This window comes from Streptomyces sp. NPDC057302 (genome assembly GCF_042667685.1).
Taxonomy (GTDB): domain Bacteria; phylum Actinomycetota; class Actinomycetes; order Streptomycetales; family Streptomycetaceae; genus Streptomyces.
The window spans coordinates 283,463-339,045 of sequence record NZ_JBHUZJ010000001.1 but is presented as its reverse complement, the minus strand read 5'-3'; the positions used below and the strand labels follow the sequence as shown (position 1 = coordinate 339,045).

The window sequence follows — 55,583 nt, the reverse complement described above, 5'->3', positions numbered from 1 at the left end:
AGCGAGGCCAGGGCGGCGGTCACGGCGGCGAACCGCCTGTGCCGGCCGCCACTGCGGCCGCGTCTCGGGGAGCGGCACGCGTCTGAGGTGGTGAGGGGGGCGCTCACGGCGGAGTCACGCGGTGGGACGGGCGGCGGGAACCTGCTGGGTGATGCAGTGGACGCCCCCGCCGCCGTACGCGACGGCCGCCGCCCGTACGCCGACGACCTTGCGCCCCGGGTAGGCGGACGCGATCACCGCGAGGGCGTCCTCGTCCTCGGGGAGTCCGGCCACGGGGACGACGACACCGCCGTTGGCGACGTAGTAGTTGAGGTAGGACACCTCGACCTCGCCTCCCGCCACATCGGTGAACACGGTCTGCGGGACGTCGACGATCTCCAGCGGGCGGCCCTGGGCGTCGGCCGTGGCTTCGAGCACCGCGCGGTTGGCGCGCATCCGTGCGTGGTCGGGGTGCGCCGGGTCGTCGGGAAGGGAGACGACGACCTTGCCGGGAGCGGCGAACGCGCAGACGCCGTCGACGTGTCCGTCCGTCTCGGTGTCGAGCAGTCCGCCGTACGGAAGCCAGATGACCTTGGTGACACCGAGCCGTACCTTCAGCTCGGCCTCGATCTCGTCGCGGCTCATGCCCGGGTTGCGGTTGGGGTGGAGCAGACACTGCTCGGTGGTGATCAGTGTGCCCTCGCCGTCGACCGTGATCGACCCGCCCTCCAGGATCATGTCGGAGGGGATGCGCTCGACGCCGAGACGCTCGAGCAGCAGGCCGCTGATCCGGTCGTCCGCGTCGTACGGGTGATGCTTGCCGCCCCAGGCGTTGAAGCGGAAGTCGACCCCGGCGCGGCGGCCGTCGCCGTCGAGGACGAAGAGCGGGGCGCTGTCGCGGAACCACGAGTCGTCCAGCGGCAGTTCGACCACGGTGACACCTTCGCCGCACCGCGTGCGGGCCTCGTCGCCGTGTCCGGGCGGCGCGACCATCGTGACCGGCTCGAACTCCGCTATGGAGCGGGCGACTTGCGCGTACTCGCCCTTCACCTGAGCGAGTACGCCGCCCCACAGGTCGACGCGGGTGGGCCAGGCCATCAGGCAGCTCTCGTGCTCGGACCATTCGGCGGGCATACGGAATGCGGTCATGAGGGTGTCTCTTTTCTGCCGAAGCGGTGGAGGCGGGAGGGGGCAAGGGGAAGCTTTGCGGTAGGCGACTGAGTCTTCAGTCAGGCAAGGTCACAAGAAGTGGGGGTCACAAGAAGTACAGGCGGCTCAGGGAGACTTCCTGCGCGGGCTCGGAGCGCAGGGGCGCCCCGTCGAGCGTCACCAGGCCGGTGTCCGCGTCCACCTGAACGTCCCCGAGGCGGGTGTTGCCGACCATGTCGGCCGGGCCGATGCCGCGGGTGCCGCGCACGGCGACGCGGCGACGCCGGGTGGCCATCGCGTCGTAGGGCCTGCCGAAGGAAGCCGATTCGGCCGCGGCCCTGCTGACGAAGGCCACGGAGAGGTCGGCGGGCGTCGCGCCGTGGGCCCCGAACAGTGGGCCGAGGACGAGCGGTTCGCAGCTGTCGGTGGCGGCGTTGGGGTCGCCGGTGACGCCGTAGGCGGGGAAGCCGGACTTGAGGACCATCTGTGGTTTCGCCCCGAAGAACGGCGGCCGCCACAGCACGATGTCGGCCATCTTGCCGACTTCGATGGAGCCGACCTCGTGGGCCAGGCCGTGGGCGATGGCGGGGTTGATGGTCAGCTTGGCCATGTAGCGAAGGACGCGCGCGTTGTCGTCCCCGTCGCCGTCGCCCTCCATCGGACCCAGCTCGGCCTTCATCTTCCCGGCCATCGCGAAGGTCCTGCGTACGGTCTCGCCCGCACGCCCCATGCCCTGCGCGTCCGAGGAGGTGATCCCGATGGCGCCCAGGTCGTGCAGCACGTCCTCGGCACCCATCGTCCCGGCCCGGATCCGGTCACGGGCCATCGCCGCGTCACCGGGCAGATCCGTCTTCAGATCGTGGACGGAGACGATCATCCCGTAGTGCTCGGCCACCGCGTCCCGACCGAAGGGCAACGTCGGATTGGTGGAAGAGCCGATGACGTTCGGCACCCCCGCCATCTTCAGCACATTGGGCACATGCCCGCCGCCACACCCCTCGATGTGGAAGGCATGAATGGTCCGCCCCTCCAACACCTTCAACGTGTCCTCGACCGAAAGACACTCATTCAACCCATCACTGTGCAGCGCGACTTGAACGTCATGCTCCTCGGCCACCCGCAGCGCCGTGTCCAACGCCCGTGCATGCGCCCCGAGATCCTCGTGCACCTTGAAGCCGCAGGCGCCGCCCTCGGCGAGCGCCTCGACGAGGGGCGCGGAGTCCGACGACGAACCGCGGGCGAGGAAGCCGATGTTCACGGGCCAGGCGTCGAAGGCGTTGAACGCGTGCCGCAGGGCCCAGGGCGAGTTGACGCCGACACCCCACATCGGCCCGAACTCCTGGCCGATGATCGTGGTCACCCCGGAGGCGAGCGACGCCTCCATGATGCGCGGCGAGAGCAGATGGACGTGCGTGTCGATGGCGCCCGCGGTCGCGATCATTCCCTCGCCGGAGATGATCGTGGTGCCGGTGCCGACGACGACGTCGACCCCGTCGAGGGTGTCGGGGTTACCCGCCCGCCCTATCGCATGAATCCGCCCTTCCCGGATCCCGATGGACACCTTGCGGATGCCCTGCACGGCATCGATCACGAGCACATTGCTGATCACGACGTCACAGGTGTCACGGACCGCGGCGGCCTTCAGATGCAGCCCGTCACGGGCCGTCTTGCCGAACCCGGCAAGGAACTCCTCGCCGTACCGCTGCGCGTCGGACTCCACCCGGACCACCAGGCCCGAGTCGCCGAGCCGGACACGGTCACCGGCCCGCGGGCCGTGCACCGTGGCGTACTCGTGCGCGTCGATGTGCCGGCTTCCCGGTGCGCAGTGGTCGCTGTGCCTGCTGGGTCTGCTCATGCTCGTGCTCCCTGGGGATCTGCGACGGAAGCGGCACCCAAGTAGCCGCAGGACGCCGCCTTGTGCAGTGCCGCCTGCCGTGCGCCCGGGGCGTCGAGCGGTCCGTCCACGAGTCCCGCGAAGCCGAGGGCGACCCGCTCACCGCCGATCGGCACGAGCCCGACCTCGACGCTCTCGCCGGGGCCGAAGCGCACGGAGGACCCGGCAGGCACCGCGAGCCGCATGCCGTAGGCGGCACAGCGGTCGAAGTCGAGCCGGGGGTTGACCTCGAAGAAGTGGAAGTGGGACGTGACACTGACCGGCACCGTCGCGGTGTTGCGCACGGACAGCTCCACGACAGCCTCGGGAGCGGCCACGTCCGGCGACACCGGCAGTACGGCGCCGGGGGCGTCGTCGTGCCGCGGCCACGCGCCGAAGGGATCGCCGACCACGGCAAGACGCGTGCCGTCGTCGAAGACGGCCTCGACCTGGATCTCGGTGACCACGTCACCGACGCCCGGCAGGATGTCGTCGGGCCCCAGGACGGTGCGTCCGCGTTCGACGGCCGCGGCCAGGCGCAGACCGTCCCGGGCCGCCTCGCAGACGGTGTCGGCGATGACCGCGGTCGCCTCCGGGACGTTGAGCCGCAGACCACGCGCGTGCCGGGACCGCGCAAGCTCGGCGGCGGTGAACAGCAGCAGCCGGTCACGTTCGGTGGGGGTCAGCGGCATGGGCTCATTCCTCGCTCCGGAAGTTCGGCGGCGCCTCGACGCGGGGAAAGCGGAGGCGGGCGGCGCCACCACTGTGGCACTGACTGAATTTTCAGTCAAGAGTCGAGGCGTAAGGAAACGACCGACAGGAAAGGCAGGCAAGAAACGGATTGGCAGGCGGCCGGAAGCCCTGAGGGCCGGCCCGGTTGGAGCTACTTCTCCCGCAGGAGCGCCAGCTCGGCGTCGATGGCACCGCGCATCAGGTCACGCGCGTGCTCGATCCGCAGTCCACCGCTGAGCCAGCGCATGCTGAGCCCTTCGAGCAGGGCGGTGAGTCGCTCGCCGGCCGCGGCCAGGGCGGGCGCCGGGGTCATCGGCTGCACCTGCCCGAGCAGAGCCGCCACCTCCTGCACCCACACCAGGGTCGCCCTGGCCAGGTCCTCCCGCAGCACCTCGTCGAAGACGGCGCTGGCGCGCAACTCGCCCCAGGCGGAGCTGTTCTCCCTGACCACCGGGGTGTCCTGGAGCTCCAGGAGCAGGATCGCCTCCAGCTCCTCGCGCGCGGGGAGCGGCTCGGCGTCCGAAGCCGCACCGGTCGTGTAGCGCTCGGCACGGTCGTTGATGAACTCCAGCGTCTGGCGCAGGATCCCCGTGCGGTCCTTGAAGTGGTAGTAGATCAGCCCCGTCGAGACGCCCGCCTCGGCGGCGAGCTCCTCGACGCGCAGGCCGCGGACCCCGCGACGGGCGATCAGCCGTGCGGCCGCTTCAAGGATCTGAGTAGAGCGAGGCGCCATGAATCGAAACCCTACCGGGCCGTACCCGCCCCGTTGATCTCGGTCGGCCGACAGCCGGACCGCGCGGCAGGCCACCGGGCATCCGCATCCGCACGCGGTGACGCGACGGCCGGGGGTCGCCCGGAGGATGATCGTGTCGCTAACTAAAGTTTCAGTCAATGTAGGCCATACGTGACGGCGCGCGGCCGTCGTACGAGGAGGGAACGACGTGAGGGCTGACCGCAGGACATCCATCCTGAAGGCGGCTGCCAGGGTGATCGCCCGGCGCGGGGTCCGTGGGCTTCGCGTATCGGAGATCGCCACCGAGGCGGGCGTTTCCACGGCGCTCGTCTACTACCACTTCAAGGATCGCGCGGGCATCCTGCGCCTGACCATGGAGTTCATCAGCGATCGCGCGGAGCGCTACACCGCCGGTCCCGGCGGTTCCGGTTCCGGCGGTTCAAGCCCCGACCCCGGCCCCGATCCCGGCCTCGCTGCCCGACAGGAGCTGGAGCGCTCCCTCCTGCTGGAGTTCCAGGACCGCCCCGAGGTCCGCGAGAACAGCACGGCATGGGGCGAGTTGCGCGCCACCGCCGTCTTCGACCCGGAGCTCCGGGAAGCACTGGCCGAAGCCCGCCTCGTCTGGATCGGCGAGCTCACGGACACCCTCGGCCGCATTCACCGGACGGCGCCCGGCACCGCCCTGACCGCCTCCGCCGAGCGGCTCACCGCCGCGTTGGAGGGCCTGAGCATGCGATGGCTCAGCGAGGTCCTGTCCCTGGCCCACGCCCGTGAGCTCATGAGTGAGGCCATCGCGGTGGAGCTGGCATACCTGCGGAGCGCCGCACCCACCTTTGACTGAATTTTCAGTTCGTGTCAGAGTCGGGGCAGCGAGCGGCTCCGTCCGCTTCGCGCCCTTCACGTGTCATGCCCGTCCGCCGCGCTCGTCGAGCGTCCCTCCGTGCCGACGGATAGCTTGATCCCCATCACGATGATCGGAGTTCACCGTGTCTCTTTCCCTCCCCTCCCTGCCCTCCCGCCGCTCCGCGCTCCGCGCGTTCGCCGGGATCGGCGCCGTGGTTCTCGGCGCGTCGGCGTGCGGCCCCGGCGACGAACTGACGGGTGCCGCGAGCACGGCCGGTGAGAACGACACGGCCGCCAAGGGGCTGCGCATGGGCGCCGAGTGGGAGAGCCACGCACGCACCTTCATGTCGTGGCCCGCCCTGGAGTCGGTGTGGGCGGAGGACCTGCCCTACGTGCGCAAGGACATCGCGCGCATCGCCCGCTCCATCGCGGAGTACGAGTACGTCGTGATGATGGCGAGGCCCGACCAGCAGGCCGCCGCCCAGAAGGCCTGCGGGCGCGACGTCGAGGTCATCCCGCTGGCGGTCGACGACCTGTGGGCGCGTGACACCGTGCCGGTGTTCGTGGAACAGGACGGCGACGTCGTCGGCGTCGACTTCAACTTCAACGGCTGGGGCAACAAGCAGGAGCACCCGAACGACGCCCGGGTGGGCCGCACCCTCCTGTCGAAGTACGACATCCCCCGCAGGAAGGCCCCCCTGGTCGCCGAGGGCGGCTCCTTCGAGACCGACGGCGAGGGCACCCTGCTCATCACCGAGAGCTCGATCGTCAACGACAACCGCAACCGCGGGAAGAGCCAGGACCAGATCGAGGACGAGCTCAAGCGGACCCTGGGCATCAAGAAGGTGATCTGGCTGGCCGGTGTCCGCGGCCAGGACATCACCGACGCCCACGTGGACAGCCTCGTGCGCTTCACCGAGCCCGGTGTGGTGCTCCTGGACAGGGCGCACCCCGACACCCCCGCCGACTCCTGGTCACGCGCCGCCGACCAGGCGAAGTCCGTACTCAGCAAGGCGACCGACGCCAAGGGCCGGTCCTTCGAGATCATCGATCTGCCGCAGCCCGATCTGTACGAGATCACCGGCGAGGGCGACGACTTCGTGTCGACGTACGCCAATTTCTACGTCGCCAACGACTCCGTCTTCATGCCCAGGTTCGGCGACCGGAAGGCCGACAAGCGCGCCCGGAGCATCCTCCAGGAGCACTTCCCCAAGCGCGACATCGTCCCGGTCCAGATCGACACCATCGCCTCCGGTGGCGGCGGCATCCACTGCTCCACCCACGACGAGCCCGGCAAGCCGGTCGACTGACCCCCTACTCGTGGGTCTCTCACGTGCCCGTCACCCTGACGGAGGGATCGATCACGGACCATCCGTCCGGCGCCTACGAAGCGGCGCTCGAGTTCGGTGCCGTACAAGGACACCGCCCCCGGCACGCCGCCCATCGGTTGCCTCCCCGACAAGACTGAACCCCCTCGGACAACCGCTCCCCGGGCGAGCGGGCGCTCAGCGCGCGCGGGGACTTGCGTTGATTGGGTGCACCGCGGTTGTGCCTGCCCCCGGGACGGCGGATTCTGTAGGGGATGAACGGGGCTGGTGTGGCGCCATGACGGCATCGAACGCGGAGCAGAGTGCTGATTTTCGTGGGCCCCTCGACATCACCAGGGCGGCCACGGCGGTCGTCGACGCCCAGAACACGGTGATCGGATGGAGCCCCGGGGCCGAGCGGCTCCTCGGCTACCGGCCGCAGGAGATCGTCGGCCGCCCCCTGGCCACCTTCCTGCCCCCGGGCCCGACGCCGCCCGGTCTCCCGCTCACGCCCCGGTGCCGGGGCAACGAGGTCTGCGTCGCCCGGCACCGGGACGGGCGTGAGCTGAACGTCGCCGTCGCGGAGTGCCCCCTGCCGGGCGCCGGTACGGCGGCGCGCGTCCTCGTCGCGACGGAGCTGGCGGATCTGCGGGTCTGGGAATCCCGGCTCGCCCTGTGGCACGGCCTGGCCACCCAGTCACCCGTCGGTCTGGCCATTTACGACACCGATCTGCGCCTGACCTGGTGCAACGCGGCGTACGAACGGGAGATCGGCCGGCCGTTCGCCGAGTTCCGCGGCTCGCGGGCCGATCAGCTGTACTCCGAGGGACGGTTCGTGACCAAGGGGCATCCGCCCACTCTCGACGCGGTCATGCGCCACGTGCTGGCGACCGGGGAGCCGTTCCTTGACCTGCACTTCCAGGGCAGGCCGCCCAGCGATCCGGAGACGGACCATCTCTGGTCCTGCGCCTACTACCGGCTCCAGGACGCCGACGGACACGTGTTCGGAGTGTGCGAGGACGCCTTCGACATCACCGACCGTCACAAGGCCCAGCGGCGCCTCGCGCTGCTCGTCGAGGCGGGCCGAGGAATCGGAACCGCCCTGGATGTGATGGTCACCGCCGAGAACATCACCGAGGTCGCGGTGCCGGAGTTCGCCTCCACGGTGACGGTCGACCTCGCGACGGCGGTCCTGGAGGGCGAGGTGCCTGCCACCAGCGGCTCGGCGGCGATGTCGCTGGTAAGGGTCGCCCGCTGCTCGGCCGAGGAATCCGGCGAGGGGAAACCGGGGCAGCGGCCTCCTGCCCCTCCCCCCGTGCACCGCTCGGCCGTGCAGTATCCGCCTGGTTCGCCGCAGGACCGCAGCCTCTCGTCGGGCGGGCTCGTGCTCGACGACACGTCGCTGGTCGTACCGCTGCGGGCCGGGAACAGCACACTGGGGCTGGTCACCTTCACCCGCGGCGCCGGGTGGGCTTCGGCCACCTTCGACAGCGGTGAGGTGGCACTGGCCGACGAGCTGGTCGCCCGTACGGCCGTGTCCATCGACAACGCCCGCCGCTTCACCCGGGAGCGCACCGCCTCCCTGGCGCTCCAGCGCCAGTTGCTGCCGCAGCACGTGCCGGAGCAGTCGGCGGTCGACCTGGCCCACCGCTACCTGCCCACGGACGACGTGACGGGGGTCGGCGGCGACTGGTTCGACGTCATCCCACTGTCCGGCACCCGCGTCGGACTCGTGGTCGGGGACGTCGTCGGCCACGGTCTGCAGGCGGCCGCCACCATGGGACGGCTGCGTACGACCGTCCGCGCGTTCGCCCAGATGGACATGGATCCCGTCGAGCTGCTGACCCGGCTCGACGACCTGGTGGCGCAGTCGGCGGAGGAGCAGCGCAGCGAGCTGGGATCACCTGACGGCAACTACGCGGATGTGACCACCGGGGCGACCTGTCTCTACGCGGTCTACGACCCGGTCTCGCGGCGCTGCATCATGGCACGGGCCGGGCATCTGCCGCCCGCGGTCGTCGACCCGGTCCAGGGGCTGTCCTTCCCTGACCTGCCGGCGGGGCCGCCGCTGGGCCTCGGCGGCCTGCCCTTCGAGTCGCTGGAGATCGAGCTGCCGGTGGGCAGCCTGCTCGCCCTCTTCACCGACGGCCTGGTCGAGGCCCGCGACCGCGACATCGATCACGGACTCGACACCCTGGGACGGGTACTGAGCGACCGGCACGCGTCGCTCGAGGAACTGTGCGACCGGGCCGTGGCGGAGCTCCTGCCGGGCGGCTCGACGGCCGACGACACCGCCCTGCTGCTCGTCCGCACCCGCGAACTCGACACCTCGCAGGTCGCCCAATGGGAGCTGCCCTCGGAACCGGTCACCCCGAGCCGCGCGCGCGAACTGGCAACCCGTCAGCTGCACCAATGGGGCCTGGAGGAGCTGTCGTTCGCGACCGAGCTCGTCATCAGTGAGCTGGTCACCAACGCGGTCAGATACGCCGAAGGCACGATTCAGGTACGCCTCATCCGTGACCGCACCCTCCTGTGCGAGGTCGCGGACGGCGGCCACACCTCACCGCACCTGCGCCACAGCGGCGAGGACGACGAGGGCGGGCGCGGCCTGTTCATCGTCGCGCAGCTCGTCCAGAGGTGGGGCACGCGCTACACCCGCTCCGGCAAGACCATCTGGACCGAGCAGGCCTTTCCGAAGACGCTCTGAGCGCCGCGCGTCCCGGAGCCCGAGAGCCCGAAGGTGGCATCAAGAGAGGCGCCCGAGGGGGATTCACCTCCCTCGGGCGCCTCTTCGAGACGATCCTCAGCCGTTGAAGCGTTCCGGATCGGGGCCGGTCCGCTCGTCGCGGTTCAGTGCGGAGATCTCACCGATGTCGCCCTCGCTGAGCTCGAAGTCGAAGAGGTCGAAGTTCTCCTCGATGCGCTTCTGGGTCACCGACTTGGGGAAGACGATGTCTCCGCGCTGGATGTGCCAGCGCAGGGTCACCTGGGCGGGCGACTTGCCCACGCGCTGGGCGATGCGGTTGATGGTGGGGTCGTCGAGCACCTTGCCCTGCGCGATGGGCGACCAGGCCTCGGTGGCGATGTCGTGCTCGGCGCCGAACGCCCGGACGTCGTCCTGCGTGAGGTAGGGGTGCACCTCGATCTGGTTGACCGCGGGCACGACGTCGCTGCCCTGCATCAGCCGACGCAGGTGGTGGGGCTGGAAGTTGGAGACGCCGATGGCCTTGGCGCGGCCGGAGCGGTAGACCTCCTCCAGGGCCTTCCAGGTCTCCACGAAGTCGCCCTTGCCGGGCAGCGGCCAGTGGATGAGGAAGAGGTCCAGGTAGTCGAGGCCCAGCGCCTCCATGGTGCCGTCGAACGCCTTGAGTGCGTCGTCGTGCGCATGGGCGCCGTTGTTGAGCTTGCTGGTCACGAAGATGTCGGCGCGGTCGATGCCGGAGTCGCGGACCGCCTGGCCGACCTCCTTCTCGTTGCCGTACATCTGCGCCGTGTCGATGTGCCGGTAGCCGGCCTCCAGCGCCGCCAGCGTCGTCTCCCGGGTCTCCTCCGGCTCGATCTGGAAGGTGCCGAAGCCGAGTTGGGGGATCTGCACTGCGTTGTTGAGGGTGATGTCGGGTACTGCGGTCACGGTGGCTCCTTGCCTTGCTGGTGTGGCTGGTTTCGCGGGCGGAGGTCTGTCCGTCAGGACGCCTCTCCGTTCAGTCGCCCGCAAAACACATGTATGGGCAGCTTTTGTCCCGCCGCGGTCGTGCGGTCCTGCGGGACACGGTCGGATCGTTCAGCCGGCGATTCCGTGCAGCTCCGCGTCGGGCGGCAGGACGCGGACGAGCTTGCGGTTCACGAATTCCCGCATGCCGAGCTTGGAGAGCTCACGCCCGTAGCCGGAGCGCTTGATGCCGCCGAACGGCAGGTCGGGCTGGGTCGATGTCGGGTGGTTCACCCAGACCATGCCGGTCTCCACGCGCTCCGCCACCCGGCGGCCCCGCTCCACGTCCGCGCAGAACACGGAGCCGCCGAGGCCGTACTGGCTGTCGTTGGCGAGGGCGATGGCCTCGTCCTCGTCGGCGACGCGGTAGACGACCGCGGCCGGGCCGAAGAGCTCCTCGGCGTAGGCGCGCATGCCCGGCTTGACGCCGGTGATGATCGTCGGTTCGACGAAGGCTCCCGGGCGGTCGATCCGGTGGCCGCCGGTGACCAGTTCCGCGCCCTGGTCCACCGTCTCGCGGATCTGGTCGGCCAGGTCCGACGCCGCCTGTTCGGAGGAGAGCGGGCCGAGCGTGGTCGACTCGTCCGCCGGGTCGCCCGGCTTCAGCTCCTCGAACTTGCGGCGCATCCCTTCGACGAAGTCGTCGTACACGTCCTCAAGGACGATGAACCGCTTCGAGGCCACACAGCTCTGGCCGGTGTTCGCCATCCGGCCCGCCACCGCGGCCCCGACCGTACGCTCTAGGTGCTCGCCGTCGAGGACGATGAAGACGTCGCTGCCGCCGAGCTCGAGGAGACTGGGCTTCATGTTCCGCCCGGCCCGTTCGGCGACCTGGGCCCCCGCCTTCTCGCTGCCGGTCAGGGAGGCTCCGCGGACCACCGGGCTGTCGATGATGCGCGAGATCTCCTCGTGGCTCACGAACAGGTTCGTGTAGACGCCCTCGGGCGCCTGCGCGTCACGGAAGAGCGACTCCAGGGCGAGTGCGGACTGCGGGCAGATGCCGGCGTGCTTGACCAGCACGGTGTTGCCGAGGACCAGGTTGGGCCCCGCGAACCGGACCACCTGGTAGAGCGGGAAGTTCCACGGCATGACGCCGAGCAGGACACCGAGGGGCTCATTGACGAGGTACGCCTCGCCCTCCTCGACGTCGAGCGGCTCGGCGGCGGCGAAGTCCGGCCCGTGCCGCGCGTAGTACTCCAGGATCGACGCGGCGAGGTCCACCTCCCCGCGCGCTTCGGAGATGAGTTTGCCCATCTCCAGCGTGATGATCTGGGCCAGCTCTTCCTTGCGTTCCTTCATCAGACCCGCCGCGCGGGCGACGACGGCGGCGCGCTCCTCGATCGGCCGCTTCCGCCAGGCGTCGAACGCCTCATCGGCGGTCTCGACCCTGGCATCGACTTCGTCGCCTTCGATGGCCGGGAACTCCACGAGGGTCTCCCCCGTGGCGGGGCTCACGGTCGCGAACGAACTCTTGCGCTGATCTGACATGAACTCTCCAGAACGACGAGTGTGTGCACAGGGTGGCGAAGGTGGGGCACGGGTGGGCAAAGGCGGGCACAAGCCGGAGCCTCACGTTCCGGCCCCTACCCGGGGTACCCGACATCGCGATACGCAAACCGTTCATATGTCCCTAAAGGGTGCACCTGTTCGCCAAGGGGGCCGGATGCCCGGCGGGAGGGTCACCTCTGGTTCGCCGTCCTGGGCGCGGGGGCCACATGGATGCGCAGGTCGCCGAACCGGTGGGCCGGCCAGTCGCGCGCGTACTCGGGCGGCCCGTCCTGCGCCGTGGCGAGGGAGGCCGTCGGCGTCCGCCGTGCGGTCCGCAGGAGATCCGCCCGGGTGCTGTTGGCGTTGTGCCCCTGCGTCTGGGCGGAGGAACACCCGGCGTAGAAGGCGACCGGCTGGGCCTCGATGCCGGTCACCACGCACGGCGGCCGGACACCGAGGCGGTTCAGCTCGGACGCGGTGGCGGCCCAGTTCTCGCGGCCCGCGGTGGAGCGGCCCACGGCGTCGTCGAGCACCGCGTACTGCACGGCCACGTGCCCGGCGAGCGCCAGCGCCACCAGCGTCGCGGCCACGGGACGCCACGCCCGGCGCGGGGCGGTGACCAGGTGGACGAGGGCATCGGCGACCGGGATGGCGAGCAGGGCGTAGAACGGCAGCAGGAAGCGCGGCGCGGCGTATCCGATCATGAACAGGTACGGGATGCCCGCTGTCGTGGCGCAGGCCAGCGGCAGCAGCGTGCACGCGGTGCGCCGAGCCCTGACCGCGACGACGAGCCCCAGCGCGGCGAGCAGCGGCAGGGCGAACCACCACGCGATCAGCTCCGGCGGCGGGACCGCGCCGGTGCACGGGCGGCACAGGGTCTGGCCGCGCAGACCGCGCAGCTGATCGAGGACGGCGATGTTCCAGCCGAGGCCGCCCTGGATCCGGGAGGCGTCGGCAAGGCGCGCCCCCAGCCCGCCGAAGCTGACGTACGCCTCGGCGACCCACGCGAGGGCACCGGACCCCAGCCCCGCGGCGAGCGCCGCCACCAGCCGCGGTCGGCGCCACCGGCGGACGCACACCAGCGCGAGGAACAGCGGGAGGACCACCCAGACGGCGTCGGTGGGCCGCATCCACGCCATCAGCGCCGCGCTCGCGCCCACGCCCCACAGCGCGGCCCGGTCGCGGCGGTCCGCCCCGACCCGCAGGAAGCACCCGACACCCGCGAGGGCGCCGATCGCGACCCAGTAGTTGGGCATGACCTCCGGGCCGTAGAACACGGTCACCCAGAGCGTCGCGAACAGGGCTCCGGCGAAGGCGATCACCCGCACGGGGAACAGCCCCCGCCAGGCGCGCAGCGCCAGGAAGAGCCCGAGGCCGGACAGCAGGGCCAGATAGACCCGCAGGAGTTCGGTGGACGACGACCACGAGGCGATCGGCGCGGCCAGCAGGGAGATCCCGCGGGAGCGCGGCGCGCTGAAGAACGCCGCCGGGGCGTGGCCGCTGACCTGGCTGACGTACACGGCCTCATCCCAGCCGAGGCCCATTCCGGGGCGTACGAGAACCAGTTGGGCCACGGTGAAGGCCACCGCCACGACGGCCGACCAGCCATGGCCTCCGGCGTGCCGTGGGGCACGCACGGTCGGCATCCCGCCGCGGTACTCCGTCGCGACGACTCCGACGACTGGGACGCTCAAGGTCTTGGCCATCGCCTGCCTTCCCCCTACGTGCCGCAGGGTTTCTCCGCCGGCCTACAAGGCGCAGGCCGAAGAGCGATAATCGGTAGAAACGTGCACAAATTACCCCGCTCTTCTCAGGGGCGCAGTGCGAGGATCGGGACGGATCGGCCGACACTCCGTGGGAGGCGTACGCCGAAAGTGGGCGCGTTCGTCGCGCCGGTCCCGCACGCGTCGGGGCGTGCTGCCCTCCGCCACCCCTGCGGCCCGTGGGGTTCGTGCGAGCCGGGTCCCGTGGGGTTTGCATGTGTCAGAAGCGGGCAGACGGACCGCTGTTACCACAGGAGGTTCATGATGTTTCCCAATGCGGGACAGAACGGCCAGTGGGTGCGCACGCGCACGGAGGCCGACGCGAAGGCCTTCATCGAGGAGAAGCGCGCCGATCAGGAGCGCTCCCTGCAGACGGGCACCGGAACGCTGATCCTGACGGGCGTCGTCGTGCTGTTCGTCGTCGTCGCGGCCCTGTACAGCTGGCTCAGCTGACGGTCCCTCTCGTCGCTGAAGGCCGCTCTCGTCGGCCCGCGGCGACCCGCGCCTCCCGCCCCGGCACATCGAGCGCCAAGGCGGGAGGGCGTCAGGAGTCAGAGGCCCGCGGGACCTCAGGGGCGCCCGCTGAACCCCCAAGTGCCGTGCGGGGCCCGGTACACCGCGTAGCCCGGTTCGGTGCGCACGAACTCAGCGCCCTGCGGCGCCCGCACGTCCTTGCGTGACGCGGTGGGGACATGGACCTCCGCCGTCGCGCCCACCGGCACGCGCACCGTGAGACGCACGGTCTCGTCGACGCGTGACCAGGACACCTCGGCCGGGCCGCGCACGGTGTGGAACTCGGTCCGCGCCCAGGTGACACCCGTACGCGCGTCGGGCCGGACGGTGAAGGTCCGATACCCCTCGTCGCCGGGACGCAGCCCCGCCACGTTCTCGTACAGCCACTGCACCACGGTCCCCTGGAAGTAGTGGTCGCGCGAGCGTGAGTCGAGCGGCCACATCTCCCACATGGTGTCCGCGCCGCTGTCGAACCAGTGGCCCCAGCTCGGGTAGGTCCGCTGGGTGGCAATGGCGTGTGCCACGTCGGGGTGGCCGTGTGCGCTCAGGCAGCGCAGCAGCACACTGGTGCCCAGGCAGCCGGTGTTGAGGTGGTTGCCCCGCTTCTTGATGTCGGCGAGGAGCGAGTCCGTGACGCTCGCCTTCGCGCCGGGCGGAACCAGGCCGAAGGCCAGCGGAACGCAGTTGTTGGTCTGCCGGTATTCGGGGTCCTTGGCCGTGCGGTAGTGGCCCTCCGGGGCGAGGAACGTCGCGTTGAGGCTCTTCTTCAGCTGCTCGGCGGTGCTCAGGAAACGCGTCGCGACATCGTTGTCACCAGCGATGCGCGCCATCTCGGCGGTGTCGGTGAGCGCCCGGTGCAGATAGGCGGTCGCGGTGAGCCGGGTGTCCTCGGGCGGGTTGCCTCCGTAGCCGGGTGACAGATAGTCGCCGAGCGCCGTCACCGCCAGGCCGTCCTTCAGTCGGTCGGTCTCCCAGTCCAAGTACCGTGTCAGGGCGGGCAGATGCTGATGTATGACGCGCTCGTCGCCGTAGACCCGGTACATCTCGCGCACCAGGAACGGATAGACCGTGGTCCACTCCGGGGACGGGCCCAGGTCCCCGTACCCCCAGCCTCCGCTCGGCACGATCACCGGCAGCTGGCCGTCCTTGTTCTGGCTGTCCTCCAGGTCGCCCAGCCACTTGCCCAGGAAGCGGTGCATGCCCAGGGCGTACATCATGACGGGCGCGCCGACCTGCGCGTCGCCGGTCCAGCCGTTCTTCTCATACATCGGGGTGTCCGTGGGGATGCCGTGCAGGTTGTTCTGGATCGTGCGCCGCATGGCCTTTTCGAGCCGCTCGTAGAAGGGCTCGGAGCAGGCGAAGGTGCCGGTGTCGTCGACGGGCGTGTGGACCAGACGGCCGATGACGTCGTCCAGATCGGGCTTGCCGGGCAGCCCGCTGAGCTGCACATAGCGGAAGCCCTTGTACGAGAAGCGGGGCTCCCACACCTCATCGGCTCCACCTCCCGCGCAGATGTACTCGTCGGTCTGGAACCGGCCGGGCACATGCCCCGTCTCCGCGTGCACGCTGCCGTCGTCCTTGAGCTTCTCGCCGTGCGCGAGCCGCACGAGGGTGCCCGCGCCGGCCCGCACGCGCAGTCGCGTCCACCCCGCCAAGGTGCGCCCCATGTCGACGATCCAGTCCTCGCCGTGCGCCTTCACCGCCACCGGCCGCACGGTGTCGATGACCTCGATCGCGTCGTGCGGCTGCGCGCGCAGCGCTCCCTTCGGCGCTTCCCGGCGTACGGGCCGCCGCCAGTCGCCGTCGTCGAAGCCCGGCTCGGTCCAGCCCTTGCGATGTTCGCGGGCGTCGTAGGTCTCCCCCGCGTAGAGGGAGTTGGACCGGGTCGGGCCCTCGGTGATCCGCCATGACCCGTCCGTGGCGACGGTGGTCCGGGAGCCGTCCGCGTGCTCGATCTCTAGCTGACCGATGAGCTGGGGCTCCCCGTGCCACGGCGGCTTGTGCCAGTTCCACACGTTGGGCGTCGTCATGCCGTAGAAGCCACGGCCGAGGGTGACACCGATGGCATTGGCGCCGCGTCGGATCTGGTCCGTCACGTCGTGCACGGCGTAGAAGACGGTCTCCTCGTAGTCCGTGAAGCCCGGGTCGAGCACCTGGCGGCCGATCCGGCGGCCGTTGATGTGGGCCTCGTAGTAGGCCAGACCACTGATGTAGAGGCGGGCACGCTTCACGGCCTTGCGTACGGTGAACTCGCGGCGCAGCAGCGGCGCGGGCTGCTCGGCCGCGGGAACCTGCGCGTCACTGCCCCAGGGGCCTTCGCCGAACGGCGCGAGCACCTTCGCCTCGGGCCACCCGCTGTCGTCGAAGTCGGCCCGCTGCCAGCCCTCCTGCTCCGACTCCGCGCACTTCCACTCCGCCCCGGTGACCAACTCGTGGGCGCCGCCGCCGGATTCCACCAGCAGCCGGACGAGCAGCCCGCCGGGGTTGACCGAGGCACTGCCGCGGTTGGTCGCGCGGGCGGCCACCACGACGCGGCGCCCCGCTCCTCGCACGCGCTCGGTCACATCGGCAAGGCGGGCGGTGCGCCAGCCGTCGGTCTGTTCCGGGGCGTGCAGGACTTCCTCGCCGTCCAGGTGCAGGGTGAAGTCGTCGTCGGCGGTGGCCACCACCTGGGCGGCGGACACCTCGACACCCTCGGGCAGTTCGAGCACGCCCCTGAACCACCGTGCTCCCGCCGGAGCGTCCTCCACGGTGGAACCCGGCGACCAGATCCAGGAAGAACCCGCGAAGCCGGGCGGTTTCGGGGCGGCGTCCGCGCCGATCCAGTGCCCCTTCCAGGCGTCCTTCGCCAGAGCGGTCTCCCACCAGCGCGAGGTGCTCCAGGCGGACGCCTTGCCGTCGGCGTCCCAGACCCGCACTTGCCAGTGGTAGCGCGTGCGGGATGTCAACGCGGGCCCCGCGTACGGGACTCCGAGGGTCCGCGAGGAGGCGACCCGACCGGAGTCCCACACCGTCTTCGCCCCCGCATCGCCCGGAGCGAGCGAGACCCTGACCTGATAGGCGCTTTGCCGGGCGCCACGGCCCGGCGCCGACAGCTCCCAACTCAGCCTCGGCTCACTGACATCCGTACCGAGGAGCGACGTCGCGTACTCGACGGTGGTGCGCTCGACCCTCAACGCCCCTCCGCCCTCCCGCTCGTCGCCCCGGTCGTCCGCGACGGCGCTGTCCACACCTTGACCCAACCCGAGGACGCCCACTCCGGCACCGACCGCGGAAGTCCTCAAGAAGGCCCGCCGGTCCCACGCACTGCCGCGCCTCGTCTCACGCTCTTCGCTCATCACATGTCCCTTGGATGATGAATCCGAGTGCCCAAAACGTAAATGAAACGTTTCATTTACGGCCCGGTAAGCCTAGGTCGACCACTGCGGGCAACTCAAGAGGTGTGACACGGGCAGCCATCCGTTACGGACGGGGCGGCCCCGCCCGGCTCCGCCGGGGCGAAGCTCGGCGAGCGAGGGTCGGGCGGCCGGGGGGGGGCCGCCCTCTGCCTGATGTGACGTACTTCTGACGTCACATCAGGCAGCCACGGTCAGGCGATCCGCCTCAGCGGCACAGCGCGGCGTCCACGATCTTGTCGACGCGCGCCCTGCCTGCCTCGTCGTCCAGTTGCATGGTCACCGCGACGTTGGCGGCGCGGCCGTCGTCAGTGGCTCCGCCCCGGGTCTCGTAGCCCGGGAAGCTGCCGCCATGGCCCCAGTAGAGGCCCTCTCCGCACGGAAGCGGCTTGCTGACGAGACCGAGGCCGTAGCGGGCGCCGGGGCCGAAGGTGTCTTCGGCGGGGCGGGTGTCGGCGCGCATCTGGGCGAGCTGGTCCTTCGGGAGCAGGTTGCCGGCCAGGAGCTCGGAGTAGAACCGGTTGAGGTCGGAGTTGGTGGAGACCAGCGCTCCCGCGGCCCATCCCCAGGAGGGGTCGATCTCCGTGATGTCCTGCAGCGGCGCGTCGGGCGCATCCCGGTAGTAGCCGTGGGGGTGGGGGCCTCGGATCGTCGTGTCGCGGCGAGCGGGGAAGTAGGTGTGGCGCAGCCCGACGCGTTTGATGACACGCCGCTCCATCTCCTGGGCCAGGGGGTGGCGGGTGACCTTCTCGACGATCAGGCCTGCCAGGACGTAGTTCGTGTTGCTGTACGCCCACTTCTTCCCGGGCTCGAACTCCGCCTTGTGCTGGAGTGCGATGTCCAGGAGCTCGCGGGGCTCGAAGTAGCGGGGGTCTCCGAGGTAGTTGCTGTAGTTGGGCAGTCCGCTGGTCTGCTGCAGGAGGTGGCGGACGGTGATGCGTCGTCCGTCGATGCCCTCCCCGCGTACGACGCCCGGCAGATAGGTGTCGACCGAGGTGTCGAGGCCGATCTTTCCCTCGCCGACGAGTTGCAGCACGACCACCGCGGTGAACGCCTTGGTGTTGCTGCCGATCCGCACCTGGCCGTCCCTGGGCACCTTCGAGCCGGTGGCGAGATCGCCGACCCCCGCGGTGTAGGTGCGGGTGCGGCCCTCGCCGTCCTGGGCACTGGCCAGGGCGGCGGGCAGGCCGTCGGAGCGGACCAGCGAGTTGAGGCCCTGCTGGACGGTGTCCGGCCTGGGGGCGGCGGACGCCGCGGGCGGCGCCAGGGCGCCCAGTGTCATGACACCGACGGCCAACGCGGCCGCGGCCGGGACGGCTCTGCGCAGAGCACCCTGCTGCTTGGGGGAACGGGACCTCTGCCATACCTGCTCACGCACGAGCCAACTCCTACGGAATCATCGAAGAACCAGCGGCATATGCCGGTCCCAGCATTTCCGGAGGCGTCCCCTCGGGACGATCCTGCTAGCCGCCCGGCTCCGGGTAGGGGTAACCCCCCAGAGCATCGCGGCGGGCGCCCTCCAGCCGCAGGGCGGGTGTGCGACATCCCGTGAGTTCTTCTGAGCCTCGCCGAGTCTCTGACCCTGTGGGGTTCGAGCAGGTTCCGCGTGACTTCGGACGGCTCGACCCGGAGCGATGGCTCGTTGAGCGACTGGAAGGTATCGCCCCCGGCATCGGCGCGGAAGCCGAGCGTGCTCCAGCCGCTCGCGCCCGAACAGGTCGATCGCTACCCGATCCGCTCCGCCTCGCCGAGGTGTTCGGGCTCGATGAGAAGACAGCGATGCACTACTCGGACTCCGCGCGAGCACTACTGGAACAGGCCGCTGAACAGCAGCTTCGATGATGTCCGGACTTCCGCCGTCAGTTTTCGGGGGGCCGCGGCGGCGCGGGTTTCAGTCCGTCCAGGATGAGGTCGAGGAGGCGTTCGGCCTGCTCTCGCTGCTCGGGCTTGGCCGAGGTGAGGGCGATGCCGGCGAGGGCGGCGAACATGTCGGCCGGACTGATGTCGGACCGGATCGTTCCGGCAGCGCTATTGGCGTCCATGAGGGAGGAGAGGGCGGTCTGAATCATCTCGTGACTGTCGGCGTAGGGATTGGTTCCCAAGTTGACGACGGCTCGCAGGGCGTCGGCCATGCCGAGTTTGGCGGTGGCGTAGTCGATGAAGCGGCGGGTCCAGGCTCGCAGCGCCTCAGGCGGTGACATCGCCGCGAGGAGGCCGGGGACGGCGTCGCACAGCCGGGCCACTTCGTTGCGGTACGCCGCCTCGATCAGAGCTTCCCGGGTCGGGAAGTTGCGGTAGAGGGTGCCGGTTCCCACGCCCGCTTCTCTGGCGATGCGCTCGAAGTGCGCATCCAGCCCCTCCTCGGTGAACACGTGCACCGCGGCGGCCAGGATCTTCTCCCGGTTCCGCTGTGCGTCAGCCCTCAGCGGGCGTCCTGCATCCCGGGCCATCAGTGGCTCTCCCTTGTCTCCATTTGCTAAGTGGAGGCGCCGCCACTTAACGTGGACCAAGTGGCGGCGCCTCCACTTTCACTGTAAGGCATGGCCGCCCCCCACTCCTCCGCTGGAAGGGCTGTCCATCATGTCGGGAATCGAAGGCAAGGTCGTGGCGATCACGGGCGCCGGCAGCGGCATCGGCGAGGCGACCGCGCTCCTGCTCGCCGAGCGCGGCGCGAAGATTATCCTCGGGGCACGCCGTCCGGAGCGTCTTGAGGCTCTGGCCGCCCGCATCGAGGAGGCCGGCGGTGAAGCCGCCTGGGCCCGCACGGACGTCACGCGCCGCGAGGACCTTTCCGGCCTCGTCAGGCTGGCAAGCGATCGATACGGCAAACTCGACGTCCTCGTCAGCAACGCCGGGGTCGGTCTGATCTCCCGTCTGGATGACCTGCGCGTCGAAGACTGGGAGGAGATGATCGACGTCAACCTCAAAGGGGTCCTGTACGGGATCGCCGCGGCCCTTCCCGTCTTCCGGGAGCAGGGCTTCGGGCACTTCGTCAACACCGTGTCCACCGCCGGACTGCGCATCGTGCCGCTCCAGTCGGTGTACGCCGGCACGAAGAACGCCGTGCGCACCATCTCCGAGGGCTTGCGGCAAGAGGCCGGCGACAGCCTGCGCGTCACCGTCGTCTCTCCCGGCGCCGTCCGCACGGACTTCGCAGAGCGCATGGATCCGGCGGTGAAAACCCAGATCGACAAGATGATGGAGACCGCTCTTTCGCCCGACGCGGTGGCCCGCGCCATCGCCTTCGCCATCGAGCAGCCGGACGGTGTCGATGTAGGCGACATCGTGGTTCGCCCCACCGCCCAGGGATAGTCTGCGCCACCACGCAGCCCACCCCCACGTTCCTGCCGAACCCACGGATACCCCCAGCCGACGCACACGGACCGACCCCCGAGTTCCCGCTGAACAAGCTTCAGTTGCGCTGAACCCACGGGCATCATGGGCCGTCGGGCAGAGTAGGGACATGTCTAGCTACGAGACCATGTCGTTCCACCTGGAGACCGAGCGGCTGATACTGCGGCCGTGGGCCGAGTCGGACGCCGCCGAGTTCAGCGCTCTCCTCTCCGAACGCGGCAACGGGACCCCCACGGTTGAAGAGACCCGGACGGACATCGCGAAGCTGCTCGCCGCGACGGCGACAACGGGGTTCGCGCTGCTGCCCATCCAGCGCCGCGACGAAGGCGACTTCATCGGCTACTGCGGATTGATCATCGGCCGCTCCAGCGTGGAGGAGCCCGAGATCGCGTACGAGCTGTTCCAGCACGCGCATGGGCGTGGCTACGCCACCGAGGCGGCCCGCGCCGTGCTCGATGCCGCCGGCGCGACCGGGCGCAAACGCATCTGGTCGACCGTCGCCACGTGGAACACGGCGTCTCTCCGCGTCCTGGAGAAGCTCGGGTTCGAGCGGGATCGCGTTTCCACCGAGGCCAACGGTGAAGTGGTGTGGCTCACGCGCTCGTTGCCGTGACGACGACGCCGTTTGCTCGGGTTACTCGGACTTGTGCAGCGCCTGGGCCAGCAGCAGGACGCCTCCGGTGGCCGCCCCTGCGACTCCCGCGGCCAGGAATCCGCGGGAGGAGCGCCAGGACAGCACCGACCACCGCGACTGCGCGGAGAACAACGATCCCGTACTCAGCCACGACCCGGTCGAGATCAGTGACAGGGAGGAGCCGATCGAGGCGACCGACAGGGCGCTTCCGATCGACCCGACCGACAGGGCCGAACCCACGGACACCACGGACAGCACCGAACCCACTGAGCCGATCGACAACACCGAATCCTGCGACCACAACGACAGCACCGAACCGGAGGAGGTACGACGGGCCGACCGTACGGACAGCTTTGTCATGAGGCCATCCTGCCCGATCGGCCCGTACACCTCGACCTCTGACGCCGATTGGTGGTGTCGGCCGGCGGTGGCCAGTGGCAGCGACTTGGTGCAGGTGATCTGCGGCACCCGGCCCGCACGCGGCTGCCGCCGCTCAGCCCGCGATCGAGTCCAGTTGCTCGGCCGCGGGCCGCAGCGCCCACAGGTCCCCGCCCGGTGGCGTCTCCAGCTTCGGGAGCGCCTTGCGGGCGGCAGTGTCCCCGGCGTCGGCCGCCGCGTGCACGACGTCGCTCGCCGCGAAACGGTGGAACTCCAGCTCGGGGTGCGGCCACTTCGCCGCGCCCGTGGCGGCGGGCAGCAGGTAGTCGACGGCCTTGAACAGGCTCTGCCCGGCGGGACCTTGGTGCGACCAGAGGTCCACGCCCACGTTCCGGCCGATCGCGGCGAGCCGGGTGTAGGCGACCAGGTCGAAGGTCGAGTAGTGCCAGCTCCGCGTCCGGGCGAGCTCCTGCGGCTGGCTGCCGTCGCCCGCGATCTGGGGGTCGATGCGCCGGGCCCGGGCGTCGAGGACGGTGCGGCGGGCCAGCGCCGTGTCGCCGGTGGCGTAGGCGAGGGCGGCGACCTGCATGTCGTAGAACGTGCCGTGGTTGTTCTGCGCGGCGCTCTCCTGCTTGCCGAAGTCGCTGTCGACGAGCCAGCCCAGGAAGTCCTTGTTCCACTTCCCCATCGCGGCGCGGTCGCTCTTCGACCACCCGGGTGCGCCCGTGCCGAGGATCGCGATCGCGTCGACGACACTCGTGTAGGACTGCGAGAAGTCGATGATGCCGATGGCCCGGCCGTCGTACTTGCAGGGGATGAACTGCGCGTGGTCCAGGTTCGGGTTCATCCGGGTCGCCGGGTCGAGGAACCAGGTGCGCAGGACGGATGCGGCCTTCTCGGCGTACCGCTTCTTGCCCGTGTAGTACCAGGCGAGCGTGAGGTCGTACGTCGAGTCGAAGACCTTCTCCGCGTCCTGGCGGTCGGTCCCGGTGTCGACCTCCGGATTGCGCTGCCCGTCCCGCTGTTCGTACGGGCAGCCCCACGGATTGTCGGCGGTCGGCGCCTGCGTGGGCCACCAGTAGGGCGCCTGGCTCAGATAGTCGTGTACGTCACCGCCGGGCGCGGGCTTCGGCTTGTCGACGACCGTCCAGGGGCCCCGGCCGATCCAGGCGTCGGCGCGGACGGTCAAGTCCCTCACGGCCCGCTTCAGTTGGGGGTCGCCATGGTCGAGTCGGAGCTTGGTCTGCTGAAGCCGCTCGCCGTCGAGCACGGCGGTTCGCGGGGCGCCCTCGCGGGCGGTGGCGTTCGCGGCCGGCATCAGGACGGAGGCGAGGGCTGCCGCCGCGGTGAGCAAGGCGCCGAACCGTACCCGGGATCTTGCGCGCATCACACACTCCAGTCACGGATCATGGAGGATCACGGATGTGAACACTGTTCGTCATGTGGACCGGGCGAGCGTAGAACCCGCGGGCTCTCCCGGGCAACGGGTGCGCGGCACCGAATCCCACCGGCCGCCACGAACCTCCCGCGCCCCGCGCCTCATCTAGGACAGCAGCTGGCCTATATGGCTCGTAGCGTGTTCCTCGACCGGCAGGACAGGGAACATCGGAAGGCTGCGATCATGACTGCGAACGTGAACGAGTTGGCCGCGCGCGAGTCGGCGGGCGTCCCCGCCATCACCGGCGAGCGGGCCGAATGGCTGGACTCCCTGGAAAAGCACCGGCACTTCCTGCGCTTCACCACCCGTGACCTCACCGACGAGCAGGCCGGCCTGCGAACCACCGCCGGTGCGCTGTGTCTCGGCGGTCTGATCAAGCACGTCACCGCCGTCGAGCAGGCCTGGGTCGGCTTCATCCTGAACGGACCTTCGGCCATGGGGGACTTCACATCCATGACCGAGGCCGACTGGGCCCGGCGCACCGACGAGTTCCGGATGCTGCCCGGTGAGACGCTGGCGGGCGTGCTGGCCGACTACGCCGACGTGGCTCGGCGGACCGACGAACTGGTGGCCACGCTCCCCGACTTCGACGTCACGTGGCCGCTTCCGAAGGCCCCGTGGTTCGAGTCGAATGCCCAGTGGTCGGCTCGCCGGGTGCTGATGCACATCATCACCGAGACCGCCCAGCACTCCGGCCACGCGGACATCATCCGTGAGTCCTTGGACGGCGCGACGAGCATGGCCTGAGCCGCGTCCGGGTGGGGGTGGCATCAGCAACACCCCTGGTCCGGGCCCCAGGCCTCCTGCCCGGCGGCCCCTTTCGGCGCAGGCTTGCTCCCGTAACCAGCGAACGGTCCGGCGGCTTCCCGCCGGACACCGGCGGGAACGGGGAAACATGATGGCCAGTCATACACGGCGGACGATCCTCCAGGGGGCGGCCCTCGCGGCGGCGGGCGGCGTGGTCGGTGGCTACGCACTCGGCCACAACGCGCCGGCGGCGCAGGCCGCGACGCGAGGGGCAGCGGCCGGGGGCAAGAAGTCGCTGCCGTTCCTGGAGGGTGCTTTCGCGCCGGTCACCGAGGAGTTGACCGCGTTCGACCTGAAGGTGACCGGCCGCGTGCCGCGCGACCTCGACGGCCGCTTCCTGCGCACCGGCCCGAACGCGCTGGGCCTGGAGGACCCGCGGGCGCACCACTGGATGCTGGGCGACGGCATGGTGCACGGGGTGCGGCTGCGCGGCGGACGCGCCGAGTGGTACCGCAACCGCTGGGTGCGCTCCTCGCAGGTGGCGAAGAAGCTGGGCGAGAGGTATCCGGGCGATGTGCCGCCGGACGACTTCGCGTGCAACACGCACGTGATCCCGTACAAGGGGCGGATCCTGGCGCTCCAGGAGAGCGGGCCGCTGCCGTACGAGCTGGACGGCGAGCTCGGCACGGTGCGGCCGTACGACTTCCGCTCCACGCTGCGGGGCGCGTTCACCGCGCACACCAAGTACGACGCGGTGGCGGACGAGTTGCACGCGGTGGCGTACTACCCGACCTGGGACCACGTACGGCACATCATGATCGACCGGACCGGGCGGGTGGCGCGGACCACCAGGATCCCGGTGACGGACGCGCCGATGATGCACGACTTCGCCCTCACCCAGAAGTACGTGGTGCTCGTGGACGTCCCGATCACGTTCGACGCGGCGGCCGCCGGGGCGGGGGCGGCGGTGCCGTACATCTGGAACGACCATCACCCCATGCGGGTCGGGCTGATGCCGCGGGCCGGTGGCACCACCCGCTGGTTCGAGATCGACCCGGTCTACTTCTCGCACACCCTGAACGCGTACGACCAGGGCGACACGGTGGTGGTGGAGTACACCGGCATGCCCGCCCCGTTCTACGCGGCGGGGAGGGGCAGTGGTGGACCCTTCACGACGGGGGCGCCGACGCTCGACCGCTGGACGATCGACCTGCGTGCAGGACGGGTCCGCGGCACCCGCATCGACGACCTTCCGCAGGAGTTCCCTCGCGTCAACGAATCCCTGATCTCCCGGCGGCACCGCTTCGGGTACGCGGCGAGCGCGGCCGAGATGTGGCGCGCGTACGAGACGGTCGACGGGGTGCCGCCGGACGAGAAGTTCACCAACTGCCTCGTCAAACATGACATGTTGCGCGACAGCAGGCAGGTCGTGCGCTTCCCCAAGGGCGCGGCGGCGAGCGAGCCGGTGTTCGTGCCGCGCCGGGGAGCGCGGGACGAGGACGACGGCTACATCCTCTCCTACGTGCACGACCCCGACCGCGGCGCGACCGACCTGGTGATCCTCGCGGCCCAGGACTTCACCGGCCGCCCGCTGGCCCGCGTCCACCTGCCGGGCCGGGTGCCACTCGGCTTCCACGGAAGCTGGGTGGGCGAGACGACGGCCACCGCCGGATGAGGCCACCCGGCTCCGTGAGGCCTCGGCTCCCGCCCTTGGCCGACCGGCCGCCGCCGGTCGGCCAAGGATCTACGCATGTGTCAGGGCACGGGCCTCAGTTGCCGCCGCCCGCCCCGATCTCGGCGCCGACCGCCTCCAGCGCGGTGGTCACGGGCTGGAAGAACGTCTCGCCGCCCGCCGTGCAGTCACCGCTGCCGCCCGAGGTGAGGCCGATCGCGCTGCCGTCGGCGGTGAACAGCGAGCCCCCGCTGTCTCCCGGCTCGGCGCAGACGTCGGTCTGGATGAGGCCGCTGACCGTGCCTTCCGGGTAGTTCACCGTGGCGTTGAGGCCGGTGACCGTGCCGCTCTGGAGGCCGGTGGTGCTGCCCATCCGGGACACCTCGAGCCCGACCGCGGCCTCGGCCGCCTGCGCGATCTCCACGCTCTGGCCGTCGCCCGTGTCGACCGTGCTCGGCGCCTCGGTGGCCGGGTCGTCGTACGTGACCAGCGCGAAGTCGCCGTCCCCGGGGAACGTCGCGGCCTGGACCGTACCGATGGCCGCGCCGTCCTGGGCGTCCGACCAGCTCTCGGCGGCCACGCCGCAGTGCCCGGCGGTGAGGAAGCCGGGGGCGCCGTCCTCGGTCGTCACGTTGAAGCCGAGCGAACAGCGCGCCCCGCCGCCGAAGATGGCGTCACCGCCCGCGGCGAAGGGCTTGAACTCTCCCGTGGACTTCTGGATGCGGGCCATGCCCGTGCCGAGCGAGTCGACGGTCGACTCGAGCTTGTCCCAGCGTTCGCCGGTGACCGTGCGGTCGGCCGTGACCACGATCTGGTTGGTCCTGGGGTCCGTGGCCCACGCGGTCCCCGCCATGGTGGCCCGGTCGGCCAGCGTCTTGGTGGCCGTGCCCAGTTCACCCGAGCTGTTGTCGACGCTGCGCGCCACCGCTCCAGCTCTCCTCACCTGGACGTTGACCGCGTTGTCGTTGCCCACGACGTTGACGACGAGCTGCTGCTTGTCCTCGTCGTAGAACGCGCCCCCGTAGGCATCCCCGATCTCCGATGCCAACGGCTCGACGAGCTTCGTCGCCGATGCCGCGGTGAGCCTCTTGGCAGCGGACCCGGGGGCGTTCTCCGTCCCGCTCTGCGAAGCGTTGGCCTGCTGCAACAGGACGCCCGTCGCGATCATGCCCATCACCGCGGCCCCGGCCAGTACGGCCTTTCGCTTGGGTATTCGCTTGTGCCTCAACTCGTCGCCTCCTGTGCGGATGCCGTGTTCGACCACCGACCGAAGCCGGGGACATGTCCGGCCCTAGATACGGGTGCGACGCGAGTTGTGTTCATCGGCACGACTGGGCAAGGGTCCTGATGAACCGTCAGATGACTTCAGGGCTGGATGTCCGCGCCCGCTCAGGACGCGTTCGGGCCCACGTCCGCCGCCGTGAGGGGACGGCGCGGCGGTGCCGTCGTCGCGTACTCGTCGGCGCCGATGTCCCGTGTGCCGCCGCGCGGGTGGCCGTCGATGTCGTCGGTCACGGCCGGGCTCCCCAGCGTCGCCCTGCCGATCGCCGGGCTGCCCGCCGAGAGCCGGGACACCCCGTCGGACTCCTGAGGAAGGTGCGGCGTTTCATGGTGCCTCCGTGGGGGGTGCCGGTGAGGGTGGAGGGGCGGGTCTGCGTCGAGCTGGTCCGCGTCAAGCGCCGGCCGGGGTGTCCAGGAACAGCTCGATGACGGGCACGAGGGTGTCCGGCCGCTGCACCGGGAGTTCGAGGGTGAGCGTGCCTGCGGGCTGCCCGCCCATCTCCGTGTTGAGAGCGGGCTCACCGGGCGCGATCTCGATCCGGGTGATCTCCGAGGCGTCGCCCAGGAGTTGGGCGTAGCGCACCCGTCCGGCGAGACCCGGCAGGTGCAGATGGCGCAGCGGCCAGGAGAACAGGTGGACGTAGAGCCGGTCGCCTCGCTGGGTGTAGCGGCAGTCGGCGGGGGCGGTGTACGGGGAAGGGCCGCAGCCGCGGACCGACCGCTCGTGCAGGTCCGTCCAGCGGCCGAGTTCGCCGAGTATGTCGACCGCGCGCGGGTCGAGGTCGCCCCGGCCGGTGGGGCCGACGTTGAGCAGGAGGTTGCCGCCCTTGGACACACCGTCGACGAGCATGCGCACCAACAGGTCGGCGCTCTTGTGGCCGAGGTTGTCGCGGTCGTATCCCCAGCTGCCGTTGAGCGTCTGGCAGGCCTCCCAGACCACGGGCCGCCCGTCCTTGGTCATCGGTCCGGCGGGCTGGTACTGCTCGGGGGTGACGAAGTCGCCGGGCAGGCCGGTCCTGTCGTTGACGAGGACGTGCGGCTGGAGTTCGCGGATCGTCTCCAGGAGCTGCGGCGAGTCCCAGTCGTCGGCGCCCTTGCCGCCCCACCAGTGGCGGCCCGCGTACGAGAAGTCGAAGAACAGGTAGTCGACGTGTCCGAAGTCCGTCAGGAGCTCGCGGACCTGACCGTGCAGATAGCGCCGGTAGTCGCGGATGTCGCGGCCGGCGGTGGCGGCCTTGAACTCCTCGTCGTCGCGCTGCGGATGGGTGCCGTCCACGGGGAAGGACGGGTGGTGCCAGTCGATCAGCGAGTAGTAGAAACCGACCTTGAGTCCCTCGGCGCGGCACGCGTCGACGAACGGCTGGAGGAGGTCGCGGCCGTACGGGGTGTTGGTGACCTTGTAGTCGGTGAGGGCGCTGTCCCACAGGCAGAAGCCGTCGTGGTGCTTGGTGGTCAGCACGACATAGCGCATGCCGGCCGCCTTGGCGGTCCGCGCCCAGAGGACGGGGTCGTAGCGGTCGGGGTCGAAGTGGTCGAAGTAGACCTGGTACTGCTCGTCGGTCTGCTTCTCCCGGTTCTTGACCCACTCGTGCCGGGCGGCGAGGGAGTACAGGCCCCAGTGGACGAACATGCCGAACCGGTCGGTGGTGAACCAGGTCGTGTCGGGGGACGTGGTCGGGGCCAAGGCGTGTCGCTCCTTGTGGTCGGTGAGGTGGTGCGGCCGGGCGGTGGTTCCCCCGGCCCGCCCGGTGTCGTCCCAGTAAGCGCTTGCCAGGGACGCTAACGGGGCACCAAATCCCGGGTCAACACTCCGATGAATACAAAATTTCCACAGCACCTAATCAATGCAGAACGCACGCTTCCGCTGTGCACCAACCCCCGACCGACCGCCTCCGCACTGAGGTTGAGCGTTGCCGACGCCACGCCGGGAGGTCGAACTCCGGTCAACTTCCCTTCACCTGAAGTCCGTTCAGTCATCCGATGTATCGGCACTCCGAGATCCTGCTCACGCGTCCGGCGCCGGGGCGAACGACGCCCCCGCCGCCAGCAGCCTCTGCGCCAGTTCGGCACAGCGCGCCCCGAGCTCCGGAGGGTCGAGCACCTCGAAGTCGTGCCCCAGCAGGAGCACATGCATCAGTACGCCGTCGAGGCGTTCGGCCCCGCTGAGCACCTCGCAGCGCCCTCTCCCCCGCTCTCGTACGACGGCCGCCGACGCCGGGATCTGCGCGCGTACCGTCTCGGCGGGCGCGTGCACGAGGAAGCGCGCCTGGTGCGCGTAGACCCGGCTCGCCACGCCCTCCTGTACGTACGCCGCCGCGTCCGGCGCATCGCGCGGGCGAAAGCGCCAGGTCCGTGCGGACGCGTCGGTCATCCGGTCGACGCGGAAGGTGCGCCAGTCGTCGCGGTCGAGGTCGAAGGCCAGGAGGTACCAGCGCCGGTCGGAGGCGACCAGGCGGTAGGGCTCGACCCGCCGCCGTCGTGCCTCGCCGCCGGACACATAGTCGAACCCTGCCTCGACCTCGTCGCGGCAGGCCCTGGCCAGCGTCATGAGCGTCTCGGGGTCGACGGGGGTGCGGCCACCGCCGAAGGACTCCACCGAGCCGGAGAGCGCGCGCACCTCGTGCCGCAGCCGGGCGGGCAGCACCTGGTCCAGTTTGGTCAGCGCCTGGAGTGCCGCGTCGCCCGCGCCTGCGACCGCGCCTCCCGCACCGGCGAGCAGCGAGACCGCGGTGGCGATCGCCTCCCGGTCGTCGAGAAGCAGCGGCGGCAGCTCCTGCCCCGGACCGAGCCGGTAGCCACCGCCGACGCCCTGACCCGCGTGCACGGGATAGCCGAGCGTACGCAGCCGATCGACGTCACGCCGTACGGTGCGCGGTGTGACCGCGAGCCTTTCGGCCAGCTCGGGGCCGGTCCACACCCGGCGCTGCTGCAGCAGCCCGAGCAGGGTGAGCACCCGCTCCGTCGTCCCCAGCTCGTCACCGCTCGCCCCGTCCATGGCGCCCACCCTGCCAGAGATGGCGGACCGATCCTGTCCGCCAGGGGTGTGAGGGTGGCTGCATGAACACAGACGAACTCGACTGGAACCGGACACTGCGCGAGCAGTGGGAGGTCCACTGGAACCATCAGCTCCGCCCCCGGCTGGAGGGCCTCACCGACGACGAGTACTTCTGGTCCCCGGTCCCGGACGCGTGGAGTGTGCGGCCGCGCGGCAGTTCGGCGGCGCCCGTGCAGGCGGGCGCCGGGGCCTTCACGATCGACTTCGCCTTCCCGCAGCCGGTTCCGCCGGCCTTCACCACGATCGCCTGGCGGCTCGGCCACGTCGTCGTCGGCGTACTCGCCGCGCGCAACGCGGCGCACTTCGGCGGGGCGGCGGCGTCGTACGAGAGCTGGGAGTATGCCGGAAGCGCGGCCACCGCGCTCGACCAGCTCGAAACCCAGCTCGATGTCTGGCTGGCCGGGGTGCGCGGCCTGGGTGACGCCGGGCTGCGGACCCCGATCGGCGAGAAGGAGCCCTTCCCCGAGGCACCGATGGCCGATCTGGTGCTGCACATCCACCGCGAGCTGATCCACCACCTCTCCGAGGTGTGTCTGCTGCGCGACCTCTATCAGCACACGCGTTCCGCTACGAACGGAGTACTTCGATGAGCCGCCAGGTCCAGATCACCTTCGACGCCCACGACCCGCGGGCCCTCTCCGTCTTCTGGCGTGACGCGCTGGGCTACGTCATCCCGGGTCCGCCCGGTGTCGACCTGCCCGAGGGCGCCGACGCGCTGGCCGCGTGGGACGACTTCCTCGCGCGGATCGGCGTACCGGAGGATCAGCGCAACTCGAAATCGGCCGTGGAGGACCCGGCGGGGCAGGGCCCGCGGGTGTTCTTCCAGCAGGTGCCCGAGGACAAGGTCGCCAAGAACCGCGTGCACCTCGACGTGCGCGCGGCTCCCGGTCTGGAGGGCGAGGAGAGGATGGCCGCCCTGGAGGCCGAGTGCGACCGCCTCGTCGCCCTGGGAGGCAAGCGGGTACGCCGTGACGAGCCCGCACCCCCACTGAGCACGGGCTACATCGTGATGACCGACCCCGAGGGCAACGAGTTCTGCCTGGACTGACCGGCCTGGACCGGCGGTTGGTAACCGTGCGTGACGGTTGGACGGGCGGTGTCCCCCAGTGCCACTTACGTTGATTGCAGAGGCCCACATCACGGGTGAGACCGGTGGGCGCTGTACCGACGAAGGAGTGGTCATGGCCGACAAGGGCGGCATGGACAAGATCAAGGGCAAGGCCAAGGAAATGGGCGGCAAGGTCACGGGTGACCGTGAGAAGCAGGCCGAGGGCAAGATGGACCAGGCGAAGGGCGAGGCCAAGAAGGCCATGGGCGACGCCCGCGACCGCGCCCAGGGCGCCGGCGAGTCCCTCAAGCGCCGCGACACCTGACCAACTCCGCCGAAGCCCCCGCCCACTTGTGTGCGGGGGCTTCGGTCGTTCACCTCACGTCTGCGGCCGCTGGCCCGGCGCCGGCACGTACGGCGGGATGTCCGCCTCACCGGCGGCTTCGCGCAGGACGTCCTTGAGCATGTCCGGGGTCAGCCGGCCCGTGAACGTATTGCGCTGGCTGACGTGGAAACAGCCGTACAGGGTGACCGGGCCCGGACCGGATTCCCCGGGGGCGGCAGCCGCAGCCGAGACGCCTCCCGGTTCCTGCGTCGCCGCACGTTCCAGCGTCACCCGCGTGCCGTGCGCGAACCGCGGCCGTGGTTTCGGCACGCGCCACCCCGCCGCCGCGAACGCCGGCAGGGCCGCCTGCCACCCGAACGCCCCTAGGATCACCGCCGATCGCAGACGCGGCCCCAGCAGCTCCATCTCCCGTACGAGCCAGGGCCTGCACGTGTCCCGCTCGGCGGGGGTCGGCTTGTTCTCGGGCGGGGCGCAGTGCACCGGCGACGTCACCCGCACCCCGCGCAGCGTCAGGCCGTCGTCGACGGACACCGCCAGGGGGCTCGACGCGAGGCCCAGCTCGTACATCGCCTTGTACAGGACGTCCCCGGAGCGGTCTCCCGTGAACATCCGGCCCGTACGGTTGCCTCCGTGCGCCGCGGGCGCGAGCCCGATGACCAGCATCGAGGCATCCGGCGGCCCGAACCCGGGCACCGGCCGGGCCCAGTACGTCCAGTCCATGAAGGCGGCCCGCTTGACCCGCCCCACCTCTTCGCGCCACGCGACCAGCCGGGGGCATGCGGCGCACCCGGCGACCCGCGCGTCCAAGTCGGCCAGCGGGTTCGACTCGTCCCGCGGGTACAACTCCTCCGGCGGGTTCATCCGGCGCCGAACAGCGCGTCGTCCATGGCCATGCCCCGAGTCCATCACGCCCCTCGGGTCTCCGCGCGGACGCCCCGCCCGGCAGCCGTCCATAAATGGCTGGCGCGGAGTCCGGGGGCGGCGAGATGCTCCCAGGTGTCGGGGACCCCATCCGCGCCCGCGCGCAGCAGGTGATCGCGTTCCCGCCCTGCTGGAGGGGGAGTTGTGATGAGCGATGTCGCGCCGGAGCCGTCCGGGGCCGAGCCCGAAGTCCGCGCGGTGGCGGGAGTGCTGCGCGGCACGCGGGAGGCGGGGGTGGCGGTCTTCCGCGGCATTCCGTTCGCCGAGCCGCCGGTCGGACCGCTGCGTTTCGCCGCGCCGCGGCCGGTGCGGGGATGGAGTGGGGTGCGCGCGGCCCGGTCGTTCGGGCCGCCGCCCCCTCAGGGCGGCCACTTCGGCATGGACGCGCTGGCACAGGACGTGGCGGGCGACGACTGGCTGACGGTGAACGTCTGGTCGCCCGAGCCGGGTCCGGGCGCGGGGCTGCCGGTGATGGTGTGGATCCAGGGCGGCGCCTACACGATCGGGATGTCCGGTCTTCCCGAGTACGACGGCGGGCGCCTCGCGCGCGAGGGCGGCGTCGTCGTGGTGACGTTCAACTACCGTGTGGGGCTTGAGGGGTTCGGGCAGATCGAGGGGGCTGCGGCCAACCGGGGGCTGCTCGACCAGGTCGCCGCTCTGGAGTGGGTGCGGGACAACGTCCGGGCTTTCGGCGGCGACCCGGACCGTGTCATGGTCTTCGGTCAGTCGGCGGGCGCCGGATCGGTCGCCGCGCTGCTCGCGATGCCCAGCGCGTCCGGGCTCTTCGGCCGGGCGATCGCGCAGAGCGTGCAGGGGACGTTCTTCTCACCCGAACTGGCCGCCGACATCGCCTCCGTCTGCGCCGCCGAACTGGGGCTGAGGCCCACGGTGGCCGACCTGTCGACGGTGGACCCGGTGCGGCTCTCCGCCGCCGGTGACGCGGTCGGCGCCAAGTCGCTCCAGTGGGCGCGGCGTTGGGGCCAGGTGGCGCACAGGTCGATCACGTTCTCGCCGGTCGTGGAGGGCGATGCGCTGCCGCGCACCCCGTGGCAAGCCCTTGCCGACGGCGCCGGTCGCGGCATCGGGCTCCTCGTCGGCCACACCCGCGACGAACAGCGGCTGCTCACCGCGCTCGACGGGCTGCTCGGCGAGGTGACGCGGGAGCTGGCGGAGACGGCGCTGCACGTCTTCGGGCCCGGCCCCGACGGCGCGCGCCGCTACCGCGACGGTTTTCCGGAAGCGGGCCCGGACGAGCTGCACGAACTGGTCCAGTCCGACTTCCTGTTCCGCATGCCGAGCCTCCACCTCGCCCAGGCCCAGACCGCGGCCGGGGGCCGCGCCCACGTCTACGAACTGACCTGGCCCGCCCCGGGCATGGGCGGCGTCCTCGGCGCCTGCCACGGCCTCGACGTACCGCTCGTCTTCGGCAATCTGGACCGCGGTCAGCCCGCCGCGCTGATCGGTGAGGGCCCGTCCCCGGAGGCAGAGGGGCTGTCCGCCCGGATGCGCGCCGCCTGGACGGCGTTCGCCGCGAGCGGCGATCCCGGCTGGCCCGCGTACGACACCGGGCAACGCCTCGTGCGGCTCTTCGACACGCGGCCCGCCGTCACCGCGTACCCGGAAGAGACGTCCCGCCGGATCTGGCAGGACCACACCTTCCCCGTCCTGCCGCTGATCGGCAGCTAGCGCGCCGAACCCGCCGACGCCGGGCGCCGTGTGTGCGCCTCGGTGCCCGGTGGAAGGGAAGCCCTATCAGCCCCTCGCCGATGCCGAATCGACCGCGGGCGGTTCCGCTCGCTACCGTGTGGGCGGAACCGAGGTCCTCACATCGTTCGGTGTGCGGGATCCGGCCCTGTCCAGCGAGGAGTTGATCGATATGCGCAGGCTCACCAAGCGCCGCCACATCGACCTCGGACGGCTTTCCAGCGCCTTCTGTCGCCGCTGACCTCCGACCTCCGCTCGGCCCCTTCTTCACCTTCTTCACCTTCTTCGCCTTCCTCCCCTCTTTCCTTCATCGCTTCAGCGCAGACGCGATCCGCGGGGCGTACCCCCGCCGTCTCGCCCTGCCCTGCGTCCCCCCGGGAGCTCCGCATGTCGCCCAACCCTGCCTCCTCCGAACCCGCCCGCTTCGCGTACTGGGTGCCCAACGTCAGCGGTGGCCTCGTCACCAGCAAGATCGAGCAGCGCACCGACTGGGGCTACGACTACAACCGCGAACTGGCCGTCCTCGCCGAGAACAACGGCTTCGACTACGCCCTCAGCCAGGTGCGCTACATGGCCAGCTACGGCGCCGAGTTCCAGCACGAGTCGACCAGCTTCAGCCTGGCCCTGCTGCTCGCCACCCAGCGCCTCAAAGTGATCGCGGCGGTCCATCCGGGCCTGTGGCACCCGGGCGTGCTCGCCAAGCTCGGCGCGACCGCGGACCATCTGTCGGGCGGGCGCTTCGCCGTCAACGTGGTCAGCGGCTGGTTCAAGGACGAGTTCACCGCGCTCGGCGAGCCCTGGCTGGAGCACGACGAGCGCTACCGCCGCTCGGAGGAGTTCATCCGGACGCTGCGTGCGGTCTGGACCGAGGACCACGCCGAACTGGCCGGTGACTTCTACCGGATCCGCGACTTCTCCCTCAAGCCCAAGCCCCTCAACACCCCCGAGCGTCCGCACCCGGAGATCTTCCAGGGCGGCAACTCGACCGCGGCCCGCGCCATGGCGGGCCGCGTGTCCGACTGGTACTTCTCCAACGGCAAGGACTTCGACGGCGTCACCGAGCAGATCCAGGACGTACGTTCCTCGGCCACCGCCGCCGGACGCGCGGCGCCCCGCTTCGGCCTCAACGGCTTCCTGATCGCCCGCGACACCGAGGCCGAGGCCCGCGAGACGCTCCGCGAGATCGTCGCCAAGGCCGACACCGACGCGGTGGAGGGCTTCGGCGCCGCCGTGAAGCAGGCAGGACGGTCCGCCGGCGACGGCAAGGGCATGTGGCAGGACTCCGGCTTCGAGGACCTGATCCAGTACAACGACGGCTTCCGCACGGGACTGATCGGCACCCCGGAACAGATCGCGGAGCGCATCGTCGCCTACAAGCGCCTTGGCGTGGACCTCTTCCTCCTCGGGTTCCTGCACTACCTCGAAGAGGTGGAGTACTTCGGCAAGAAGGTCCTCCCGATCGTTCGTGAACTGGAGGCCGCCGCAGCCACCGGGTGACCGCGGAGTCTCAGTTGCCGACGCCCTTGCCTATGTAGAGCTCGGCGAACGCTGCCGCGGCGGCCGGTGAGCGCAGGATCCTGCGCAGCCGGGCGCCCGCGGTGCCCGCCTTGAACGGGTCGCCCGACGACGTCCCGTGCAGCAGCTCCGAGAGCCACTGGGAGAACTCCTGGTACTGCCACACCCGCGGCAGACAGGCCTCCGAGTAGCCGCTCAGGTCGCTGCCGTCGCCCTGGGCGCAGTAGGCGGCGAGGGCGTCGCCGAGCAGCAGCGCGTCGTGCAGCGCAAGGTTCATGCCCTTCGCGGCGATCGGGGCGGCGAGGTGGGCGGCGTCGCCCGCGAGATACAGCCGCCCGTAGGACATGGGCTCCACGACGTAGTTGTGCATGTCCAGGACGCGCTTCTCGATCAGTCGCCCTTCCGTGAGCGGCGGTGTCCCCGCCGCCGCGAGGCGGGTGTGCAGTTCGGACCAGACGCGCTCGTGCGACCAGTTCTCGGGGTCGTCGCCGGGCGGGCATTCGAGGTAGTAGCGGGTGACCTCGGGGCTTCGGGCCATGTGGGCCGCGAAGCCGCGCGGATGGATGCCGAAGACGACGCAGTCCGATGACGGCGGCGCCTCGGCGAGGAGGGCGAGCCAGCCGATGCCGTAGTCGTGCCGGGCGGTGGTGGCCCGCTCCGTCCCCAGGTAGGTGCGCGTCACGCCGCGCGCGCCGTCGCAGCCCGCGATCGCGGCGCAGTCGACGCGTACGCGCTCGTCCGTCGCCGGGTCGGTGTACGACACCGCGGGGCGGTCCGTGTCGATGCCGTGCAGTTCCACGTCGCGTACGCCGAAACGGATGTCGCCGCCCGCGCGGTCGGCGTAGGCGCGCACCAGGTCCGTCACCAGGAGGGGCTGGGGGTAGACGAAATGGCGGTCGCCCGACAGCTCGCCGTAGGCGAAGCGGTGGCGCTCGCCCGCCCACCGGAACTCGCATGCGCCGTGCGTCTGCGCATGCGTGAGGAGCCGGTCGGCGAGGCCCCGCTGCTGCAGGGCGCGCACCGCCCACTCCTCGATGAAGCCCGCGCGGGGCCGCTGTTCGATGAACTCCCTGCTCTCGGTCTCCAGAACCACACAGTCGACGGAGGCGGCACGCAGGATGTTGGCGACGGTGAGCCCCGCGGGCCCTGCTCCCACGACGACGACGCGGGGGCGCCGTGGTGGCGCGGAGGGCTCGGGAGCCGAGGCGAGGTTCATCCGGGAATTATGACGTGGGCACGACGAGACTGATGACCACCCCGGGCACTTCGGAGGTGGTGCGACAATCTGCCCCGGGGCAGCGGCGCCCCTGCTGTGGGGAGGAGTCGAAGGTGTTGGAGTGGCGATATATCGCCAAGGGCGTGCGGGTCGTTCCCGAACCTGTGGCCACGCCCTTCATCTGGACGGGTGCGTACGCGGGCGCCTTCGCGCTGGTGACGGTCCTCGATCTGCTCGGTGCGCTCGACCGCACGGGGCTCGCGCTCGCGGCCCTCTCGGTCCTTGCCGCGCTGCTCGGCCTGCGGGGCCGCTATGTCGCGGCGCCGGGGACCGCCCTGTTGTGCTGGATGCTGCTGAACTTCTTCGCCGTCCATCCCATCGGGGAGATCTCCTGGGCCGGGCACCGGGATCCCGAGTGGATGGGCTGCCTGCTGGCCGCGGCGCTCATCGGCACGACGGCGGGCCGCGTCCTGCACGCGCGCGCCGCCTACCGCCGCATCAGTCCGTACGACGGAACAGGCTGACCCCGCCTACGGGGGACAGGCGGGCCGGGGGCGTCGAAATCCGCTTTCCGAGGCACGGTGTTGCTTCTACTGTGGCGCGGTGACGACTCAGGTGATCGTGCTCAATGGTGGTTCCAGCTCCGGGAAGTCCGGCATCGCGCGGTGTCTGCAGGCGGTGCTGCCCGACCCATGGCTGGCTTTCGGCTGCGACACGCTGGTCGACGCGATGCCCGCCTCCCTGCGGACCGCGTCGGAGGGGATCGCGTTCGCGCCGGACGGCGCGGTGAGCGTCGGCCCCGATTTCCGGACGCTGGAGGCGGCGTGGATCGAGGGGATCGCGTCGATGGCCCGCGCCGGCGCCCGGGTCATCGTCGACGAGGTCTTCCTCGGCGGACCGGCGTCACAGGAGCGGTGGCGGAAGTCCCTGGGCGAGCTGCGGGTGTTGTGGGTCGGCGTCCGCTGTGACGGCGCCGTCGCCGCGGGCCGGGAGACGGCGCGGGGCGACCGGGTCGCCGGCATGGCCGCATCCCAGGCCGAACTGGTCCACCGCGGCGTGCTCTACGACATGGAGGTGGACACGACGCGCACCGAGTCCCTGGAATGCGCGCGAGCCATCGCCGCCCGCGTCGGCCGGCCCTGAATTTCTCCCTGAAATCACATTCCAGATCTCTGAATTTCTGAGCCGTACCGGAACGCCTGATGGCGTCCGGGGCACCTGGTGCCTGGGACGCCATCAGTTTCAGCGCGTAATTCGGCGCGGCGGCGTGTTCACGCCTGCGCGAGGATCAGTGACCCGGACCGCTGTAATAGCCACCGAGCTGGTCACGGTAGGCAGGGTCGCCGAGGTGCTTCTCCTTGTCGAACTCGGGCGCGTTCTTGATCTGCTCCTTGGTGCGCGAGACCAGGATCTTCCGCTCTTCGTGGTCGATGGCGGTGACGGTGCTCGCAGGCAGCAGCACCTCCTTGCCGAAGATCCACACGCCGGTGTCGACGACGATGTACTGGTTGGCGACCTCGCTCGAGTGCTTGTCGACCTTGCCGATGTGCCCGTCGGCGGCCTCGACCTTGTAGCCCGTCAGGTCGTTGTCCGGGCCGTGTCCGGCGGTGGGAGCGTAGCTCCAGATTTCGTTGCTCATCGAGAACTCCTCAAATTGGTTTTCCCCGTAAAACAGGGATTCGCATAGCGGGAGGAGATGATCAACCTCCAACGCACCGGGTGCCCTGCCGGAATGGGGCCAAACAGAAATTCCGGTCCGGTCTTCGCGGCGTCACAGCGGGCGGCGCGTCACAGCAGGTCCCGGGGAACGGATTCGTTCCAGGACCGCGAGAACACCCGCCGGTCGCCCTCGTAACCGTCCAGGGTGGCGTCCACCCGGAAGTGGTCCTCGTCGCAACTGAGCACCGTCCGGGTCTCCACCCGTACGTCCCAGTCGTCGCGCCGGAAGGACATCGTCCAGGCCGACTCCCCGGTGGCGGAGGTGAAGTCGTCGGCCACGGAGGTGTAGCGCTCGTAGGCCCTGCGGCCGACGTCGAGGCGGATGTCCTCCATGCGCACCGTCCCGAGGTCCTTGACGATCTCCAGCTCCGCGGCGTAGTCGACCAGGTCGCGCTTGACCTGCCAGCGCTGCTCGGGGGCGGTCAGCTGGGTCGGCCTGACGGGCCGCGTGCCCTCCGGGTCGCCGAAGGGCTTCGCGGGCAGTTCGTCGGGCTCCGCCAGCGGGCGCACCGGGAGCGTCAGGGTGCTGGACGACTCGTACACGGTCAGGAGCACCGGCTTGGGCGGCGGCCAGGCCAGCGGCCAGTACGAGGTGGACAGGGACAGACGGATGCGGTGACCGGGCGGGAAGGCCTGGGCGACGCCGTTGAGCGGGATGACCGCGCGGTAGCGGCGCCCGGGTTCCAGGGGGCTCGGGTCGTCGTTGTGCGCCTCGTGGCGGGTGAGGTTGAGCAGGCCGTAGCTGACACGGGTGGCGCTGCCGTCCGGGGCCACGTCCGAGAGGCGGGCCGCGACCATGGCGACGGGCTGGCTGACGCTCAGGTCGAGTTCCACGCAGGGCGAGCCGAGGATCTCCGTGCGCTCGGTCAGCAGGTCGGTCTCGAAGACCAGCGAGCCGCCGTCCTCCTCACGCTGGTCGTAGGGCAGGTCGGGGGGCGCGTTGTAGGAAGCCCACTTCCCCCCGAACTGGCCTACGGACAGCGGTGATTGGACGGAAAGCCCCTCGGCCGGAGCCTCCCCGGCGGAGGTCTCGGGGGCCTGGTCGGACTCGGGAAGCGGCGCGGAGAGCGAGTGGCGCGTGAGCCTCCGCACGACGGGCGTGATGTGCGGGGAGGGCCAGGACGGCTCGCCCACCCAGCGCCCCGGACGCTCCTCGTACGACGTGGACGGCGGCACGCTGTCCTGCATCCACGCCTGCAGCATCGGCCCTTCCATGACGCCGTTGTCGACGCCCTTCAACCAGTGGTCCCACCACCGCACCACTTCCTGGAGGTAGCCGATGGCGGGGCCCGGTTCGCCGAGGTGGGGAAGCTTGTGCGACCAGGGACCGATCAGGCCCTTGCGCGGCACGTCCAGATTGCCCAGCAGCCGTGTCACGGCGTTCGAGTAGCCGTCCGCCCAGCCGCTCGACGCGAGGACGGGGCAGCGGACGGCCGTGTAGTCCTCACAGACCGAGGCGTGGCGCCAGTAGTCGTCACGGCGCTGGTGCCTGAGCCATTGAAGGACCCAGGGGCGGGTGCCCTCCATGCGCTCGTGCCACATCTCGCGCCACCGGTCCCCCACCATGGCGGGGTCGGGCGGACAGGTGCCGTAGGCGAACATGGTGCCCGCTTCGGCGAGGTTGTCCGACAGGAGCGCGCCGCCCATGTAGTGCATGTCGTCGGCGTACCGGTCGTCGGTGAAGGACGCGATGGCGATGGCGCGCAGGCTCTCGGGCTGCCGCGCGGCGACCTGGAGCGCGGCGAAGGCTCCCCAGGAGATCCCCATCATGCCGGTGGTCCCGTCGCACCAGGGCTGGTCGGCCAGCCAGGCGAGCACGTCCTCGGCGTCGGTCTGCTCCTGCTCCAGGTACTCGTCCTTCAGGACGCCTTCGGAGTCCCCGGTGCCGCGCAGGTCGACGCGTACGCAGGCGTAGCCGTGCCCCGCGATGTACGGGTGGTGGATGGAGTCGCGCTCGGCGGTCAGGTCGCGCTGCCGGTAGGGGATGTACTCCAGGATCGCGGGGACGGGCTCCTGGTCGGAGGACGTCGGCCGCCAGATGCGGGCCGCGAGGCGGGTGCCGTCCGCCGCGGGGATGGTGACGTTCTGCTCTTCCTTGGTCTCGTACGGAAGGTCGCTCACATAGCGCAAACCGGGGTCCTCCTTCGTGTTGCAGCGCTCTTCCTTCGTGTTGCGGCGCTCTTCGCGGTTCAGGCGTTCTTCGTCTCGCGGCTGCCCGGCTCGGCCTCGTCGAAGGTGAGGCCCAGGGCGGCCACGCACTGGTCGTACTTGGCGCGCATGTCCTCCTCGTCCTCGCCGCCCGTGAAGATGTGGGCCAGCTCGTAGCTGTAGCTGTCCTGTTCGGAGACGTCCGACAGGCGCTGCCCCTCCTCGACGAGCACATCGACGCGCACCCCCGGGATGCTGCGCTCGATGCTCTCGATGTCCTTGCGGGAGGGGACGTCGTGCACGGTCGCGTCGGCGAACCAGCGGTGGTACCACTTGGCGGCCGTGCGGTAACCGCCCTGGCGGTGCGGCAGCTTGGGGTCCTTGCCGAGCGCGAGGCTCAGCATGCAGTGGTGGTTGGGCACGCCGTCGACGTACTCGAACATCTCCGCGTGCGACTGGGAGTGACGCGGGTTGATCTCCAGGAGGTTGAGCACGTCGGAACTCGGGTCGTAGAAGTACTCGATGCTGAAGGTCGCCGCGTCCATGCCGATCTGCCGCATGACCCGCTCCGACACGTCCCGCAGCCGGCCGAGCACGGGCTCGGGGAGCCGGGAGGGGTACTGGTGGCGCAGGAAGCACGACGAGTCGGGGTACTGGATCGAGTCGATGATGCCGTAGACGGTCACCTGACCTTCGTGGACATAGCCCTCGACCGCGACCTGGATGCCTTCGAGCGCCCCTTCGGCCAGGCACACCTGGCCGCCCACGTCGGCCATCTCCGCCGGCAGCTCGACGCGGGCGAGTATGTCCTCGAACGGGCGCCCGATGCGCCCCATCCCCTCACGGATGCGGTCGGCCGCCTCGGTGAACTCGGCCTGGTCCTTGACTCCGTAGGCCAGTTCCGAGGAGTAGGACAGCGCCGGCTTGAGCCACATCGGGAACTCCATGCCCTCGGGGGGCTTGGGATCGGCGCTCTCCATGTCGACCCGGCCGAACGGCGGATGCGCGTCGGTGACCCGCCGCTGCTCCAGGCGGCTCCAGTACTTGTGCTCGCACTTGACCACGGAGTCAAGACTGGTGCTGCGCGTGCCGTAGCGCTCGCTGAGGATCGGCACGAGCGTGCTGACGGGGAAGTCCCAGTAGCCCACGATCGCGTCGATGTGGCCGTCGAACGCGTCCAGGATCCGCTCGGCCTCGGCGAGCAGTCCGGGGACCGACACCTCGCCGCTCTGTAGCTCGTCGACGGTGAGCAGGGGATGGAAGACGTAGTCCTGCGCGTCGGGCACGGATCGCAGCGTCGGGAGATTCGCCTCGTCGAGGCCGATGACGAAGATGTTGTGCGGCATGGCGCCCTTTCGGTCGTGGGGTGTCGGCAGCTGTCGCGCCGGGGGGAGCAGAGATGGCCGCGTACCCACGCTGTAGTGGCGCAATCACCACCCCTCCTGTGCGCTTCGCCGGCCGCTCGGGGCGGCCACCACACGTGTGCCGCACCGTTCCTCGGGCACCAGGGACGAACGACAGTCGCGGGAGCGAGTCCCCCAGCACCACAAGGAATTCATGAGGCCAGAGAGACACCCAGCCGGTCCGCCACGTCACTGTGCGTCATCACCCGAGTGGTGGCCGCTGCCGGAACAGCGGAGTGTGGTGAGAGTGCCGGGCAGGGAGGGGCCTGAGGGGTTCGGGTGTCGCCCGGCCGGATCCGCAATGATCGGAGGTGCCTGATGGTCGCCGATACGGCCGCGAGCGCTGGCCCCGGGCATCTGCTAACCCTTCCCGGGGTCTACGCGCCACAGGACGACACGGGCCTCCTCGCACGCGCACTGTGCCGCGAGGACATCGGTCCGGGCATGGACGTACTGGACATCGGCACCGGCAGCGGCGCGCTCGCCGTCCACGCGGCGCGGCTCGGCGCCCGGGTGACGGCCGTGGACATCGCCTGGCGTGCCGTCCTGACCGCCCGGCTCAACGCGCTGGCGGCGCGGCAGCGCGTCACCGTCGTGCGGGGCGACCTCACGTCAGCCGTTCCCGGCCGGTCCTACGACTTCGTGGCGAGCAATCCCCCGTACGTACCCTCGCCCTCCGTCCGGCTGCCGCGGCGCGGCGCGGCGCGCGCCTGGGACGCGGGGCACGACGGCCGCGCGGTGGTCGACCGCATCTGTGACGCGGCCCCCCGGGCGCTGCGCCCCGGAGGCGTGTTGCTCATGGTCCACTCGGCTCTGTGCGGCACCGACGACACACTGCGGCGGCTCGCGAAGGCCGGCCTGGAGACCTCGGTGGCCGACCGCGCCCTGATTCCGTTCGGCCCTGTCCTGCGCTCGCGCCGCGCCTTCCTGCGCAGGCAGGGGCTGTTGGGGGACGAGGACATGGAAGAACTGGTGGTCATCCGTGCCGAACGCACCTGAACCCGCGGCCCAGGCACCTGAACCCGCGCCGAGCGCACAGGAGCGGCGCCCGCGCCGCGTCACGATCGACCCCGAGGGGCCGCTGCTCGTCGAGGGGCCGGTCGAAGTGGTCGCGGACGACGGCAGCGTCATCGCTTCCCGGCGCTTCACCGCCGCGATCTGCACCTGCCGCCGCAGCCGGACGTACCCATGGTGCGACACCAGTCACCGGCGCCGGGTCAAGACCGAGGACGCCGACACCAAGGACACCGAGGACACCGAGGACACCAAGGACGCCGAGAACACGATGGGGGAGGAAGCACCCGATGTCCGTTGAGAACCAGACCGCGTCCGACGGCCCGCGTGAGTCGCGCCGCACGAGCCCCGCCCTGCCCGAGCCCCGCGGCATACTGTCCAGCCTCGTGATCAACACGCTGCGTGCCGGGGGCAGTTCGGGACCCCTGCCCATCGACACGCACGACGCCGACCCCTACGGGGACGACCTCCAGCTCGCCCTCTACACGCTCTACGAGCTGCACTACCAAGGCTTCGAGGATGTCCGCGAGGACCTCGAATGGGACCCCGAGCTCCTTGGACTGCGCCGCGCGCTCGAAGGACGCTTCCTCGGCGCCCTGCGCGCCAACTGCCGTTCCACGGACAGCGCCGAGCGCGCCCTGGGCGACCTTCTGCTGGAGCCCGTCGGGTACAGCCGCACCAGTGTCAGCCACCACCTCCAGCGCGACGGCGAGCTGTGGCAGCTGCGCGAGTACGCGGCGGCCCGCTCGCTGTACCACCTCAAGGAGGCCGATCCGCACGCCTGGGTCATCCCCCGGCTGCACGGCCGGGCCAAGGCGGGCATGGTGGCCATCGAGTTCGACGAGTTCGGGGCCGGACGCGCCGAGGACATCCACGCCCGTCTCTTCGCCGACCTCATGGCGGACCTCTCGCTGGAGACGGCCTATGGGCACTACCTCGACGCCGCCCCGGCCGAAGTGCTCGCGACGGTCAACCTGATGTCCCTGCTCGGCCTGCACCGGGCGCTGCGCGGCGCGCTGGTGGGACACTTCGCGGCCGTCGAGGTGACCTCGCCCCCGGGCTCGCGCCGGATGGCGAAGGCCATGCGCAGGAGCGGCGCGGGGCCGGCCGCCGAGCGGTTCTACGACGAGCACGTGGAGGCCGACGCCGTGCATGAGCAGGTGGTGCGCCGCGAGGTGATCGGCGGCCTCCTGGCGAGCGAACCCGGCCTGGAGTCCGACGTGGTCTTCGGTATCGAGGCCACGGGTTTCCTGGAGGACCGCCTCGGCGCACGGCTCCTGGCCGCCTGGCGCGAGGAACGCAGCGCTCTGCGCACGCCGTTGCCGACGGCGGGCTGACGGCCACCGGGCTTTACGGCGGCAGGCGGCAGGCGGCAGGCGGCAGGCGGCAGGCGGCAGGCGGCAGGCGGCAGGCGGCAGGCGGCAGAGCGTCAGGGCGGCAAGGCAGCAAGGCGTCAGGGCTCAGGCGGGCACGGCCTCCCCGCGCACCCGGCCGATCTGCGTCAGCGCCTCCCGCAGGCTGGTGGGCCGCAGCGCGCCGCGCACCGCGGGACCCGCCCAGCCGGGCCCGCCCAGCATGACCACGGAGCGGCCACGGGCACCGCGCACCCCCCAGCGGGTGTCGGCGATGTGCCGGGCCAGCGGGACGCTCGCCGTGGAGCGGGCCTGTGCCCACAGGACGACGACCGCCGGGCCCGTCCTGCGCACCGCCGCCGAGACCGCCTCGACCGGCACGGCCGCGCCGAACATCCGCTGCGGTACGCCGAGTTCACCGAGCGCCGCGCTGAGCGCCTCCAGCGGCAGGCAGTGCTGTTCGCCCGGTACACAGGCAAGCACGAGGGGTGCGCTCGCGGCGGGTGAGCCCGGCGGGGCGGGGGCGGTCGGTGCGGTGGCGCTGCGGTGCAGGGTGCGGGAGACGTGCCAGGACAACAGGTGCTCGACCTCCACGTAACGGTCGCCGGCCTCTTCCCACTTGCGGCCCACCGCGTGCAGCGTCGGCACCATCACCTCCTGCCAGGCGGTGACCAGGCTGTGGCTCTCCACCGCGTCGGTCAGGAGGTCCTGCATGGCGGGGGCGTCGAGCCGTACGGCGGCGCGCGAAAGGCCACGTCGACGGCGGACGAAGGTGTCGGGTGACGCCGCAGGCGCCGGGCGCGCGGGCCGCCTCGGGCGCGGCACCGCGGCCCGGCCGGGTGCGACACCGGGATCGCCGTCGGCATCGGCATCGGCATCGGCATCGGCATCGAGCAGCTTGAGCGCCGCGTGGGCGGCTTCGGCCGGCGCCACGCCTGCCGAGGTGAGGCGGCCCATCTCCTCCACCATGGCCACGTCCCGCTCGGACCAGCGCCGGTGGTGACCGGGATCGCGCAGGGCGGGACCCAGGCCGTACCTGCGGTCCCAGGTGCGCAGCGTCGTCGGTGACACCCCCAGCCGCCTCGCCAGGGACCCCGTCGTGACGCCCGTGCCCGGCGGATCGCCCGCCGGATTCCCCGCCGACTCGCCTGTCTGACCGCGGTGTCGCCCCTCGCCCATGCGGCCACGATACGACGCACAACCGATGCGAGTTGCCGTGCGTGAGCGACTGTTCACAGGATGACCGGATCGCGGCCACGGGCTCGGCGCGACTGCCCTTTTACGTTCGGTCGTACGGCGATTGTGATCACCACGAGGAGCTGACGAAGCGTCGATGAGCACACTGGCGCCACAACCGGCGCGAGGTCCTGCCGGGGGGAGCGCGGAACCGGCCAGGGGCCTCGACGGCGGAGACGAGGCGAGCCTCACGGCGGTGTACCACCGGTGGGCGCCTCTTGTGCAGGCGTTGGCCCAGCGCGCGCTGGGCGACAGCCGTGAGGCGGAGGACATCACGCAGCAGGTGTTCCTGTCCGCGTGGCGCGGCAGGTCCGGCTACCGCCCCGAACTCGGCGGCCCGGCAGCCTGGTTGACCGGCATCACGCGCCACAGGATCGCGGACGCGCTGGCGGCACGCACCCGTCGGGCGGCACTGGTCGAGGGCGCCGTGGAGCAGTACGCCACCATCGATCACCGCGCCCAGGAGGGGATGGAGCCGACGGTCGACCGGGCGCTGATGACCGAGGAGTTGGCGAGGCTCCCGGTGCGGCAGCGAACGGTGCTGTGTCTGTCGTTCTACGAGGAACTCACCCATCCGCAGATCTCCGAGCACACGGGGTGGCCGCTGGGCACCGTCAAGAGCCACGCGCGGCGCGGGATCCGCAGCCTGCGTGCCCGCCTGGAGGACGTACGGGACGATCCCTGAGAAATTCCGGGCGCCGCCGCATCCACGCGCCCGGTTCAAGCGGAAGCAATAGGCAGCAACCCACGACCCTGAGGCCGGCAGGCGTGCCCAGACCCTGCCCTCCTGTACGGCCTCAGCGGAGTCGGTGCCGCTGAGGCTGTCGCCGTTGCCCCCGGAACGGCGGCCGAGCGGGCCGTGGGTGGCGCACGACACATGCGCCACCCGCGGTCGTCGTTCAAGCCTCGGGGCTCTCGGCTCAGGCCGCGTACCCCTTCGGCGGGATCAGTGTGGCGAGCTGGTCGAAGGAGAGCCAGTAGATCTGGTTGCCGCCGAAGGAGGCGGGGTCGGCGATGAGGACCGTGCGGTTCGCGTCGTCGTAGCCGATGACCGTGAAGTAGTGGTAGATCGTCTGGTCCGACGGATAGCCGGGCGGCTGATTGCCGGGCGGGGCCACGATGTTGGTCACCAGGGGGTAGTTGTTGTCGATGTCCAGGACGATGTCGCTCCACAGCAGGTCCTTCTGGGCCTGGGTGGGCGGGTCGTTCGGCATCTCCTTGGTCTCGTACCACCCCGTGCCGAGGTTGGCGTTGAGCACGCCGGTCACCTGGCTGATGTGGTCGGTGCCCGCCTCGGTGGTGCCGAGCTGTGCGGCGAGGGCGCCCTGGCTCGGCGGGGCGATCCGTGCGGACAGGGCGATGCGGGTGGCGGCGGGTCCGCACCAGTAGCCGGTCTCCTGGACCTGGTAGTCGACCGGGAGCGTGTGCGCGCTCGCCGTCCGCGCGCCGCCGATGCTCAGCCGGGTGCCGGGTTCGTTCTGTCCGCTGACGACCGCGGTCCCTGCCTTCGAGCCGTGGCCGAGCACGGACACGCTGTGCGGGTGCGCGGGTCGTGCCTGGGCGGCGGCCGGGGTGAGGAGGGCGCCGACCGCGGCTACGGCGATCGCTGTGGAGACAAGTCTCTTGCGCATACGGGCTCCTGGTGTGACAGGCGTGAGGGATGCGAGGGGAGAACGCGGGGCGTGGCGCCCGCGGGTCACGGGATCGGCGGGACCGAGGGCCCTTCCTGGGCGAGCAGGTCACGGGCGAACTGCTCCCACTGGGCGTAGCGGTCGGGGAAGGCCGACACCTGGACGGCCTGGCAGACCTCGCCCGGGGGCATCGTCTGCCAGCCGTCGATCTGGATCAGCCCGGGGTTGCTGCCGAAGGGGGCCACTCCGTAGAAGGACTTGGACGAGGTGGCGACGTCGGTGATCTGCTCGGGAGTGCCCCAGCCGGTGCTGGGACGCTGCTGGAAGATCCCCAGGGAGTCGTGGTCCACCGGCGTCAGGTAGTTGACGAACTTCGACTCCTGCATGGCTGTCATCAGCGCGATGACCTGGCCCTGTTCGGGTATCTGCGCGCCCTTGCCGACACCGATGACGGTGCGTGCGTTGGCGAGTTCTTCGGGCCCGAGGTCGGCCGCGGTCCGGAAGGCCCGGTGCAGTTCGGCGTCGGGGGCCTGGCGCAGGGCTCTGGCGGTGGCGCCGTCGACCGAGCCGGTCCTGGGCAGCCCGTGACGCTCCTGGAACCACTTCAGGCCGTGCCCGGACGACGCCGCGGAGGCCGTGGGGGCCCCGGAGTGCTCAGCGGCCTGGGCGGCGCCGGGCACGGCACAGAGGGTGCCGAGCACGGCGAGCGAGGCGGCCACGGCCGCGCGGCGGGTGAGGATACGAGTAGTAGTGCGCAACGCCACTCCTTCGTCGGATCGCCATGCGTCCCCTCCTGCCCCCTCCTGTCGTGCACGGAGGTGCTCAGGCCGACGCGCGTTGAACGGCGCGCGCGGGGCGGGGAGTCGGGACACACAGCGGTGGGGGGATGCGTGTGCAACAGCCCGGTCAGCTTCCTTGCATGGCCATGCCAGACGCAATCGATGAAAGCCCAGACTTACGACCCGCAACTGCGCAGCAGTGCGCGCCCTTCCGCGGTCGCGACATGGAGGGAGCGTCCCGCCCTGCGGACCGTGGTCACCAGGCCCGCCGCGCGCAACACCTTGATGTGCTGGCTTATGGCCGGATGGGTGACCGCCAGGAGACGGGCGAGCTCGACCGTGGACGAGCCGGTGCGGACCGCCTTCAGGACGGCGGCGCGTGTGTGCCCGATGAGCGGCCCCAGCGCGCCGTCGGCCGGACGGTCCGGGGGCGTGGGGTGGGTCCAGTCCATCGCGTGGTCGATGGGATACACCAGGACGGGCGGCAGTTCGCCGTCGGCGAGCGTGACGGGCGTGGGCCAGCAGAAGAACGAGGGCTGCAGGGTGATCCCCCGGCCGTCGAGACGCAGGTCCTGGTCCACGGGATAGTCGGCCTCCAACACCGGCCTGCGCCAGCGCAGTTGCGGGCCAAGGCCGGCGAGCAGTCCGTCGGTCCCGCCGTCGAGGAGGCTGTGCAGCCGGATCACGCGGTCGGCGTCGATCTGGGCGTGGATGCGCAGCCAGAACGGCGCGAGCGCCTCAAGGTGGTACGTGTGGAGAGCTTGCCCCAACTGCCGCAGGGCGGCCATGTCTCCGCTCGCCAGCGACTCCGTCCAGCCAGGGAGTCGACGTGTCGCGGCCACCCGGCTCAGATCGGTGCGCAGGCGCATGCGAGGGGTGCGCACGAGGGTGTCGACCGCCGCGTGGAGCGTCTCGCCCTCTCCGTGGGTGGGGGTGAGGAAGTCAGGAGAGCAGCCGTGCGGCGGCAGGAGCGGCGACAGGAGCCGGCAGCTGTCCGAGAGCCGCGGCCGGGCCCACCGCCGCCATTCCCCGAACACCCGTGACCCGTCCCGCCGTTGCAGCGTCTGTACGCTGTTGCTGATCTCCCAGAGGAAGTCGGGACCCGAGGCGACCCGCACCCGTGCCAGGTCCTCGGCCGTGAAGTGCACCCGCAGCATGGCCTGCCCTCTCCCCCTGTGCCCGTCCGTGCCCGTGGCCGCCGCGGTGCCGCGCGGCGGACACCAGGCGATCGTCGCGAGGCGGTCGCTGTCAAGACACCCGGGGGCTGCCGGTGTGGATGCGGGACCGCGTGGCGTACGTACTCATCGGCCGCATCAGGCCTATCAGTCGTAGTCGCCGGACGGCAGCGGCCAGGTCCGCACGCCGGTCGTGAACGACGCCGCGGGGCACACCCTGCCCCACGTCTCCTGGGAGTGCGCACGCTTCCGGGTGTCCATACCGGCGAAACGGCTGCGGTAGTGGCGGCCCTGACGGGTGTGCAGGTGCAGGACGACCGATCCGTCGCCGGGACTGTCGGGCTCCTGGAACGGCGTGGTCACCAGGTGCACGCGACCGACATCGGCCGCCGGGAGTTCCACGACCCCTCCCCCGGCCCTCCGCAGCCGCAAGACGGTCCGGTCACCGGGCACCACGTGCACCGCCACGACGGCGCGGCTGTCGCGCAGCCAGTGGACGGCCACGGGCAGCCCGACGAGCAGCAGGCAGCCCAGCACCACGGCGGCGGTGACGGGTTCGTCGGCGGCGAGCAGCAGCCCACCGGCGCCGAGCCCCACCACGACCGTGACCGCCGCACGCACCACCCGACGCCCCGTATGCGCCTGCCTGTCCACGGCACGCCAGAGCATCTCGCCGTCCACGCCGACGGCATCGGCATCGTCGTATTCCCGCATGCCGCCATGATGACCGCGGGATCCGATGACACCAATGGGGCCGGAACCCTCAAGTTTCGCTCTGAAGAGGCGAGTTGGAGGGGTGTGCACCCCGCCATCGGGCACCACAGCCGAAGGACGGGGTGTCCGAAGGGGGTGGGGGCATGCGGATGTACTTCAGGCGGGCCACGACGGCGGCGGGTGCGCGACGGGCCCTTGGTGTGTACGACGTGGCGTATCTGGCGGGCGGACCACGGCGGGTGGTGGAGTGCGCGGTGGTCGCGCTGGCCGATGCCGGGCTGCTCAAGCTCAGGGCGTCACGGGTGCGGTCCGTGGTCGGGGAGATGCCCGAGCACCCGGTCGAGCGCGCCCTGGCCACGGCGTGCGTGAACGGCCGAAGCACGGCGTCCGTGTGCGCGGACCTGCGGGAGTCTCCGGAGGTGGCGGAGATAGGTGACCGGCTCGCGGACTGGGGCCTGGTGACCAGGGCCCGGCACCAGCTGACCAGGACCGGCAAGCAGCGGCTCCGGGCGGCCGAGGAGGCCGGAGACCTCCCCGCGCACGTTTTCGACGGCCCCGAAGTCCTCCCGCCGGGGACGGTCCGACGCGGTGTCACGGAAGCGCTGACGATTCCGTCCGGCCTCGGGCGGACCCTGATCCGGATGGGCAAGGCCCTGGACCACGATTCCGATCACTCGGACTCCGGCTTCGGCTGCGGGGGCGGCGGAGGCGGAGGCGGAAGCGACTGACGGCGCGGGCCCGCGGGTGGGTCGACGGTCTGTCGTCCCGCCCGCGGGCCCGGAACCGAGTCGCTCCGTACCTGGACCTAGCGCAGGGTGCTGCCGAAGACCGCCGCGGTGTCGGGGGCCCCGACGTCCTTGGGGCCGAAGGCGACGGAGTTCGTGGCGGTCAGGCCCGTGGCGCTGCCGCGCAGCGACCAGACCGCGCCCGCCTGGGCGTTCTCCCTGGTGGACGACACCGCGAGGTCGCGGTGGCCGTCGCCCGTGACGTCGAGCAGCGCCGCGGCAGCCCCGAACTGGTCGTCCGCCTCGGCGACTCCGGGCACGCCCGCCGTGTCCTGGTGGAAGGCCTGGGCGCCGGTGCCGGTCACGCCGTTCGCGCTCCCGTGCACGAGGACGACGGCGCCCGCGTCACCGACGGTCTTGACGTCCTCGCCGGTGACACCGAGCGCGATGTCCGCGTAGCCGTCACCCGTCACGTCGCCGACGGAGACGGCGCTCCCGAAGCCGTCGCCCTCCTCCTCGGCGCCGGGGACGCCGGGCAGGTCCTGGTCGAACTCCTGGACGGCGTCCGCCTTCAGGCCGTCCGCCGAGCCGAAGGCGACCGCGACCTTGCCGTGGTAGCTCTCACCGGCGACCAGGTCGTCGTAGTGGTCGCCGTTGACGTCGCCGACGCCCACCGCCCCCTTGCCGCCCACGGCGTCGCCGCGCTTGAAGCCGGTGGGGCTGCCGTACAGGATGCTGTTGGTCCACCCTCCGTCGCCGGTGTAGTCGTTGACGGCGATGTCGGCGCGGCCGTCGCCGTTGATGTCGCCGACGGCCTGCGGGATCACCGGGCCCTTGACGGAGAGCGGGCCGTCGACGCAGGTCTCGGGCTTCTCACGGCAGACCGGGTTGGGGCGCTCGTCGCTGTCGTAGCTCCACCACTGCGACGCGTCCATGAAGTCCAGCGTGGCGGCCGGGGTGCCGGTGCGCGCGATGGGCCCCTTCCAGAGGCGGGACTTCTGCTCGACCGGGTCGTCCCCGTGCGAGCCCACCAAGTCGAACAGTGCCAGGTCGGTGGTGCCGTCGCCGTCGAAGTCGCCCGCCTGCGGGGCGAATCCGAAGGTGTTGACGGCGGCGGCGCCGCTCGGTCCGCTCTCCGAGTCCCACAGGATCACCGAGCCACCGCCGACGACTCCGGTGCCGATGACCAGGTCGGTGTATCCGTCCTGGTCCAGGTCGGCCTTGGTGAAGTGCCTGCCGAACTCCTGCTTGGCGGTGGCCGCGCCGGGCACACCGCTCGTGGAGCGGCTGATGACCTTCTTCTTGGCCGGGTCGAGGCCGTCCTTGGAGCCGTAGGTCACCACGACGTACCCGGCCTTGGCCTTGCCGGAGACGGTGCCGCCGGGGGCGCCGACGACGAGGTCCGCGTAGCCGTCGCCGTTCAGATCGTCCGTCGCCTTCGCGGCGGCGGCGCTCGCGCGGCCGGTGTCGGCGGCCGGAGTGGCCGCCTGGGCGCTGCCCGCCCCGAGGGACAGGGCCGAGAGGCCACTGCCGACGAGCAGCGATGCGGCCATCAGGGGCAGGGTGCGACGGGCATGGCGACGGGCATGGCGACCGGCATTGCGCCGGGCACTGCGACGGGCTCGCGACATACGGGTTCCCTCGGTTCGGATTGCGGTCGGATGGCTGCCCGGCGGAGTTCATCACCGCTTCACGCAGGCCGGTCACTTGACCCACCACGGTCACCGAAGGTTGTACGACGCCCCTTGCCGCTCAGCCGCCTCACCGGGCCGCCGAGCGGCAGGCCGGTTCGTCGCTCAGGGCTGCTGCGGCACGTTCAGGACGAAGTCGAAGTCCGCCTCCTTCGCGTTGCCGACGTTCCGTACGTTCATGAGCAGCCGGGCGTCGAAGATGGGGTCCGTGTTGTTGCGCGGCTCACCGGGGAAGTACAGCTGGGTCGTGAGGACCGGTCGTCCCGGTGCCTGCACCTTGACGTGGAGGTGGCGGGTGCGGCCCGGATAGAGACCGGGCACGACGGTGGTGAGCCTGAACGCGCCGTTGGCGTCGGTGAATTGGTGCCCGCGGAAGCGGAACCCCGTGTTGTCGTACGTGCCGTAGGTGTCGGCCTGCCAGAAGTCCATCAGGACCCGGGGAATCGGCCGGCAGGCCCGCCCGAAGACATAGCCGGTGACGGTGAGCCGCACGCCCGGGGTGCCGGGCTGGAGGAGCGAGGTGCGCTGGGGGGAGTTGGGTTTGAAGTAGGGCCCTTCCATCTGCGGGGGTGTCGGATCGTCTCCGTCGTCGCAGGCCGGGGTCGCCTCGGGCGCCACGCCCCGCTCGCCCGCGGTCCGGGCCAGGGCGGGCACTCCCATGAGGGCCACGGGCAGGGCCATGCCCACCGCGGCGGCCGCTCTCAGGACGGTCTTGCGGCTGGGGCCGCCACGGTCACCGCCGCCGGCGGATACGCCGCCGGCCTCGGGTATGCCGTCCCCGGTCGTGCCGATCTCGTGCTCCATCGCTCCTCCTGAAGGGGGGGTGGGGTGGGTTCCGGATCGGCTCCGAAGCTATGCGGAGGGCCGGGCGCGGGCGATGGACTCAAGGCGGTGGTCGTGGTGAATATCGCCACCGCCGCGCCGGAAGTCCCCGGGGCTCGCGCCGGTCTCGCGGCGGAAGAAGCGGCAGAAGTAGGCCGGGTCACCGAAGCCGACCCGGGCCGCTACCTGACGGACCGACAACTCCGTACGCAGCAGGAGCCGTTTGGCCTCGTGCACCCGGGCCTGGCGGATCAGTTCACCGGGCGTGCGGCCGGTGGACGCCCTCACGGCCTCGCTGAGGTAGCTCACGCTGACGCCCAGGCGCTCCGCGCAAGCGCGCACGGACCGCGGGGAGCCCTCCGGGGCGCCGAGCAGCGTCACGAACTCCGCCGCGACCGAGCCGGGCCGCGAGGGGTGTGCGGGCGGTGTCGTCGTCGGCCGGTGTGCGGGCAGTCGCGCCGCCCGCACCACCAGGACGTGCAGCAGGGCCCGCAGCACGCCCTGGAATCCGTCGGCACCCCTCTGGTACTCGTCGTCCAGGTCGGCGACCAGGCGCGCGGTCCGCTCGGCGTCCTCGTCGGAAAGTTCGAGCCAGGAGCGCCGCCCGAGCCCGCGCAGCGCTTGGCGGTCCGCGGGGTGGTCCAGGAGGAAGTCGTCGGTGAAGAGGATGACGCGCCCGTCCAGGCCGGTGACGTCCTGCCAGTGGTGGACCTGGCCCGGGGCGATGAAGCAGAGGTTCGGCGGCCGCAGCGCGAAGCGGGTCAGGTCGAGGACATGGCTGCCGGTGCCGCCGGTGACGTGGACGATCTCGTGGAAGGTGTGCCGGTGCGGGAACGGCGCGCGCGACATCGGCCCGATGGTGTCGAACGTGCCGATGGCGAACGGCAGCGCGTTGGGCATGGGCACTTCCAGGCGATGCGTCGGCATGCCCTCCTCACCCGCTGATCCGCTGACCGGTAACCCGCTGTTCCCCTCACCGGGCAAGACCGTTGTGCCGCGCATGCGTACGCTCCCCACCACGACCGGAGGCTGGTCCAGACCAGCCGAATCCCCCACCATGGCATGACGTGGTCACCCGCGGGCAGGGGGAGGCCACGGCCCGCCGGTGAGCCGTGGGGGGCTCCCCGCGTGACAATGGTGGTGCGGAGCACGCCTGGCCGTTGCGGAGAGGCGGGACAGGAATGCCGTACACGACAGTCACCGCGCTGAGCCACCCCGGGCTCGTGCGCGACAACAACGAGGACAGCCTGGCCGTCGGGCCGTGGACGCTGTGCGGGACCACGACCGAGAACCCGCAGACCCTGGGGTTCCCGCTCGGCCTTCCCCTCGTCGTCGCGGTCGCCGACGGCATCGGTGGCCAGCCAGGCGGCGAGGTGGCCAGCGCTCTCGTCGTACGGGAGCTGGCCGCGCTCGGCCCCTCGCTGGACAGCGAGCAGGCCGTTCATGACGCGCTGAGTTCCTGCAATCACGCCGTGTACGCGGCCGCCGAGCGCGACCCGGAGCTGGCCACCATGGGGACGACGGTCGCCGGTGTCGTGGTCCTCGGCAAGGAACTGCTGGTCTTCAACGTCGGTGACAGCAGAGTGCTCGACGTCAGCCGCAGCGGCACCCGCGGGGGAACACTCCGGCAGGTGAGCGTCGACGACAGCCCGCCGCCGGCGCCCGGCCGGCGCACCACGTCCATCGTGACGCAGGCGCTCGGCGGCGCGCTCCGGTTCAGCGCGGTCACGCCGCACGTCAGCACGGTGCCGCTCGTCGGGGGTGAACGCTACTTGGTGTGCTCCGACGGCCTGACCGACCCCGTCCCCGAGGACACCCTCGACGAGATCCTCGCGACCCACGACGGCGGCCGGGCCGTCTTCGAACTGTGGAAGGCCGCCATCGACGCCGGTGGTCCCGACAACGTGACGCTCGCGCTGATCAGCGTGGTCGGCGACGACTGAGGAACCGGGACGGACGGCTGAGGAACCAGGGACTGCTGATGCGATCCCGTAGGCTCGGCGGATGGCGAAGTATTTTGACGTGCACCCCGAGAACCCGCAGCCGCGCAGCATCAGCGCCGTGGCCGACAGCATCCGCTCCGGGGCGCTCATCGCGTATCCGACGGACTCCTGTTTCGCGCTGGGATGCCAGCTGGGCAACCGTGACGGCCTCGACCGGATCCGGAAGATCCGGAACCTCGACGATCGCCACCACTTCACCCTGGTGTGCGAGAACTTCGCACAGCTGGGTCAGTTCGTGCACATCGACAACGACGTGTTCCGTGCGATCAAGGCCGCGACACCGGGCAGCTACACCTTCATCCTCCCCGCGACGAAGGAGGTGCCGCGCCAGCTCCTGCACCCGAAGAAGAAGACCGTCGGAGTCCGCATCCCCGACCA

At 70.9% G+C, this 55,583-nt stretch carries 52 protein-coding genes and 1 pseudogene (2 of these 53 running past the window's edge); 23 read left to right on the top strand and 30 right to left on the bottom strand.

What is annotated here, in order from left to right:
- From ACFUPX_RS01385 to ACFUPX_RS01365, 5 genes are all read right to left on the bottom strand, one after another.
- Positions 1–23 carry the 5' end (the start) of an ABC transporter substrate-binding protein gene (locus ACFUPX_RS01385; RefSeq protein ID WP_383313855.1) on the bottom strand. 1,570 nt of this gene lie to the left of the window's left edge, so only the first 23 of its 1,593 coding nucleotides appear in the window; it begins with the start codon at positions 21–23; its stop codon lies beyond the left edge, outside the window.
- 91 nt (positions 24–114) lie between these two features.
- Positions 115–1,128 (bottom strand): agmatine/peptidylarginine deiminase, encoded by a 1,014-nt coding sequence (locus tag ACFUPX_RS01380; RefSeq protein ID WP_383313853.1) that lies wholly within the window; start codon positions 1,126–1,128, stop codon positions 115–117.
- Positions 1,129–1,234: 106 nt separating this feature from the next.
- Complete coding sequence (locus ACFUPX_RS01375; RefSeq protein ID WP_383313851.1) at positions 1,235–2,983, bottom strand: urease subunit alpha; 1,749 nt, start codon at positions 2,981–2,983, stop codon at positions 1,235–1,237.
- Entirely contained in the window at positions 2,980–3,693 is a 714-nt protein-coding gene (gene ureA, locus ACFUPX_RS01370; protein WP_383313849.1) for an urease subunit gamma, read from the bottom strand. Before ureA ends, ACFUPX_RS01375 begins: the two co-directional genes overlap by 4 nt.
- A 191-nt stretch (positions 3,694–3,884) precedes the next feature.
- A complete protein-coding gene (locus ACFUPX_RS01365; protein ID WP_383313847.1) occupies positions 3,885–4,466 on the bottom strand; it encodes a TetR/AcrR family transcriptional regulator in 582 nt (193 codons plus the stop codon).
- Positions 4,467–4,674: 208 nt separating this feature from the next.
- On the opposite strand from ACFUPX_RS01365, the gene ACFUPX_RS01360 reads away from it, so the two are divergent.
- The 3 genes from ACFUPX_RS01360 (at position 4,675) to ACFUPX_RS01350 (ending at position 9,323) form a co-directional block, all read left to right on the top strand.
- The gene (locus ACFUPX_RS01360) at positions 4,675–5,307 is read left to right on the top strand and encodes a TetR/AcrR family transcriptional regulator (protein WP_383313845.1); all 633 of its coding nucleotides are present in this window, start codon (positions 4,675–4,677) and stop codon (positions 5,305–5,307) included.
- Positions 5,308–5,452: 145 nt separating this feature from the next.
- The gene (locus ACFUPX_RS01355) at positions 5,453–6,619 is read left to right on the top strand and encodes an agmatine deiminase family protein (protein ID WP_383313843.1); all 1,167 of its coding nucleotides are present in this window, start codon (positions 5,453–5,455) and stop codon (positions 6,617–6,619) included.
- A gap of 295 nt (positions 6,620–6,914) precedes the next feature.
- Positions 6,915–9,323 carry a SpoIIE family protein phosphatase gene (locus ACFUPX_RS01350; protein WP_383313842.1) on the top strand — a complete coding sequence of 803 codons (2,409 nt, stop codon included), beginning with the start codon at positions 6,915–6,917 and terminating at the stop codon, positions 9,321–9,323.
- 96 nt (positions 9,324–9,419) lie between these two features.
- Here ACFUPX_RS01350 and ACFUPX_RS01345 read toward each other — a convergent pair whose 3' ends face one another.
- The 3 genes from ACFUPX_RS01345 to ACFUPX_RS01335 form a co-directional block, all read right to left on the bottom strand.
- Positions 9,420–10,247 (bottom strand): aldo/keto reductase, encoded by an 828-nt coding sequence (locus tag ACFUPX_RS01345; RefSeq protein WP_383313840.1) that lies wholly within the window; start codon positions 10,245–10,247, stop codon positions 9,420–9,422.
- 150 nt (positions 10,248–10,397) lie between these two features.
- Positions 10,398–11,813: an NAD-dependent succinate-semialdehyde dehydrogenase gene (locus tag ACFUPX_RS01340; RefSeq protein WP_383313838.1), complete on the bottom strand. Its 1,416-nt coding sequence runs from the start codon at positions 11,811–11,813 to the stop codon at positions 10,398–10,400.
- Positions 11,814–12,004: 191 nt separating this feature from the next.
- Positions 12,005–13,519, bottom strand: a complete 1,515-nt coding sequence (locus ACFUPX_RS01335; protein WP_383313836.1) for a hypothetical protein — start codon at positions 13,517–13,519, stop codon at positions 12,005–12,007.
- A gap of 318 nt (positions 13,520–13,837) precedes the next feature.
- On the opposite strand from ACFUPX_RS01335, the gene ACFUPX_RS01330 reads away from it, so the two are divergent.
- On the top strand, positions 13,838–14,029 hold the full coding sequence (locus tag ACFUPX_RS01330) for a hypothetical protein (protein ID WP_383313834.1): 192 nt from the start codon (positions 13,838–13,840) through the stop codon (positions 14,027–14,029).
- Between the two features lie 116 nt (positions 14,030–14,145).
- On the opposite strand, the gene ACFUPX_RS01325 is transcribed toward ACFUPX_RS01330, so the two are convergent.
- From ACFUPX_RS01325 to ACFUPX_RS01315, 3 genes are all read right to left on the bottom strand, one after another.
- Positions 14,146–17,319, bottom strand: a complete 3,174-nt coding sequence (locus ACFUPX_RS01325) for a family 78 glycoside hydrolase catalytic domain (protein WP_383313833.1) — start codon at positions 17,317–17,319, stop codon at positions 14,146–14,148.
- Positions 17,320–17,692: 373 nt separating this feature from the next.
- Complete coding sequence (locus tag ACFUPX_RS01320; RefSeq protein WP_383313831.1) at positions 17,693–18,862, bottom strand: serine hydrolase domain-containing protein; 1,170 nt, start codon at positions 18,860–18,862, stop codon at positions 17,693–17,695.
- A gap of 481 nt (positions 18,863–19,343) precedes the next feature.
- Positions 19,344–19,934 (bottom strand): TetR/AcrR family transcriptional regulator, encoded by a 591-nt coding sequence (locus ACFUPX_RS01315; RefSeq protein ID WP_383313829.1) that lies wholly within the window; start codon positions 19,932–19,934, stop codon positions 19,344–19,346.
- Positions 19,935–20,064: 130 nt separating this feature from the next.
- On the opposite strand from ACFUPX_RS01315, the gene ACFUPX_RS01310 reads away from it, so the two are divergent.
- Together ACFUPX_RS01310 and ACFUPX_RS01305 are read left to right on the top strand one after the other, a co-directional pair.
- A complete protein-coding gene (locus ACFUPX_RS01310; protein ID WP_383313827.1) occupies positions 20,065–20,796 on the top strand; it encodes an SDR family oxidoreductase in 732 nt (243 codons plus the stop codon).
- 151 nt (positions 20,797–20,947) lie between these two features.
- Positions 20,948–21,451 (top strand): GNAT family N-acetyltransferase, encoded by a 504-nt coding sequence (locus ACFUPX_RS01305; RefSeq protein ID WP_383313825.1) that lies wholly within the window; start codon positions 20,948–20,950, stop codon positions 21,449–21,451.
- 21 nt (positions 21,452–21,472) lie between these two features.
- Here the strand turns inward: ACFUPX_RS01305 and ACFUPX_RS01300 are convergent, their stop codons facing one another.
- Together ACFUPX_RS01300 and ACFUPX_RS01295 are read right to left on the bottom strand one after the other, a co-directional pair.
- Positions 21,473–21,832 (bottom strand): hypothetical protein, encoded by a 360-nt coding sequence (locus ACFUPX_RS01300; RefSeq protein ID WP_383313823.1) that lies wholly within the window; start codon positions 21,830–21,832, stop codon positions 21,473–21,475.
- 133 nt (positions 21,833–21,965) lie between these two features.
- Entirely contained in the window at positions 21,966–23,237 is a 1,272-nt protein-coding gene (locus ACFUPX_RS01295) for an alginate lyase family protein (protein WP_383313821.1), read from the bottom strand.
- A gap of 234 nt (positions 23,238–23,471) precedes the next feature.
- Here ACFUPX_RS01295 and ACFUPX_RS01290 point away from each other — a divergent pair, with 234 nt between their 5' ends.
- Complete coding sequence (locus tag ACFUPX_RS01290) at positions 23,472–24,035, top strand: DinB family protein (protein WP_383313819.1); 564 nt, start codon at positions 23,472–23,474, stop codon at positions 24,033–24,035.
- A gap of 151 nt (positions 24,036–24,186) precedes the next feature.
- Positions 24,187–25,710 carry a carotenoid oxygenase family protein gene (locus ACFUPX_RS01285; protein ID WP_383313929.1) on the top strand — a complete coding sequence of 508 codons (1,524 nt, stop codon included), beginning with the start codon at positions 24,187–24,189 and terminating at the stop codon, positions 25,708–25,710.
- A gap of 94 nt (positions 25,711–25,804) precedes the next feature.
- Here ACFUPX_RS01285 and ACFUPX_RS01280 read toward each other — a convergent pair whose 3' ends face one another.
- The 4 genes from ACFUPX_RS01280 to ACFUPX_RS01265 all read right to left on the bottom strand — a co-directional run bounded on the left by ACFUPX_RS01280 (position 25,805) and on the right by ACFUPX_RS01265 (position 29,983).
- Positions 25,805–26,935 carry a S1 family peptidase gene (locus ACFUPX_RS01280; protein ID WP_383313817.1) on the bottom strand — a complete coding sequence of 377 codons (1,131 nt, stop codon included), beginning with the start codon at positions 26,933–26,935 and terminating at the stop codon, positions 25,805–25,807.
- Positions 26,936–27,096: 161 nt separating this feature from the next.
- Positions 27,097–27,282 carry a hypothetical protein gene (locus ACFUPX_RS01275; protein WP_383313816.1) on the bottom strand — a complete coding sequence of 62 codons (186 nt, stop codon included), beginning with the start codon at positions 27,280–27,282 and terminating at the stop codon, positions 27,097–27,099.
- Positions 27,283–27,379: 97 nt separating this feature from the next.
- Positions 27,380–28,672 carry an alpha-L-fucosidase gene (locus tag ACFUPX_RS01270; RefSeq protein ID WP_383313814.1) on the bottom strand — a complete coding sequence of 431 codons (1,293 nt, stop codon included), beginning with the start codon at positions 28,670–28,672 and terminating at the stop codon, positions 27,380–27,382.
- A gap of 321 nt (positions 28,673–28,993) precedes the next feature.
- Complete coding sequence (locus tag ACFUPX_RS01265) at positions 28,994–29,983, bottom strand: helix-turn-helix transcriptional regulator (protein WP_383313813.1); 990 nt, start codon at positions 29,981–29,983, stop codon at positions 28,994–28,996.
- Between the two features lie 62 nt (positions 29,984–30,045).
- On the opposite strand from ACFUPX_RS01265, the gene ACFUPX_RS01260 reads away from it, so the two are divergent.
- The 3 genes from ACFUPX_RS01260 (at position 30,046) to ACFUPX_RS01250 (ending at position 31,416) form a co-directional block, all read left to right on the top strand.
- Positions 30,046–30,633: a DinB family protein gene (locus ACFUPX_RS01260; RefSeq protein ID WP_383313811.1), complete on the top strand. Its 588-nt coding sequence runs from the start codon at positions 30,046–30,048 to the stop codon at positions 30,631–30,633.
- Positions 30,630–31,091, top strand: a complete 462-nt coding sequence (locus ACFUPX_RS01255; protein ID WP_383313809.1) for a VOC family protein — start codon at positions 30,630–30,632, stop codon at positions 31,089–31,091. The genes ACFUPX_RS01260 and ACFUPX_RS01255 overlap by 4 nt, the downstream gene beginning before the upstream one ends.
- 133 nt (positions 31,092–31,224) lie before the next feature.
- On the top strand, positions 31,225–31,416 hold the full coding sequence (locus ACFUPX_RS01250; RefSeq protein ID WP_383313807.1) for a CsbD family protein: 192 nt from the start codon (positions 31,225–31,227) through the stop codon (positions 31,414–31,416).
- A gap of 54 nt (positions 31,417–31,470) precedes the next feature.
- Here the strand turns inward: ACFUPX_RS01250 and ACFUPX_RS01245 are convergent, their stop codons facing one another.
- Positions 31,471–32,298, bottom strand: a complete 828-nt coding sequence (locus ACFUPX_RS01245) for a uracil-DNA glycosylase (RefSeq protein ID WP_383313805.1) — start codon at positions 32,296–32,298, stop codon at positions 31,471–31,473.
- A 207-nt stretch (positions 32,299–32,505) separates the two neighbouring features.
- Between ACFUPX_RS01245 and ACFUPX_RS01240 the strand changes: the two genes are divergently transcribed.
- From ACFUPX_RS01240 to sfnG, 3 genes are all read left to right on the top strand, one after another.
- On the top strand, positions 32,506–34,044 hold the full coding sequence (locus tag ACFUPX_RS01240) for a carboxylesterase/lipase family protein (RefSeq protein ID WP_383313804.1): 1,539 nt from the start codon (positions 32,506–32,508) through the stop codon (positions 34,042–34,044).
- 49 nt (positions 34,045–34,093) lie between these two features.
- Entirely contained in the window at positions 34,094–34,303 is a 210-nt protein-coding gene (locus ACFUPX_RS01235) for a putative leader peptide (protein ID WP_383313802.1), read from the top strand.
- 146 nt (positions 34,304–34,449) lie between these two features.
- Positions 34,450–35,559: a dimethylsulfone monooxygenase SfnG gene (sfnG, locus tag ACFUPX_RS01230; protein ID WP_383313800.1), complete on the top strand. Its 1,110-nt coding sequence runs from the start codon at positions 34,450–34,452 to the stop codon at positions 35,557–35,559.
- A gap of 10 nt (positions 35,560–35,569) precedes the next feature.
- On the opposite strand, the gene ACFUPX_RS01225 is transcribed toward sfnG, so the two are convergent.
- Entirely contained in the window at positions 35,570–36,793 is a 1,224-nt protein-coding gene (locus tag ACFUPX_RS01225) for a 4-hydroxybenzoate 3-monooxygenase (protein WP_383313798.1), read from the bottom strand.
- Positions 36,794–36,906: 113 nt separating this feature from the next.
- Between ACFUPX_RS01225 and ACFUPX_RS01220 the strand changes: the two genes are divergently transcribed.
- A complete protein-coding gene (locus tag ACFUPX_RS01220) occupies positions 36,907–37,317 on the top strand; it encodes a hypothetical protein (RefSeq protein WP_383313796.1) in 411 nt (136 codons plus the stop codon).
- Between the two features lie 79 nt (positions 37,318–37,396).
- Positions 37,397–37,936: a chloramphenicol phosphotransferase CPT gene (gene cpt, locus ACFUPX_RS01215; RefSeq protein WP_383313794.1), complete on the top strand. Its 540-nt coding sequence runs from the start codon at positions 37,397–37,399 to the stop codon at positions 37,934–37,936.
- Between the two features lie 145 nt (positions 37,937–38,081).
- Here the strand turns inward: cpt and ACFUPX_RS01210 are convergent, their stop codons facing one another.
- The 3 genes from ACFUPX_RS01210 to ACFUPX_RS01200 form a co-directional block, all read right to left on the bottom strand.
- Positions 38,082–38,432: a PRC-barrel domain-containing protein gene (locus ACFUPX_RS01210; protein ID WP_383313792.1), complete on the bottom strand. Its 351-nt coding sequence runs from the start codon at positions 38,430–38,432 to the stop codon at positions 38,082–38,084.
- Positions 38,433–38,581: 149 nt separating this feature from the next.
- Positions 38,582–40,642, bottom strand: a complete 2,061-nt coding sequence (locus ACFUPX_RS01205) for a CocE/NonD family hydrolase (protein ID WP_383313790.1) — start codon at positions 40,640–40,642, stop codon at positions 38,582–38,584.
- Positions 40,643–40,701: 59 nt separating this feature from the next.
- Positions 40,702–42,006 carry an acetyl-CoA carboxylase biotin carboxylase subunit family protein gene (locus tag ACFUPX_RS01200; protein ID WP_383313788.1) on the bottom strand — a complete coding sequence of 435 codons (1,305 nt, stop codon included), beginning with the start codon at positions 42,004–42,006 and terminating at the stop codon, positions 40,702–40,704.
- A gap of 375 nt (positions 42,007–42,381) precedes the next feature.
- Between ACFUPX_RS01200 and ACFUPX_RS01195 the strand changes: the two genes are divergently transcribed.
- From ACFUPX_RS01195 to ACFUPX_RS01185, 3 genes are read left to right on the top strand one after another with little or no spacing between them, the layout of a single operon-like run.
- Positions 42,382–43,062, top strand: a complete 681-nt coding sequence (locus ACFUPX_RS01195; protein ID WP_383313786.1) for a HemK2/MTQ2 family protein methyltransferase — start codon at positions 42,382–42,384, stop codon at positions 43,060–43,062.
- Positions 43,046–43,378 (top strand): CDGSH iron-sulfur domain-containing protein, encoded by a 333-nt coding sequence (locus ACFUPX_RS01190; protein ID WP_383313784.1) that lies wholly within the window; start codon positions 43,046–43,048, stop codon positions 43,376–43,378. The genes ACFUPX_RS01195 and ACFUPX_RS01190 overlap by 17 nt, the downstream gene beginning before the upstream one ends.
- Positions 43,368–44,414: an iron-containing redox enzyme family protein gene (locus tag ACFUPX_RS01185; RefSeq protein ID WP_383313782.1), complete on the top strand. Its 1,047-nt coding sequence runs from the start codon at positions 43,368–43,370 to the stop codon at positions 44,412–44,414. Before ACFUPX_RS01190 ends, ACFUPX_RS01185 begins: the two co-directional genes overlap by 11 nt.
- Before the next feature lie 123 nt (positions 44,415–44,537).
- Here ACFUPX_RS01185 and ACFUPX_RS01180 read toward each other — a convergent pair whose 3' ends face one another.
- Positions 44,538–45,608 carry a MerR family transcriptional regulator gene (locus ACFUPX_RS01180; RefSeq protein WP_383313780.1) on the bottom strand — a complete coding sequence of 357 codons (1,071 nt, stop codon included), beginning with the start codon at positions 45,606–45,608 and terminating at the stop codon, positions 44,538–44,540.
- 154 nt (positions 45,609–45,762) lie between these two features.
- On the opposite strand from ACFUPX_RS01180, the gene ACFUPX_RS01175 reads away from it, so the two are divergent.
- Complete coding sequence (locus ACFUPX_RS01175) at positions 45,763–46,350, top strand: RNA polymerase sigma factor (protein ID WP_383313778.1); 588 nt, start codon at positions 45,763–45,765, stop codon at positions 46,348–46,350.
- A 235-nt stretch (positions 46,351–46,585) separates the two neighbouring features.
- Here ACFUPX_RS01175 and ACFUPX_RS01170 read toward each other — a convergent pair whose 3' ends face one another.
- The 4 genes from ACFUPX_RS01170 to ACFUPX_RS01155 form a co-directional block, all read right to left on the bottom strand.
- Entirely contained in the window at positions 46,586–47,296 is a 711-nt protein-coding gene (locus tag ACFUPX_RS01170) for a C39 family peptidase (protein WP_383313776.1), read from the bottom strand.
- Between the two features lie 65 nt (positions 47,297–47,361).
- Positions 47,362–48,054, bottom strand: coding sequence for a peptidoglycan-binding domain-containing protein (locus ACFUPX_RS01165; RefSeq protein ID WP_383313774.1), 693 nt, complete (start codon positions 48,052–48,054; stop codon positions 47,362–47,364).
- Between the two features lie 197 nt (positions 48,055–48,251).
- Positions 48,252–49,232 carry an ArsR/SmtB family transcription factor gene (locus ACFUPX_RS01160; RefSeq protein ID WP_383313771.1) on the bottom strand — a complete coding sequence of 327 codons (981 nt, stop codon included), beginning with the start codon at positions 49,230–49,232 and terminating at the stop codon, positions 48,252–48,254.
- Positions 49,233–49,397: 165 nt separating this feature from the next.
- Positions 49,398–49,964 carry a hypothetical protein gene (locus ACFUPX_RS01155; RefSeq protein ID WP_383313769.1) on the bottom strand — a complete coding sequence of 189 codons (567 nt, stop codon included), beginning with the start codon at positions 49,962–49,964 and terminating at the stop codon, positions 49,398–49,400.
- Between the two features lie 143 nt (positions 49,965–50,107).
- Here ACFUPX_RS01155 and ACFUPX_RS01150 point away from each other — a divergent pair, with 143 nt between their 5' ends.
- A complete protein-coding gene (locus tag ACFUPX_RS01150) occupies positions 50,108–50,692 on the top strand; it encodes a TIGR04222 domain-containing membrane protein (protein ID WP_383313767.1) in 585 nt (194 codons plus the stop codon).
- 77 nt (positions 50,693–50,769) lie between these two features.
- Here the strand turns inward: ACFUPX_RS01150 and ACFUPX_RS01145 are convergent, their stop codons facing one another.
- The 3 genes and pseudogenes from ACFUPX_RS01145 to ACFUPX_RS01135 form a co-directional block, all read right to left on the bottom strand.
- Complete coding sequence (locus ACFUPX_RS01145; protein WP_383313765.1) at positions 50,770–52,242, bottom strand: hypothetical protein; 1,473 nt, start codon at positions 52,240–52,242, stop codon at positions 50,770–50,772.
- A gap of 246 nt (positions 52,243–52,488) precedes the next feature.
- Positions 52,489–53,061: pseudogene (locus tag ACFUPX_RS01140) on the bottom strand (dioxygenase); the annotation flags it as partial.
- Positions 53,062–53,232: 171 nt separating this feature from the next.
- Positions 53,233–54,204: an AraC family transcriptional regulator gene (locus ACFUPX_RS01135; protein ID WP_383313763.1), complete on the bottom strand. Its 972-nt coding sequence runs from the start codon at positions 54,202–54,204 to the stop codon at positions 53,233–53,235.
- A 179-nt stretch (positions 54,205–54,383) separates the two neighbouring features.
- On the opposite strand from ACFUPX_RS01135, the gene ACFUPX_RS01130 reads away from it, so the two are divergent.
- Both ACFUPX_RS01130 and ACFUPX_RS01125 read left to right on the top strand, forming a co-directional pair.
- The gene (locus ACFUPX_RS01130; protein ID WP_383313761.1) at positions 54,384–55,145 is read left to right on the top strand and encodes a PP2C family protein-serine/threonine phosphatase; all 762 of its coding nucleotides are present in this window, start codon (positions 54,384–54,386) and stop codon (positions 55,143–55,145) included.
- Between the two features lie 61 nt (positions 55,146–55,206).
- Positions 55,207–55,583, top strand: partial view of an L-threonylcarbamoyladenylate synthase gene (locus ACFUPX_RS01125; protein ID WP_383313759.1) — the 5' portion only. Its footprint extends 244 nt past the window's final position; the window shows 377 of its 621 coding nt (coding positions 1–377); its start codon is at positions 55,207–55,209; its stop codon lies off the right edge, out of view.

Excerpts from the sequence above, each read along its gene's own strand:
- ACFUPX_RS01380 (WP_383313853.1), bottom strand. The coding sequence starts at position 1,128 with ATGACCGCATTCCGTATGCCCGCCGAATGGTCCGAGCACGAGAGCTGC.
- ACFUPX_RS01375 (WP_383313851.1), bottom strand. The coding sequence starts at position 2,983 with ATGAGCAGACCCAGCAGGCACAGCGACCACTGCGCACCGGGAAGCCGG.
- ureA (WP_383313849.1), bottom strand. The coding sequence starts at position 3,693 with ATGCCGCTGACCCCCACCGAACGTGACCGGCTGCTGCTGTTCACCGCC.
- ACFUPX_RS01365 (WP_383313847.1), bottom strand. The coding sequence starts at position 4,466 with ATGGCGCCTCGCTCTACTCAGATCCTTGAAGCGGCCGCACGGCTGATC.
- ACFUPX_RS01350 (WP_383313842.1), top strand. The coding sequence starts at position 6,915 with ATGACGGCATCGAACGCGGAGCAGAGTGCTGATTTTCGTGGGCCCCTC.
- ACFUPX_RS01340 (WP_383313838.1), bottom strand. The coding sequence starts at position 11,813 with ATGTCAGATCAGCGCAAGAGTTCGTTCGCGACCGTGAGCCCCGCCACG.
- ACFUPX_RS01335 (WP_383313836.1), bottom strand. The coding sequence starts at position 13,519 with ATGGCCAAGACCTTGAGCGTCCCAGTCGTCGGAGTCGTCGCGACGGAG.
- ACFUPX_RS01330 (WP_383313834.1), top strand. The coding sequence starts at position 13,838 with ATGATGTTTCCCAATGCGGGACAGAACGGCCAGTGGGTGCGCACGCGC.
- ACFUPX_RS01315 (WP_383313829.1), bottom strand. The coding sequence starts at position 19,934 with ATGGCCCGGGATGCAGGACGCCCGCTGAGGGCTGACGCACAGCGGAAC.
- ACFUPX_RS01310 (WP_383313827.1), top strand. The coding sequence starts at position 20,065 with ATGTCGGGAATCGAAGGCAAGGTCGTGGCGATCACGGGCGCCGGCAGC.
- ACFUPX_RS01305 (WP_383313825.1), top strand. The coding sequence starts at position 20,948 with ATGTCTAGCTACGAGACCATGTCGTTCCACCTGGAGACCGAGCGGCTG.
- ACFUPX_RS01300 (WP_383313823.1), bottom strand. The coding sequence starts at position 21,832 with ATGACAAAGCTGTCCGTACGGTCGGCCCGTCGTACCTCCTCCGGTTCG.
- ACFUPX_RS01295 (WP_383313821.1), bottom strand. The coding sequence starts at position 23,237 with ATGCGCGCAAGATCCCGGGTACGGTTCGGCGCCTTGCTCACCGCGGCG.
- ACFUPX_RS01290 (WP_383313819.1), top strand. The coding sequence starts at position 23,472 with ATGACTGCGAACGTGAACGAGTTGGCCGCGCGCGAGTCGGCGGGCGTC.
- ACFUPX_RS01285 (WP_383313929.1), top strand. The coding sequence starts at position 24,187 with ATGGCCAGTCATACACGGCGGACGATCCTCCAGGGGGCGGCCCTCGCG.
- ACFUPX_RS01265 (WP_383313813.1), bottom strand. The coding sequence starts at position 29,983 with ATGGACGGGGCGAGCGGTGACGAGCTGGGGACGACGGAGCGGGTGCTC.
- ACFUPX_RS01260 (WP_383313811.1), top strand. The coding sequence starts at position 30,046 with ATGAACACAGACGAACTCGACTGGAACCGGACACTGCGCGAGCAGTGG.
- ACFUPX_RS01255 (WP_383313809.1), top strand. The coding sequence starts at position 30,630 with ATGAGCCGCCAGGTCCAGATCACCTTCGACGCCCACGACCCGCGGGCC.
- ACFUPX_RS01250 (WP_383313807.1), top strand. The coding sequence starts at position 31,225 with ATGGCCGACAAGGGCGGCATGGACAAGATCAAGGGCAAGGCCAAGGAA.
- ACFUPX_RS01245 (WP_383313805.1), bottom strand. The coding sequence starts at position 32,298 with ATGAACCCGCCGGAGGAGTTGTACCCGCGGGACGAGTCGAACCCGCTG.
- ACFUPX_RS01240 (WP_383313804.1), top strand. The coding sequence starts at position 32,506 with ATGAGCGATGTCGCGCCGGAGCCGTCCGGGGCCGAGCCCGAAGTCCGC.
- sfnG (WP_383313800.1), top strand. The coding sequence starts at position 34,450 with ATGTCGCCCAACCCTGCCTCCTCCGAACCCGCCCGCTTCGCGTACTGG.
- ACFUPX_RS01225 (WP_383313798.1), bottom strand. The coding sequence starts at position 36,793 with ATGAACCTCGCCTCGGCTCCCGAGCCCTCCGCGCCACCACGGCGCCCC.
- ACFUPX_RS01210 (WP_383313792.1), bottom strand. The coding sequence starts at position 38,432 with ATGAGCAACGAAATCTGGAGCTACGCTCCCACCGCCGGACACGGCCCG.
- ACFUPX_RS01200 (WP_383313788.1), bottom strand. The coding sequence starts at position 42,006 with ATGCCGCACAACATCTTCGTCATCGGCCTCGACGAGGCGAATCTCCCG.
- ACFUPX_RS01195 (WP_383313786.1), top strand. The coding sequence starts at position 42,382 with ATGGTCGCCGATACGGCCGCGAGCGCTGGCCCCGGGCATCTGCTAACC.
- ACFUPX_RS01185 (WP_383313782.1), top strand. The coding sequence starts at position 43,368 with ATGTCCGTTGAGAACCAGACCGCGTCCGACGGCCCGCGTGAGTCGCGC.
- ACFUPX_RS01180 (WP_383313780.1), bottom strand. The coding sequence starts at position 45,608 with ATGGGCGAGGGGCGACACCGCGGTCAGACAGGCGAGTCGGCGGGGAAT.
- ACFUPX_RS01175 (WP_383313778.1), top strand. The coding sequence starts at position 45,763 with ATGAGCACACTGGCGCCACAACCGGCGCGAGGTCCTGCCGGGGGGAGC.
- ACFUPX_RS01170 (WP_383313776.1), bottom strand. The coding sequence starts at position 47,296 with ATGCGCAAGAGACTTGTCTCCACAGCGATCGCCGTAGCCGCGGTCGGC.
- ACFUPX_RS01160 (WP_383313771.1), bottom strand. The coding sequence starts at position 49,232 with ATGCTGCGGGTGCACTTCACGGCCGAGGACCTGGCACGGGTGCGGGTC.
- ACFUPX_RS01155 (WP_383313769.1), bottom strand. The coding sequence starts at position 49,964 with ATGCGGGAATACGACGATGCCGATGCCGTCGGCGTGGACGGCGAGATG.
- ACFUPX_RS01150 (WP_383313767.1), top strand. The coding sequence starts at position 50,108 with ATGCGGATGTACTTCAGGCGGGCCACGACGGCGGCGGGTGCGCGACGG.
- ACFUPX_RS01145 (WP_383313765.1), bottom strand. The coding sequence starts at position 52,242 with ATGGCCGCATCGCTGCTCGTCGGCAGTGGCCTCTCGGCCCTGTCCCTC.
- ACFUPX_RS01135 (WP_383313763.1), bottom strand. The coding sequence starts at position 54,204 with ATGCGCGGCACAACGGTCTTGCCCGGTGAGGGGAACAGCGGGTTACCG.
- ACFUPX_RS01130 (WP_383313761.1), top strand. The coding sequence starts at position 54,384 with ATGCCGTACACGACAGTCACCGCGCTGAGCCACCCCGGGCTCGTGCGC.